General features: G+C 42.8%; 49 protein-coding genes. 21 read left to right on the top strand and 28 right to left on the bottom strand.

All coding sequences use genetic code 11. The features are described from left to right. Nucleotides 1–98: 98 nt before the first annotated feature. From Q4557_RS15170 to Q4557_RS15160, 3 genes are all read left to right on the top strand, one after another. A complete protein-coding gene (locus Q4557_RS15170) occupies nt 99–383 on the top strand; it encodes a hypothetical protein (protein WP_303413737.1) in 285 nt (94 codons plus the stop codon). Between the two features lie 117 nt (nt 384–500). Continuing rightward, nucleotides 501–752 carry a hypothetical protein gene (locus Q4557_RS15165; RefSeq protein WP_303413735.1) on the top strand — a complete coding sequence of 84 codons (252 nt, stop codon included), beginning with the start codon at nt 501–503 and terminating at the stop codon, nt 750–752. Beyond that, nucleotides 749–1,546: a PepSY domain-containing protein gene (locus Q4557_RS15160; RefSeq protein WP_102440227.1), complete on the top strand. Its 798-nt coding sequence runs from the start codon at nt 749–751 to the stop codon at nt 1,544–1,546. Before Q4557_RS15165 ends, Q4557_RS15160 begins: the two co-directional genes overlap by 4 nt. Nucleotides 1,547–1,667: 121 nt before the next feature. On the opposite strand, the gene Q4557_RS15155 is transcribed toward Q4557_RS15160, so the two are convergent. Continuing rightward, nucleotides 1,668–6,644 carry a S8 family serine peptidase gene (locus Q4557_RS15155; protein WP_303413731.1) on the bottom strand — a complete coding sequence of 1,659 codons (4,977 nt, stop codon included), beginning with the start codon at nt 6,642–6,644 and terminating at the stop codon, nt 1,668–1,670. Between the two features lie 536 nt (nt 6,645–7,180). Here Q4557_RS15155 and Q4557_RS15150 point away from each other — a divergent pair. From Q4557_RS15150 to Q4557_RS15135, 4 genes are all read left to right on the top strand, one after another. Then, nucleotides 7,181–8,134, top strand: a complete 954-nt coding sequence (locus Q4557_RS15150) for a LysR family transcriptional regulator (protein ID WP_303413729.1) — start codon at nt 7,181–7,183, stop codon at nt 8,132–8,134. A 164-nt stretch (nt 8,135–8,298) separates the two neighbouring features. Further along, nucleotides 8,299–9,501 carry an ABC transporter substrate-binding protein gene (locus Q4557_RS15145; protein WP_102476036.1) on the top strand — a complete coding sequence of 401 codons (1,203 nt, stop codon included), beginning with the start codon at nt 8,299–8,301 and terminating at the stop codon, nt 9,499–9,501. 21 nt (nt 9,502–9,522) lie between these two features. Continuing rightward, nucleotides 9,523–11,922, top strand: coding sequence for an ATP-binding protein (locus Q4557_RS15140; RefSeq protein WP_303413725.1), 2,400 nt, complete (start codon nt 9,523–9,525; stop codon nt 11,920–11,922). A gap of 198 nt (nt 11,923–12,120) precedes the next feature. Beyond that, nucleotides 12,121–15,171, top strand: a complete 3,051-nt coding sequence (locus Q4557_RS15135; RefSeq protein WP_303413723.1) for a UvrD-helicase domain-containing protein — start codon at nt 12,121–12,123, stop codon at nt 15,169–15,171. Between the two features lie 49 nt (nt 15,172–15,220). Here the strand turns inward: Q4557_RS15135 and ftsZ are convergent, their stop codons facing one another. The 5 genes from ftsZ to prmA form a co-directional block, all read right to left on the bottom strand. Next, entirely contained in the window at nt 15,221–16,378 is a 1,158-nt protein-coding gene (gene ftsZ / locus Q4557_RS15130; protein WP_102476033.1) for a cell division protein FtsZ, read from the bottom strand. Between the two features lie 53 nt (nt 16,379–16,431). Beyond that, complete coding sequence (locus Q4557_RS15125; protein WP_102476032.1) at nt 16,432–17,439, bottom strand: YafY family protein; 1,008 nt, start codon at nt 17,437–17,439, stop codon at nt 16,432–16,434. A gap of 266 nt (nt 17,440–17,705) precedes the next feature. After that, complete coding sequence (gene fis, locus Q4557_RS15120) at nt 17,706–18,011, bottom strand: DNA-binding transcriptional regulator Fis (protein WP_011494902.1); 306 nt, start codon at nt 18,009–18,011, stop codon at nt 17,706–17,708. Nucleotides 18,012–18,029: 18 nt separating this feature from the next. Continuing rightward, complete coding sequence (dusB, locus tag Q4557_RS15115) at nt 18,030–18,998, bottom strand: tRNA dihydrouridine synthase DusB (RefSeq protein ID WP_102437013.1); 969 nt, start codon at nt 18,996–18,998, stop codon at nt 18,030–18,032. A gap of 173 nt (nt 18,999–19,171) precedes the next feature. Next, the gene (gene prmA, locus Q4557_RS15110) at nt 19,172–20,053 is read right to left on the bottom strand and encodes a 50S ribosomal protein L11 methyltransferase (RefSeq protein WP_102437011.1); all 882 of its coding nucleotides are present in this window, start codon (nt 20,051–20,053) and stop codon (nt 19,172–19,174) included. 317 nt (nt 20,054–20,370) lie between these two features. On the opposite strand from prmA, the gene Q4557_RS15105 reads away from it, so the two are divergent. From Q4557_RS15105 to Q4557_RS15090, 4 genes are all read left to right on the top strand, one after another. Beyond that, nucleotides 20,371–21,276 (top strand): LysR family transcriptional regulator, encoded by a 906-nt coding sequence (locus Q4557_RS15105; protein ID WP_102437009.1) that lies wholly within the window; start codon nt 20,371–20,373, stop codon nt 21,274–21,276. Between the two features lie 212 nt (nt 21,277–21,488). Next, nucleotides 21,489–22,229, top strand: coding sequence for a fumarate reductase cytochrome b subunit (locus Q4557_RS15100; RefSeq protein WP_102437007.1), 741 nt, complete (start codon nt 21,489–21,491; stop codon nt 22,227–22,229). A gap of 84 nt (nt 22,230–22,313) precedes the next feature. Continuing rightward, nucleotides 22,314–24,305, top strand: a complete 1,992-nt coding sequence (locus Q4557_RS15095; protein ID WP_303413714.1) for a fumarate reductase flavoprotein subunit — start codon at nt 22,314–22,316, stop codon at nt 24,303–24,305. Then, nucleotides 24,305–25,042 carry a fumarate reductase iron-sulfur subunit gene (locus Q4557_RS15090; protein ID WP_102437003.1) on the top strand — a complete coding sequence of 246 codons (738 nt, stop codon included), beginning with the start codon at nt 24,305–24,307 and terminating at the stop codon, nt 25,040–25,042. Before Q4557_RS15095 ends, Q4557_RS15090 begins: the two co-directional genes overlap by 1 nt. Before the next feature lie 99 nt (nt 25,043–25,141). Here Q4557_RS15090 and rho read toward each other — a convergent pair whose 3' ends face one another. Both rho and trxA read right to left on the bottom strand, forming a co-directional pair. Beyond that, nucleotides 25,142–26,407 (bottom strand): transcription termination factor Rho, encoded by a 1,266-nt coding sequence (gene rho / locus Q4557_RS15085; protein WP_076539336.1) that lies wholly within the window; start codon nt 26,405–26,407, stop codon nt 25,142–25,144. A gap of 345 nt (nt 26,408–26,752) precedes the next feature. Further along, nucleotides 26,753–27,079 carry a thioredoxin TrxA gene (trxA, locus tag Q4557_RS15080; protein WP_055023577.1) on the bottom strand — a complete coding sequence of 109 codons (327 nt, stop codon included), beginning with the start codon at nt 27,077–27,079 and terminating at the stop codon, nt 26,753–26,755. Nucleotides 27,080–27,232: 153 nt separating this feature from the next. Between trxA and rhlB the strand changes: the two genes are divergently transcribed. Then, nucleotides 27,233–28,528 carry an ATP-dependent RNA helicase RhlB gene (gene rhlB / locus Q4557_RS15075; RefSeq protein WP_102436991.1) on the top strand — a complete coding sequence of 432 codons (1,296 nt, stop codon included), beginning with the start codon at nt 27,233–27,235 and terminating at the stop codon, nt 28,526–28,528. Next, the gene (locus tag Q4557_RS15070) at nt 28,529–29,455 is read left to right on the top strand and encodes an exopolyphosphatase (protein ID WP_241904971.1); all 927 of its coding nucleotides are present in this window, start codon (nt 28,529–28,531) and stop codon (nt 29,453–29,455) included. Between the two features lie 99 nt (nt 29,456–29,554). Here the strand turns inward: Q4557_RS15070 and Q4557_RS15065 are convergent, their stop codons facing one another. The 13 genes from Q4557_RS15065 to rraA all read right to left on the bottom strand — a co-directional run bounded on the left by Q4557_RS15065 (nt 29,555) and on the right by rraA (nt 41,229). Next, on the bottom strand, nt 29,555–30,106 hold the full coding sequence (locus Q4557_RS15065) for a thioredoxin family protein (RefSeq protein ID WP_102476031.1): 552 nt from the start codon (nt 30,104–30,106) through the stop codon (nt 29,555–29,557). A 305-nt stretch (nt 30,107–30,411) separates the two neighbouring features. Continuing rightward, nucleotides 30,412–31,422: a porphobilinogen synthase gene (gene hemB / locus Q4557_RS15060; RefSeq protein ID WP_102436987.1), complete on the bottom strand. Its 1,011-nt coding sequence runs from the start codon at nt 31,420–31,422 to the stop codon at nt 30,412–30,414. Between the two features lie 26 nt (nt 31,423–31,448). Further along, nucleotides 31,449–33,353 (bottom strand): diguanylate cyclase, encoded by a 1,905-nt coding sequence (locus tag Q4557_RS15055; protein WP_102436985.1) that lies wholly within the window; start codon nt 33,351–33,353, stop codon nt 31,449–31,451. Further along, entirely contained in the window at nt 33,353–34,150 is a 798-nt protein-coding gene (locus tag Q4557_RS15050) for a TatD family hydrolase (protein ID WP_102436983.1), read from the bottom strand. The genes Q4557_RS15055 and Q4557_RS15050 overlap by 1 nt, the downstream gene beginning before the upstream one ends. 3 nt (nt 34,151–34,153) lie before the next feature. After that, entirely contained in the window at nt 34,154–34,672 is a 519-nt protein-coding gene (locus Q4557_RS15045; protein WP_102476028.1) for a hypothetical protein, read from the bottom strand. Nucleotides 34,673–34,724: 52 nt separating this feature from the next. Beyond that, nucleotides 34,725–35,483 carry a twin-arginine translocase subunit TatC gene (tatC, locus tag Q4557_RS15040; RefSeq protein WP_076539321.1) on the bottom strand — a complete coding sequence of 253 codons (759 nt, stop codon included), beginning with the start codon at nt 35,481–35,483 and terminating at the stop codon, nt 34,725–34,727. Between the two features lie 12 nt (nt 35,484–35,495). Then, complete coding sequence (tatB, locus tag Q4557_RS15035) at nt 35,496–35,894, bottom strand: Sec-independent protein translocase protein TatB (protein ID WP_303413703.1); 399 nt, start codon at nt 35,892–35,894, stop codon at nt 35,496–35,498. 6 nt (nt 35,895–35,900) lie between these two features. Further along, nucleotides 35,901–36,134, bottom strand: coding sequence for a Sec-independent protein translocase subunit TatA (gene tatA / locus Q4557_RS15030; protein ID WP_076539319.1), 234 nt, complete (start codon nt 36,132–36,134; stop codon nt 35,901–35,903). A gap of 105 nt (nt 36,135–36,239) precedes the next feature. Then, nucleotides 36,240–37,889, bottom strand: coding sequence for a ubiquinone biosynthesis regulatory protein kinase UbiB (ubiB, locus tag Q4557_RS15025; protein ID WP_102476026.1), 1,650 nt, complete (start codon nt 37,887–37,889; stop codon nt 36,240–36,242). Further along, nucleotides 37,886–38,506: an SCP2 domain-containing protein gene (locus Q4557_RS15020; RefSeq protein WP_102476025.1), complete on the bottom strand. Its 621-nt coding sequence runs from the start codon at nt 38,504–38,506 to the stop codon at nt 37,886–37,888. Before Q4557_RS15020 ends, ubiB begins: the two co-directional genes overlap by 4 nt. Beyond that, nucleotides 38,506–39,261 (bottom strand): bifunctional demethylmenaquinone methyltransferase/2-methoxy-6-polyprenyl-1,4-benzoquinol methylase UbiE, encoded by a 756-nt coding sequence (gene ubiE, locus Q4557_RS15015; protein WP_102436973.1) that lies wholly within the window; start codon nt 39,259–39,261, stop codon nt 38,506–38,508. Before ubiE ends, Q4557_RS15020 begins: the two co-directional genes overlap by 1 nt. Before the next feature lie 279 nt (nt 39,262–39,540). Further along, a complete protein-coding gene (locus Q4557_RS15010) occupies nt 39,541–40,572 on the bottom strand; it encodes a formimidoylglutamase (protein WP_102436972.1) in 1,032 nt (343 codons plus the stop codon). 171 nt (nt 40,573–40,743) lie between these two features. Then, entirely contained in the window at nt 40,744–41,229 is a 486-nt protein-coding gene (gene rraA / locus Q4557_RS15005) for a ribonuclease E activity regulator RraA (protein WP_076539310.1), read from the bottom strand. Between the two features lie 371 nt (nt 41,230–41,600). Between rraA and Q4557_RS15000 the strand changes: the two genes are divergently transcribed. Next, complete coding sequence (locus Q4557_RS15000) at nt 41,601–42,113, top strand: phosphatase PAP2 family protein (protein WP_102436970.1); 513 nt, start codon at nt 41,601–41,603, stop codon at nt 42,111–42,113. A 41-nt stretch (nt 42,114–42,154) separates the two neighbouring features. Beyond that, the gene (locus tag Q4557_RS14995; protein ID WP_102476023.1) at nt 42,155–43,198 is read left to right on the top strand and encodes an MJ1255/VC2487 family glycosyltransferase; all 1,044 of its coding nucleotides are present in this window, start codon (nt 42,155–42,157) and stop codon (nt 43,196–43,198) included. Between the two features lie 103 nt (nt 43,199–43,301). On the opposite strand, the gene rsd is transcribed toward Q4557_RS14995, so the two are convergent. After that, complete coding sequence (gene rsd / locus Q4557_RS14990; protein ID WP_198590413.1) at nt 43,302–43,778, bottom strand: sigma D regulator; 477 nt, start codon at nt 43,776–43,778, stop codon at nt 43,302–43,304. 468 nt (nt 43,779–44,246) lie between these two features. On the opposite strand from rsd, the gene hemE reads away from it, so the two are divergent. Further along, the gene (gene hemE / locus Q4557_RS14985; protein ID WP_102436964.1) at nt 44,247–45,311 is read left to right on the top strand and encodes a uroporphyrinogen decarboxylase; all 1,065 of its coding nucleotides are present in this window, start codon (nt 44,247–44,249) and stop codon (nt 45,309–45,311) included. 290 nt (nt 45,312–45,601) lie between these two features. Then, the gene (locus Q4557_RS14980; protein ID WP_102519941.1) at nt 45,602–45,811 is read left to right on the top strand and encodes a hypothetical protein; all 210 of its coding nucleotides are present in this window, start codon (nt 45,602–45,604) and stop codon (nt 45,809–45,811) included. A 119-nt stretch (nt 45,812–45,930) separates the two neighbouring features. Here the strand turns inward: Q4557_RS14980 and Q4557_RS14975 are convergent, their stop codons facing one another. The 4 genes from Q4557_RS14975 to Q4557_RS14960 form a co-directional block, all read right to left on the bottom strand. Next, nucleotides 45,931–47,385 carry a HAMP domain-containing sensor histidine kinase gene (locus Q4557_RS14975; protein ID WP_102519942.1) on the bottom strand — a complete coding sequence of 485 codons (1,455 nt, stop codon included), beginning with the start codon at nt 47,383–47,385 and terminating at the stop codon, nt 45,931–45,933. 49 nt (nt 47,386–47,434) lie between these two features. Further along, nucleotides 47,435–48,163, bottom strand: coding sequence for a response regulator transcription factor (locus Q4557_RS14970; RefSeq protein WP_303413696.1), 729 nt, complete (start codon nt 48,161–48,163; stop codon nt 47,435–47,437). Nucleotides 48,164–48,259: 96 nt separating this feature from the next. Continuing rightward, entirely contained in the window at nt 48,260–48,997 is a 738-nt protein-coding gene (locus Q4557_RS14965) for a spondin domain-containing protein (RefSeq protein ID WP_198589304.1), read from the bottom strand. 10 nt (nt 48,998–49,007) lie between these two features. Beyond that, a complete protein-coding gene (locus tag Q4557_RS14960) occupies nt 49,008–49,658 on the bottom strand; it encodes a spondin domain-containing protein (RefSeq protein WP_241904015.1) in 651 nt (216 codons plus the stop codon). A gap of 234 nt (nt 49,659–49,892) precedes the next feature. On the opposite strand from Q4557_RS14960, the gene Q4557_RS14955 reads away from it, so the two are divergent. Further along, nucleotides 49,893–50,483 (top strand): GNAT family N-acetyltransferase, encoded by a 591-nt coding sequence (locus tag Q4557_RS14955; protein WP_102436952.1) that lies wholly within the window; start codon nt 49,893–49,895, stop codon nt 50,481–50,483. A gap of 105 nt (nt 50,484–50,588) precedes the next feature. Beyond that, the gene (locus Q4557_RS14950; protein WP_303413693.1) at nt 50,589–51,980 is read left to right on the top strand and encodes an FAD-binding oxidoreductase; all 1,392 of its coding nucleotides are present in this window, start codon (nt 50,589–50,591) and stop codon (nt 51,978–51,980) included. A gap of 88 nt (nt 51,981–52,068) precedes the next feature. Here Q4557_RS14950 and nhaC read toward each other — a convergent pair whose 3' ends face one another. Further along, nucleotides 52,069–53,550 carry a Na+/H+ antiporter NhaC gene (gene nhaC / locus Q4557_RS14945; RefSeq protein WP_102436948.1) on the bottom strand — a complete coding sequence of 494 codons (1,482 nt, stop codon included), beginning with the start codon at nt 53,548–53,550 and terminating at the stop codon, nt 52,069–52,071. A gap of 431 nt (nt 53,551–53,981) precedes the next feature. On the opposite strand from nhaC, the gene Q4557_RS14940 reads away from it, so the two are divergent. Together Q4557_RS14940 and Q4557_RS14935 are read left to right on the top strand one after the other, a co-directional pair. Next, nucleotides 53,982–55,046, top strand: coding sequence for an HlyD family secretion protein (locus Q4557_RS14940; protein ID WP_303413691.1), 1,065 nt, complete (start codon nt 53,982–53,984; stop codon nt 55,044–55,046). Then, nucleotides 55,036–56,043, top strand: coding sequence for a DUF2955 domain-containing protein (locus Q4557_RS14935; RefSeq protein ID WP_102476017.1), 1,008 nt, complete (start codon nt 55,036–55,038; stop codon nt 56,041–56,043). Before Q4557_RS14940 ends, Q4557_RS14935 begins: the two co-directional genes overlap by 11 nt. A 122-nt stretch (nt 56,044–56,165) precedes the next feature. On the opposite strand, the gene purD is transcribed toward Q4557_RS14935, so the two are convergent. After that, nucleotides 56,166–57,467 (bottom strand): phosphoribosylamine--glycine ligase, encoded by a 1,302-nt coding sequence (purD, locus tag Q4557_RS14930; protein ID WP_102476016.1) that lies wholly within the window; start codon nt 57,465–57,467, stop codon nt 56,166–56,168. Between the last annotated feature and the right edge of the window lie 204 nt (nt 57,468–57,671).

Here is a 57,671-nt window from a genome sequence, read left to right as displayed (position 1 = left end):
ACCATAAATTAAAATAATAACAAGGGTAACGACAAATTTTGATTATCCATAAATCATATAGAAAAATATTCTCAGCCCACTTTCTCCATCGGTGGCTAATGCTGGTGCTGGCGATTCCCATCATCATATGGAGCGTGACCGGTAGTTACTTTGTGTTGATGGATATTGGCTTTATTCGCAGTGATCATGTGGTTAGCAAAGTAGAAGTTATTGACCCTTCTCAAGTGCAATACTCGGTAGGTAACGTCTATCAAAATTACCCTAAAGCCCAGCAAATATCCCTTAAAAGCGTGCTTAGTAAAGCGGTTTATCAAGTCAATTTAACAGATGATAAGCTGCTCATCGATGCGCAAACGGGTCAGGTACTTGAACGCTTTAATTAGCAACAGGCACGTCAAATCGCAGCTTTATATTTACCATCGTTTTCAGCGACCCAATTAAGCTCCATTAGCCTTATCGAACACAATGCACCAGCTGAGTTATCTGCAAGGCATCTACCTGTGTGGCGAGCTGAGTTTGATGATATTGGCATGACAACCCTCTATATATCCGCTAAAAGTGGCGATGTGGTAACCCGCCGACATGAATACTGGCGCTTGTTTGACTTGTTTTGGAAGTGGCACATCATGGATTATAACGACGGTGAAGCCATTGATAATCAGTTACTCTTTTATACTTCAATAAGCGCATTTATCGCTGTTTTTTCTGGCCTGGTGTTAGTGTGGCAACGCCGAAAGAGGTATGTGAAATGAGTGCTAAATCGAGCGTGAGAACAAGTAAAATACCAGGCAAGAAAGCCAAGCGGTTACAGCATTTGATCCGAGTCTGGCATTACTGGGTAGGCGCGTTAGTTAGCCTACAATTTTTGATTTGGCTAGGGACTGGTATTTACTTTAATATCACCCCACACGAGGCGCTAAAAGGCATGGCATATAGTCATCATGCTGCCCATGAAGACTATAATTTCAATGCTGCAGAACTAATAACGGCAAAGCAAGTACTGACAAACCATCCGAATCAACAGCAATTAGCACTCATATCATTGGACAGCAATCCCGTGTATTTACTGACTGAAACCGCAATGCGTTATAAACATGAGTGTCAGCAGCAAACCTTAGTGAATGCCTATAGCGGTGAAGTGATTCATATTGACCTATCGTTAGCAACCACGCTGGCCATCGACAGTTATAGGGGGCCTGGCAGCGTTATCAGTGCTAATAAACTTAAGCCGCCGATTAGCGAGTGGCCTAAAGAATGCAATCCCTTATGGCAAATCAACATGGATGATGATCTTGAGACACGAATATACATCAATGCCATTAATGGCCAGTTAATTGGCCACAAAAATAGCGACACTGAACTGGCAGATTTGATGTTCAAATTACATTTTATGGATTACTTACATCAAGGCAGTTTCAATAATCCTTTCAGTTGGTTTTTTGGCTTAATGGGCTTGTTTTTATCACTGTCAGGTTTGTATTGGGTGGGAGAGAACTTAGTGAATAAGCGTTATAAATTAACGCGGTTCTTAAAGGTTAAAAGCTGAGTTTAAGTGTAGTTATTTTCATGGTTTAATAAAATCAAACTAAAAAGAAGGCCCTCATCAGAGGGCCTTTCTCATAGGTATTGTTTGCTTAACATGCCTATATAATCGTGAAGCTTAATATTTAGTGAAGCTTACGGCGACGACCAGCGAATAAACCTAGTACACCTAATGCTAAGAAGCCTAAGCTACCACCGCTTGATTTTTTCTCTTCAACAACAGGAACTTCAGGTGCTGGCGCTACAGGCTCTACGCCATCAGAGTTAACCGTTAGCTTAAAGCTGGTGGTTGCTTGATCAGACGGGTAAGCCATATCATGCACAGTTACAGATACCATGGTTTCACCAAACCAGTCAGCATCAGGGGTAATCGTGATGCTATCACCTTCAACTTTAGCAGTGATGTTATCACCTGCCACCATAATGCCATTGACTGTGCCTTTAAGGTCAGCATAGACAACATTCATTGTAAGAGAGCTATTCTCTTCAATTACTTGGTCTGTAAAACCTGCAACTTGAATATTACTTGCTGATGAAACCGTATGGGATACCGTCACTAACTCTGAATCAGCGTATTGACTGCTAACCGTTACTGCATTATCCATTCCAACAGCTGCAGCTGATACACGGGCAGAGAAGCTAACCGTTAATGCTGAGCTTTCAGGGCCTTGATAATCAGCACAAACTAGCATGCCTTCAGCCACTTTTTCATCAACGTTATTGTAGGCAAAACCGTCATTGTACCAACCGCCGACAGGCTGGTAGGTGCCACGCTCACCGTAATAGCCATGTAGACCAATTGAACCAAAATGATCGTTAGCCGTTTGCAGCGCTTGATAACCAAACATGATTTCATGGGCACCAGGGGCAAAATCTAACTTAGTTGAGATAATGGTTTCAACATCAAAGTAAGCTGATGCATCTGGGTTACGGTTACCGGTAAAGCGGTTATCAATTTCTGCACCACCTTTCCACTGGAACACATAATAATCATCAACCACAGCACCATATACTAGGTTAGTGACTGCGCCGATATCTTCACGGAATGCCACTTCTGGCATCATCACATCACCACGCCACAATGGGGCAACCATAGTGTCAGGGAAGCTTTGGAACACATCATTAAACTCATAATGGTAATTATAGAAATCTGGCATTTCGTCAAATTTCACATAACCAAATGGTGAGATTTCAAGTAAGTCATGCAGCATGTCTTGCTCTGCACCGTATAAAGGTACGTGAGGTAAATCATTCGCTGACATTGGAATACTCAAATATTGGTTAGAGTAGCCAGTAATGCCTAAATCAGAGAAACCAAACTCACTTGGTACATCCACAAAGGTGTCACTCGCGCCCTGCATTTGCGCAGGAATACGACACGTCGCATCCTCTAGACTCGTGGTAAACACATAGTGACGTGGGGTATCTAATGACGAAGGTTGCACAGTATTAAAGGCAATGGTATTACCATCAATTGTCATGTCTTCAGTGTATTGTGGTAAGCCAGAAACCTGAACGCTGTCTTCAATTAACTGGAAGCCTGAAGCGAGTTCAGTACTTAAGGTTAACTGACGCTCACCACCTAACAAGTTAGGCGCTAGGCTGACTTCAAACTCAACAATATCACCGGCCTTGGCACTGGTATGGCTTGCTTCAATTTCGGTGTCGCTACCGTCATGAATAAGCTGTACTGGGATATAACCTAAGTTATCATCGTTATAGCTGTCGCTACCAATTCCCACATAACCATAATAAACATCGCCCTCTACAGCATCAGCTAAATCATAGTTTAACTGTACGCGGTAAGGGTCCATGCCATTTGATGAATCTGGGCCAACGGCAGTCAGATTAGCGTCATCTTGATCACCGATGATAGCTAAAGCGAAGGTCATATTATCAGCAAGGTTAGCTGCATCTTCATAATCATACTTATAGTTAGAGCCATAAGCCCAGTAAGTTCCTGGAGTTGGATTATTGATCGCGCAGTAATCGTTGTTATCAATACGAGAGTAACAAATGGCTTCTTCATTCCACTGGATCTCACCGTCGTTATTGACATCCATACCAATATCGATTGATGCATAAGCATTATAGTCAGCTTTAACCACTTCCCACACGATACGCTTAGTGCCTTCTGGTACGTCAAAGAAGTTAACCACTTGACCATCATCAATACGTGATTGCGCGGTATTGTCTAAGTCGCGCACATCACTGCGCTGCATTTGCACATCAAAAAGTTCCGCTTTAACTAAGCCATTAACGCGGCTATTAAAGGTTTGAATTTCTTCAGTGGTGATTTCAGGGGTTAAAATATGCCCTTGTTGGCGGTGGATATTACCGACCACATTTTCAGGCATACTGGTACCACTGTAGCGAATGCTAACCGGTAAATGTTGCATTGGCATATCCGTGCTTGCAGGGGTAATAGTCACATCACCTAGTAAGCGTAGAGATGATGAATCTGCACCCGGTGCTTGAACTTCTAACACTGTTGCTGTGAGCATGATGGCTTGAGTTTCGCCTTTGCTAAGGCTAAATGTCTTAGGCGACACTTCAAGCGACAGCATATCTGCGCCATCCATTGCCAGCGACTCAGCATCCACAGTCCAACTGCCATCAGCTGTCGCGGTAAATGTCCGCATCATGGTACAAGTGCCACTGCAGCTTTCATTGTAAAAATATGGCACGTTTAGGGTGTTAACTGTGCCGCCATTTTTAGGGTTAGCCGCGCGGTAGTTATCACCGGTTTCATCCATGATTAAACCCGCTTTAAATGCGCGAGCAACGTTAATCACGCCACTACCTGCATCACTAAAGCCTGCTGGCTCTAAATCAACAAAGGGGTAAGTTTCAACCGTGCGAGTCACTTCAGCTAAATTCGCAGTCATCATTAATGCTGACTGAATTTGTGCTGGTGTCCAACTTGGTTGTGCTTGCTTTAATAATGCCATTGCACCTGCAACATGGGGCGCTGCCATTGAAGTACCACTAATGGTGTTGTAGTCACCAGGTACACCTACACCAGAAAACGGCATTTCATCAGCCCATGCCGCATAAATATCAACACCAGGAGCGGCAAGGTTTGGTGACATGACTTCAGGGTTATCAAAGTTATGTCCACGAGATGAGAAGTCAGCTAACGCATTAGGCACACGTTCAGTCGTCACCACACTTGAAGCCGTGATGGTTAACTGATGATCACTGCCTTTAGATAACCAGCTTGATAAACCAAACCAGTTAGTTGAAGCATCACCATAATAACCACTATAAGGCAAGTGAATACCGGGGATCACATAAGGGTCGTTATTAACCGACTCTGTAGAGCTGGCGTTACGTAAAATAAAACCACCTGCACCGCCTTCGGCTACGTTAATGGCTTTTTGTACACGAGCGATATCACCACGCTTACAAACTACAATTGGCGCAGTGTCATATGGAATGCCTTCAGGAGAGTTATCAAAAAAGCCTGCTGGGAAGGCTTCATTACATTTTTCATATTCCCAGCCGTAGGCTGTTGCTTCAACCACAGGGCCTGTATAACCTTCGGTAATCCCGCCGCCAACAAGTTCTGGTAGCTCTTGCTCACCGCCAGTTGCGCCAGTAAGCATTTTACCTTCAACACTGAATTCACGTGTATGCGTGGTTGCTGCAACAGAGGTCACCCAAGGGGATAAGTGATCAATGGCCCCGCGGCGTACATTTGCTTCAGAAGGGTCAAAAGAGTTACCCGCTGAGGCTGATACCGAAATACCGGCTTCTCGTGCTGCTAAAAAGGCCATCTCCATTGGGTCTTCCCATGGGAATGCGCCATAAGCAGTACCAATTGAGTAGTTAATCACATCTACGCCATCGGCGACTGCATCTTCAATACCCGCAAGTAATGCAGAACCAGGGCAGCCTGTGTAATTATTAAAGCTGCCGTCACCTGGGTGACATACTTGGTACATAATGACGTTAGCGTGCGGCGCGACACCTGAAATACGCGGTAACATTAAGTCCGTTGGCTTGCCGTCACTGGTTACGCCAACATCAGGTACCATATAGGTACTATCTAATATGATATTACCGGCAGCGGTTGAAGCAGTATGTGAACCATGGCCGTTGTAATCTTCGCCATTAGCAGGTCTTAATGGGCCTTCGATTTCCCACCAGCCTTTATCAGGTTGAAAACTTTCATCGCTATAAGTGTCGGTAATCACAGGGTAAGAGCGCACACCAATAAGCTTGTCATTACACATGCCGGCAAACTCTTCAAGCTCACAGTCGCCTAAATAGCCAGCATAACGCGACGGTAATTGATGTACATAGCCATCATCGCCTTGTGCTGCAAACGATTCATGGTCGGTGTTAATCCCGGTATCGAGCACGCCTACAACAATACCTTTACCGGTAAACGCTTCACCAGTAACTTCACCGGTCCAAAACTTGTCAGCGCCGATATGCTGTGGACCCACATCAGTTTGTAATTGGTAGATGATTTCACGGGTCACACTGACAACACCAGATAAGCCGGCAACGCTTGCTGCTTGATCTTGAGTCATACGCATCGACATACCGTTAAAGGCAAGCTGATAGTTAGCGATAGTTTTAGTGTTACCTACCAAGCTGGTAATTTGCGAGCTTACGCTAGCTTGTTTTTCACTAAGGTAACTACGATATGATTGTACATCGGTACTATTGATATCAACTTTATCATGCAGCTGTGGGCTTAATGCCGCCGGGATTTTACTGGTTCGAGGAGTCGTAGCATTTAATCCAGCAACACCGCCTTGATATAATGAAACTGGCTTGTCAGATAACTGAATAATATAAGTTTGCTCACCTTCAACATCATCTTCATAAACAAAGGGAACTTTTTGATCAACACTTGAAATAGCACGATGAACATTACGTCCATTACTATTTCGAGTTTGTGTCACTACCTCTCCAGATAAACGATCTTTATTTTTATTGTCGTTATATTGCTTAATTGCATCGGTAATAACTATAGGCTTAATATTGGCCGAGTATGCACCATCAGCATTGGCGCTATCAGCACTCGCTCCGGCAGCACCCGCATAAATGGCCGCTAGGGTCATTATATGAACTTTGTTCAGTTTCATTGTCGTTTCTTCCGTTATTATTTGTGAATGCAAATTTTTAACAAATTTGTCACATGAATATTTAACGTGTATTTGCGTTAGCGGCCAATGCATTTTATGAATCAACTGATAGTTTTTGTGAAAAACAATAAAGGCTAGCGATCAAATCATAAAATAAATAAGCTTAAAAACCAATGGTTTGACTTTTTTTAGATAAAAATATCAGCTATATAAGAGATTAAATGGAGTGAATTGAGTTTACTTGGCGCCTATGGTGATACAAAGTGAAACAGTCACTACAGGGTGATTGTTGTGATTATTAGGCTAATTGAACTATCGCCATTAGCTTTACTAATAAAATAATAACAATGGTACATTTTTACTGCTAAATAGCGTTAAGTATCTTTATAGCTAGAGATAATAATTTATTTAATAGTTGGCTTAATAGTTAGTGTTTTATGTTATTTGATAAAGATTAGTTGGTGAACATTATTTTATAAATTTTAGCACGAAAATATTAATTTAAATAATTCAGTTTAAATATAAGTAGGATTGATATGGAATTACGTCACATTAAATACTTTGTTGTATTGGCTGAATTAAAACACTTTCATAAAGCTGCCGCAGAGTTAAATATTACTCAGCCGTCACTATCCAAAAGCTTGCAAAAACTCGAATTATTAGTTGGTGGTAAGCTATTTCAGCGCGACTCTAAAAATATGACGCTAACCCCTTTGGGGGAAATGGTATTAGCTCATAGCCAAAACATTGTAAAGCAGCACGATAATCTAAAACGCGATATCGCCAGCTTTCATGGTGAAAATGAGCATGAAATTAGCATTGGCGCCAGCCCTATTCCATCAAACTGTTTAGTGGGCCCTATATTGGGGCAGTTTATTCAGGCTTGTCCCAAAATGACCATTGATTTTAAAGTGGATCATTGGCAATCATTAACAGAGCTGTTACTTCAAGGAAAGTTGGATTTGTTTGTTGCGGAAGCCAAAGTGACTGAGCTTGAAGATAACCCATTACTTCACTTACAAGCGCTGCCACCATTTCCGGTGATATTTTGTTGTCGTCCTGATCACCCGCTTACTAAGCTGCCGAGATTATATTTAGCGACATTTAGAGATTATCCTTTGGCGATCCCATTGAAATTGCCCATTACCATCGCCAATCAATTTGAAGACTTATTTCAATTACAAAGAGATGATTTTGCCGGTTTAATTCGTTTTGATCAGCTTCACTCAATTAAAGACGCTATTTTTCATTCAGATTTAGTAGTGCTAACTCCAGAAATAGCAGTACGTGATGAATTATTAGCGGGCACCTTGGTGCAGCTTAGCCCGCAATTGATGCCGAAACTGAATGCTAAGTTCAGTATTGTTAGCCTAGCAGAAAACCAACAAAGCCAATCGATTAAGGTGTTTAGCGAGTTTATTGTGCAGCGAGCTAACTCAGTTAAGGACTCAGTTAATGAGCTTGAAAACTTAGATATACAAATTGCGTAAGGCTGAAAAGTAGGGCAAACCTAACGAGTATCAAACTAACTTAGCTTGGCATGACTGCGTTACTGGCACAAATAGCATCACAATTTATATGGTTATTTTCAGAGGGTAGGCTATAACTAAGATGCTTGACTAAAATTGCCGCATGCCAACCAAGGATTGTCAGTATGCTTAAAATTGTATTTTTGCTTCTATTATTTAGTTATTCCCTCGAGATACTCGCCTCTCCTAAGTTTTTTAAAGTTTACTTTGATGCCGATAGAACGGGTCATATTGAATCGTCATTAGCAATTGAACAGGGTTTTAAAGTCGCATTTGAACAGGCAGATAATAAACTTGGTGGCCTTGGTGTGGAATTTGTCACCTTAGATCATCGAGGTAATGTCGGCAGAAGCAAAAAGAATATGGACCGTTTTTTGAAAGATCCTAATGGGATAGTGTTTATAGGCGGTCTGCATTCCCCGCCATTAATAAAATATCGAGATTTTATTAATGAGTCACAATTGCTCACCCTTGTCCCTTGGGCTGCTGGTGGACCAATTACTCGATACCCCTCAAAAGATAATTTTGTTTTTCGGCTTTCGGTAGATGATCAAAAAGTTGGCAAGCACTTAGTTGATTTTGCGATGCAAAAACAATGTAAAAAACCACACATGATGCTCGAAAATACCGCTTGGGGTAAATCTAATTATCGCAGTATGACTTCTGCCCTTGAGGCTTATGGCATGACTGAAGTGGGGGAAACTTGGTTTGCTTGGGGGATAAACCCAGCGCAAGCAAGATTATTATTAGCAACCGCCCAAAAAGAACAAGTTGACTGCTTATTTATGGTCGCAGGGGCCACAGAAGGGGCGTTAATCGTAGCCGCTGTGGCTGAGCTGGGTTTGGATATTTCAATATACAGTCACTGGGGGATTACCGGTGGGGATTTTGCCACTGTGGTGCCATTTGAGATCCGCAATAAAGCAAATTTACACTTCATACAATCATGCTTTAATTTTTATAGCTCAGAGGTAACTGATTTTAATCAGCAGGTTTTTAATGATGCTAAAGCTATGTTTCCAGAGCAGTTTGTTGATAAAAACATCAAATCGCCGGCAGGCTTTGTTCATGGTTATGATCTCGGTAAAATTTTTATCGCAGCCGCCAATAATGTCAGTTTTACTGACAATATAGTCACTAATCGCATCGCAATGAAGCAGGCACTGGAGTCGATGACAGCGCCGGTTGACGGATTAATAAAACAATATCAGGCACCATTTAGTGTATTTAGCCATAGCGCCCCAGATGCCCATGAGGCGCTAGATGAAAACGATTTATGTATGGCGATATACGATGATATTAATGCGGTTAAATTGATTGAGCAGTAAGCCTAAGGCGTCGAATTTATTATGTGGTTTGATAAAAAAAATGGAATGCATTTATTTTCGCTGTTTATTTTGTTGGGGGCCATTACCTTTATGGCGTCCAGTTATATTTTTGTGTCCAATCAGGCCGCTGAAACTGCAAAACTCATCAATGAAGAGAATTTAAAAGGTAAATTTTCTGCAATTGAACAATACGTTGCCGAGTTCATCGGCGCCCATGAAAGGGATGTTAATAAAATATCCACTTACCCTGATGTTATCAGCGCGACGCTAGAAGGTGTTGATGATAAACATACCTTACATGACCAACTATCACTGATAAAACCACATGATGTAGATACTTTTGTGAACCTGTATGACTTTGCTGGCGAGGGCATTTATCTTGAATTTGAGCTTGGGGAGCAACTAAGACATTACCTGGTTGAGAGGATTAATGATGAGTCAATTCTTAATGATAACAACTATATCTTTTTTAACGAGCGTGGCCAAGATTACTTATTAATCACTGAGCCGATACGATATCACGCATTAGCTGAGGGCTTGACTGCTTATATTATCCAGTTAAATGACTCGCAATTAATAGGTCGATTAATTGCAGATAAAAATCATTGGTTTGGGATCAGACAAGACAGGTTTAACTGGGCTATGTCTCCCCAGGGTGGCTGGCAGACTCAAGCGAAAATGATCCCCCAATTTGATATTTATCTTCTGTATGCATCATCGCCACAATTTGTTGAAAAAATAGAGTCAGACTTCTTACGAAGCTTATTTCTTAGAATGCTGCTTGCTACCAGTATGACCATTTTACTCTTGTATTTTTTGGGTAGAAAAATCTTAGTATCCCCCTTTCAGTCATTAGCTCGCTCACAGCAATTACTTGAGCAACAGGCGGAAAATTTAAAAAATAAAGAGGCTGAATCAACTCGACTTGCGCGGGTTGTCAAATATATGCGAGATGCGGTGGTATTTACCGATCCTGATATCAAAATAATTTGGGTCAATGGTGCATTTGAGAAGATGACAGGCTATAAAAAACATGAAGTGTTGGGCATGAAACCCGCAGATTTACTGCAAGGGCCAAAGACTAGCAAAGTAACGGCTCGTAAAATTGGTGAGCTAATAAAAAATAGAGGCTTTGGTACTTTTGAGATAATTAACTACACCAAGAGTAACGAAGCCTATTGGTTAGAGGTGCAAATTGGGCCGCTGTATGATGATTCAGGTGAGCTAGAAGGTTTTATGGCGGTTGAGCGTGATATTACTGAGCGCAAAGAATTGGAAGACTCGTTAAAACTCACTGCCAAAAAAGCCGATGCCGCAAATATCTCAAAATCGCAGTTTTTAGCATCAATGAGTCATGAGCTTCGCACTCCAATGAATGGCGTGTTAGGTATGACAGAACTGATTAAAGACACTTCACTTAATGTTGAACAAGAAGAGATGGTCAATACCTTATTGAGATCAGGAAAGCACATGCTATCTGTGCTCAATGATATTTTGGATTTTTCAAAAATTGAAGCGGGGAAATTAACCTTAAATTTAACCCGTTTTACCATCAACGAACTCAAGTCGGAAGTTGAACCGATTTATAAAGCCTTGTGCGATGAAAAAGGCTTGGCATTTAGCTTTGAGTCGGCTGGCGAGCAAGATAAAGTTTGTGTCGCTGATAAGATCCGAATTCAACAAATACTACAAAACTTGCTCAATAATGCGTGGAAGTTTACCCCTCAAGGGCATATTGCCGCGTCAATTAACGTCATCAATAATGAGGCTGAGCCGTTATTAGAAATTATTGTGTCTGATAGCGGTATTGGTATTAATAAAGATAAACAAGATTATGTTTTTCAGGCATTCTCTCAAGCTGAAGCGGATACCACCCGTCGGTTTGGCGGCACTGGGCTAGGGCTGGCGATTATCTCTGAGCTGGTGAATGTTATGGGAGGTAGCATAGAACTCAATAGTGAGCTGGGGGTAGGTAGCCAGTTTAGAGTGAGTATACCGATTAAATTAGATGCCAAACCGCAACAGGTCACAGGTCATCATAGCTCTATATTTGATGGCTCAGGTTTAAAAGTGCTTATTGTTGAAGATAATAAAATCAATGTAAAAGTGATGAAGATGTTCCTCAAAAAACGCGGCTTTGATTGTGAGGTCGCTGAAAACGGTCAAATTGGTGTCGATAAAGTGCAAGCAACACACTTTGACTTGGTGATCATGGATAATCATATGCCGGTGATGGACGGCATTGCCGCGACTAAGGCAATTAAAGCGTTAAACTTGGCTAATGAGCCGTTAATTATTGGCTGTACCGCAGATGCTTTTGAGCAAACCCGTATCGATATGATCAGCATGGGGTGTACTGAGGTTGTCACTAAGCCTATTCATAGCTCTAAATTAGACGAGATCTTAATCGCTATCTTTTGAGCTTACTCATAGCGATAGCCCGCAAGCCTGCTTACATAAAACGCCTGTCTATCTCATTAACCCCAGTTGCGGTTAACTCAATTGCCCATCGCTAAATCATTAGCAGATAAAGATCATGCTTAGGCACTTAAGATTAAGCTATAGTGACGCCTAAATATCAATAGTTTGCTGTTCAGCCATTAAGTCGTAGGTTGTAAATTGTTACCAGAAAAATTTAAAAAATCAGAAAAAACGATCAAGCATAGTTGGTTTGGGCGCCTGTATTTAGGCGCTGCAGATGCCATTAAATTATCGGCTAATGGCATTGAGTTTCGTGCTCAGCAAGGTCGTTTATTTAGGCATTGGTTTACAGTAAAACCTGTACCTCAGCTGCAACAATTTACTTGGCAGCAACTGGTTGCGCCAGCCGAGTTTACCCCAAGCTTTTTAGGCAGTTTGCTTCGATTTCAAGCCCAAGGCCAGTTTTATCAGGTGCCATTTCTGGGATATTTTTCTAACCCCAAATTTAAACAAGACATTGAACAATATTGGGCGCAAGCTCATGAGCAGCAGCTGTGTGAGTTAGTTGCCCGCATTGAGCATACCTTAGCGAATAAGTATTTACGTCAGTCGTTACTTGGGCAAATACAGCCTCGCATTAAACGTGAATATCGCCGCTGGTTTCCATGGTGTAAATCGGCGGGGTTATCGGTAACGCTTAACGCTGCGTTAGTGAAATTATCTGGCTTTTATCATTGGAATAACGCCAAGATAGCGCAAATTCGTTCTGCTTATGTTGACAGGCAATTAGTCAAATATGCAGACTTTTTTGATAATGTTGAATCAAAGCCATTAACCGATAAACAGCGCCGCGCTTGCGTTATAGATGATGATAACAATTTATTACTGGCAGGGGCTGGCACTGGTAAAACCAGTGTAATGGTGGGGCGTGCAGGCTATTTAGTTGCCAGCGGTCAAGCGCAAGCAGCGGATATTTTATTGTTAGCTTACGGCCGCAAAGCCGCTGATGAAATGGATGACCGCATCAAACAAAAACTGGCCACAGATGCAATAAAAGCCAGCACCTTTCACAGCCTTGGTTTAAGGATTATTGCAGCAGTGGAAGGCAAGCAGCCCAGTTTGTCACCATTGGCAGAAGATGACCAAGCCAAAGAGAAATGGTTACAACTCCAGCTTGATTACTTGCTTAAAGATGAGGTTTTCCGCAAACGGCTGTGTGAGTTTTTTAGCCAATATTATTATGTGGAAAAAAGCCCATTTGATTTTGAATCCGAAGGCGAGTACTTCCAATACTTAACTGACAATGATATTCGCACGCTTAAAGGCGAGCGGGTTAAGAGTTTCGGCGAACTGTATATTGCTAACTGGCTATTTAAAAACGGCATTGAATATCGCTATGAAGCCAAGTATGAGCATGATGTTAGTAGTGTTGATTTTCGCCAGTACCAGCCTGATTTTTACCTGCCAGAATATGATGTTTATATTGAATATTACGGCATTGATGAGGCTAATAATACCGCCAGTTATATCGATAATCAGGCTTATCTTGAGTCGATACAGTGGAAACGCGAGTTACATCAACAGCATGATACTGCCTGTATTGAGCTATTTTACTATCAGCATAAAAAGGGCCAGTTAACGGCAGAATTGCAACAGGCATTAACGGCATTTGAACTGCAATATGCGCCGCTGCCCGATGACGCGATACTGGCAACCCTTAATGAGCTTGGGCGGGTGACTGAATTAGCCAAATTATTTAGTCAGCTTATTGGTTTATACAAAGCGGCTTGCCTTGATAATAAAGGCCTAGACAAGCTATTTAATCAAGCTACTGATCCCAAGCAAAGCCGTAAGGCATTTGAATTGCTCCAGCCCATATTAACCGCTTACCAACAGCAGTTAGCTGCAAATGGCGATATCGATTTTGAAGACATGATTGCCAAGGCGCTTAACTATATACAAACAGGGCAATTCATTAGCCCGTGGCGTTATATTATGGTGGATGAATTTCAAGATATCTCCGAGCCTAGAGCGCGTTTAGTTAAAGCATTAACACAGGCTTACTCAGCACAGAGTAAAACCACAGCCTCATTATTTTGTGTTGGCGATGACTGGCAGGCTATTTATCGTTTTAGTGGCGCAGATGTCAGCCTAACGACCCATTTTAGTGACTATTTTGGCGCAGCTGCGACAAGCTATCTTGACCAAACATTTAGATTTAATAGCAGCATTGGCGATGTTGCTACCCAGTTTGTCACTCAAAATCCGGCGCAGCTTAAAAAACAGATTCGCTCCAACGTGACAGTGACCCAAGCGGCGGTATCAGTGATTAAGCGCGGCGAAAATGAAGCCGCCACAGCTGACAACCCAAGCCCTAATGCGTTAGCACAAGCATTGTCGGCGATTAGTGCTAGGGTCAATAAGCTTAAAGCTGGTACAAAACAACCGACAGTGTACTTACTGGCTCGGTTTTGGTTTCAGCTGCCAGATAGTAACGCCCTAAGACTACTGAATCAGCAATACTCCAATATAACCATTGAGTGTCAGTCCTTTCATGGCGCTAAAGGTAAAGAGGCTGACTATGTGGTGATCATCGGGATGAAAACCGGCCTGCATGGCTTTCCATCAAATAAAATCATCCCGCCTTTGTTAGATGCCTTTTTAGCAAAAGAAGAAGACTTTAAGTACGCTGAAGAGCGACGGTTATTTTATGTGGCGTTAACCCGTGCTAAGCATCGCGCCTATGTGCTGGCCGATATGACCGACGTCAGCCCGTTTGTCACAGAGCTTATTCAAGATGGTTATGCCATTGAGCAAGCAGAATTTACGACCTCTATAGTGCAAAGGCTGTTTGAAGATATTAACTGTGTTCGCTGCACCACAGGAGTATTAAAGCAAAGAACCGGTAACTTTAAATCATTCTATTCCTGTTGCCACTTTCCTTTGTGCGACCACAAAGAAGCAGGCTGCGAGCTTTGTGCAAGCCCCATGACCCGTAAACGCTTTGCAGGCTTTAAAGTCTGTCTTAATGATCAATGCGCCCATACCACACCGTTATGCAGCGTTTGCGGCGCTGATATGGTGCTAAGAAAAAGCGCTCGGGGGGAATTCTGGGGCTGTAAAAATTATCGTGGTAGTCATCGTCAAAGTAGCAAGGCTAACAGCAGGCAAAGTTGCACCCATGCAGTTGATAAAGCCAAGTTAGTACTGCCGAAGTCGATCGACTTGAAAGGAGTGAGCCTTCTCTGATGCTATCAAAGATATAGCAGCAGCTAGCGGCTCACCCTAGGGGCCGATATTATTGCCCTGCTGTTTTTTGATTTAAGTTGCGGGTATAAGTCGGGACATCGAGCTCAGCTAAGCAATGATTATCATCGTTACTGCCTACAGACTTTTCTTTTAGAAAATCGTGAAGATTAAGCAGCTCTACTGATGCAAAGCGGTCTGTTGAAGGCGGTACTTTAGCATCATCCATAATGATTACTGATTGGTCGGTTGTGGCTTGAATACCGGTGGCAATCACCATCAATTCCAGCTCGCAATCCAGCTCAGGCACTATGGTTAATCCAATTATCACCAATGCACTAGGGTCGAGTTGCTGCTGCAGGGTTTCGCCAATCATATTATATTGGCTGAGCTCAATATTTTCAGATGCCATCACACTGACAATCGCTCCTTTGGCATGAGTCAGCTCAACGTCTTCCAGTAATGGATTTTTAAGGGCGCTATTAATCGTCACTTGGATATCTGCACCTGGCATTTGCTTCGCCACTCCCATAGCGGCTCGTCCATGGTGATTTACCACCGCAATGAAATCATTGAGATCGATATTAATCAAACCTGATTGGCTAATGGTGGTGGTTAACCCCAGCAATACATCTTGCAAAATACGGTTACTTTCAAAAAAGGCGTTAACTAGGCTGACTTTCTTATCCAGAGTTTTAGCCAGTTTGTCATTAGGTAACACGATTACAGCATTGGCGTGCTGCATTAATTTATCGACGCCTTTATTGGCCAGAAGATTCCTTTGCTGGCCTTCAAAACTAAAAGGGGTGGTAACCACGGCAATTAATGGTTTATTTAGCGCTGCGGCGACTGAAGCCATGAACGGGATGGCGCCAGTGCCAGTGCCGCCGCCCATACCGCCAGTAATAAAAATGATGTCGGCGAGTTCAATAAGCTCTTTTATTTGTGCTTCAGACTCCTGCGCAGCAGCTTGACCTTTTTCGGGCTTAGCGCCCGCACCTAATCCTTTAGTGGCTTCAATGCCAATTTGTAATCGAGTGCTAGATTGAGAGGCCTGCAGTGATTGTGCATCAGTATTGACGGCAATCAGCAGGACGTTGTCATTGAATGGCGATTGGCTAAGTTGATTTATGGTATTGCAGCCGCAGCCTCCCACACCGAAAACGGCAATGCGAGGTGATGGGCTGTTTTGCGTCAGTAAGTCAAACATCGATTCATCTCCTTGAAGTTATGCTATGCAGGGTAACTTAAGGATGCGACAGCCTAAGACGCAGCAATTTGATAGCGCGCATTGACCTTGTTAATTAATCGAGTGAAATGGGCTCTTAATTTGGCCGGTGCTAGCACTTCGACATTGTCAGCCATGCTCCACAACAATGTTCTTAATCCTGAGGTGTCTTCAACGGTTGCTTCAACCAGATAGCGTTTATCTTCTAACTGCTTAACAGTTTGATTGTCACTGAGCTTGGCATTGCGCATGATAAAGTTTGCTGATGCAGAAAAAAGCAATTCAATATCAATCAACTCCGCTTGGTTTTCCATTTTTCTACGGGCAATATTAGCTTCACTTCGAGTAATGGAAGGGGTGTCCAGCACTCGCACATTACGTAGTAAGTCGATGGATTTGGCAAAAAGTTTTGGCTCAACCGTGCCAATGGTAAAGGTCAGTAGTGCGACACCATCTGATATTTGTATACCTTCAGGATTAATGGGCGTGTAATCAAGCCAATAGCTTTTCCCTTGGATCACTCGCTTTATTTGGCAGGCAATCTGGCGCTTGTTAAGCAGTGCCGATTGCACAGCTTCAAATATTTGTGGATCTTGCTGCTCAATTATAAAAGGAAAAGGTTTAGGTAACTGCGCCACGCGGCAGGCCCAGTAAAGCCAAGGGTTATCAGGATCATTACCTAATATTTGATCTGCACGGTCAAAATAAGGGGTCAACTGCTTAAGGCTTTGGGGAGGCAGCAGTTGGCTAGCACTGTGCTTTAGGGTGTAAAATGCCAATGCCATGTGATTATCCATCAAGGTCAAGTTAAGACCACGCCAACAGGCGGCAATCGACCAGCCAAAAGGCTTGCTTCTGTCATCGAGCACTATGCCAAAAAGTCCCATGTCATACATGGCTTTTAATTCCCGCTGCACGGTTCTTAATCCAATATCAAAATCACGACTTTGCAGTCTTGCAGTGATGTCATTAGCGGTAATGCGCCTTGGATGAGCAGGTATTTGTTCCAGCATGGCAATTTGGCGTTGGATATTGATTTGCATCGATGTTCTCCCGATTATCTATGCCATGAGCATAATATTACCCTGCGACAGAATCTGACGCACTAAGCATTTTTTGTATCATTATCTGATATTTAACCATGAGTAAAAGTTAAAGTTTTAGCTTGGGAATTACGTTGAAGGAAAGCGGAATCGAATACAGGAAGGGGCAACAAAACAACGGGGGTACATATGGGGGACATATCAACAAAAACGGGCTTTCCATTGCTGGAAAGCCCGTTTTCTTACAACAGTTTAAGAATTACTTCTTAGTTCATGCCGTATTTTTTTAATTTTTTGCGTAAAGTGCCACGGTTAATACCTAGCATGTTCGCTGCACGTGTTTGGTTGCCACGTGTGTGTTGCATGATGATGTCTAGTAAAGGTGCTTCAACTTCACTTAATACCATTTCATATACTTCAGACGCTTCTTGACCGTCTAACTGAGAGAAGAAGTTTGTTACTGCGCGCTTAACTGCGTCACGTAATAATTGTGGCTTGATTGTACCGTTAGCGGTTTCAATCTTACCTACGGTTAGCTGGTGAACTTCTGTGTTAGTTGTCTGATCAAACATTCTATTCTGCTCTTTATATTAAAAATTAACTAATTCATCAAAGTAACATTCCACAAGGGAATATTGCTGTTCAGCGGTTTCAAGCCTATTGAAGTCAGCACGAAATTGACGCTGCTCTTCTTGGTTTAGGTACCATCCCATGTGCTTTCTAGCAAATCGGACACCTTTGTACTCGCCGTACAATTCGTACAAAGCGTTAAGGTGTTCGAGCATGATTTCTCGTTGCTCGCTTGCCTCAACTGGCGGTAATTTGTTACCTGTTTCCAAGTAGTGGTGAATTTCTCTAAAAATCCACGGTCTGCCTTGGGCTCCTCGTCCTACCATTACAGCATCGGCGCCAGTGTAGTCTAAGACGAACTTAGCTTTTTCTGGACTGTCGATATCTCCATTGGCAACAACAGGGATTGAGACATTTTGTTTTATTGCTTTAATCGTGTCGTATTCGGCAAAGCCTTTATACATACACTGCCTAGTGCGGCCGTGAACGGCTAAGGAGGCAATGCCACAATCTTCGGCAATATGAGCAATTTCAACACCATTACGGTGTTCAGGTTGCCAGCCTGTGCGAATCTTTAGCGTTACCGGTACATCAACTGCACTAACAACAGCCTGTAAAATCGCTTTTACTAGCTGGGGATCTTGCATTAATGCTGATCCAGCAAGCTTCTTATTCACTTTTTTGGCAGGGCAGCCCATATTGATGTCAATGATGTGAGCGCCTTGTTCAACGTTGAACTGGGCGGCCGCAGCCATTAAATCAGGATCTGCACCTGCAATTTGTACTGAACGAATACCTTCTTCACCAGAATGCATCATGCGCTGGCGGCTTTTATCGGTATCCCAAACTTCGGGATTAGATGAAAGCATCTCTGAAACCGCTAGGCCTGCGCCATAACGTAAACAAAGATTTCGAAAAGCGCGATCGGTGACACCTGCCATTGGTGCCACGATCAGCTGATTTTTCAGTTGATAGGGGCCAATTTGCATTGAGTTATTCACCATGCTCGTCAAAGGGGCGCTATATTAGCCCTTTTTTACCGTCCTGAAAAGGTCAATAAATGAACTAAAGATAACTTTTTTGCTTGACTTTTAGTTGTGGAGTCGTCAGCGCCCCTTTTGGCGTAAAACTAGCTGTCATAAGGGGTGTGCTGCCTTTACCGTTATTTGCGGGTGCCTGTCAAGCGGCTCCAGTCTTCTTTGTGAGCCGCTTCATCCATGATGAACCATTGGCTGTAGAATTGTGATACTTCTTCTGCTTGCTCTTGTAGTAAGCCTGAAAGGGCTAACTTACCACCTGTTTTGACTTTCTCTGCAATCAATGGGGCAAGCTCGCGCAGTGGGCCGGCTAAGATGTTAGCGACTAAGATATCAGCCTGTAAATTTTCTGGTTGGTTTTCGGGTAAATACAGTGACAACTGCTCGACAACACCGTTGCGCTCAGCATTGGCTGTCGATGCATCAATGGCTTGATAGTCAATATCAACCCCGGTGACCTTCTTCGCGCCAAGCTTTAATGCAGCAATGGCTAAGATGCCTGAGCCACAACCAAAGTCGATAACTTCTTTATCTGACAAATCTAAGCTGTCTAACCACTCTAAACATAATGCGGTGGTTGGGTGAGTACCAGTACCGAAGGCTAAACCTGGATCAAGAATAACATTTACTGCGTCTGGTTCAGGGATGTCACGCCAGCTTGGGCAAATCCATAAACGCTGACCAAATTTGATGGGGTGGAAGCTGTCCATCCATTCACGAACCCAGTCTTTATCTTCTACTTGTTCAATTTTATGGTTAAAGCCTTTACCTAAGCAGGGAACTGACTCTAATAACTCTATGGTCGGTGCTAAATCAGTGCCAGCATCAAATAAGGCCATTAATATGGTGTCTTGCCATAAAGGTGTTTCACCTAGTTTAGGCTCGAAAATTGGCTCATCTTGGCCGTCTTCGTAGGTGATAGACACAGAACCTTGATCCATCAATAAGTCGCCTAGCATGTCTGCATGATCGCGATGAGTGTGAATTCGTAATTGGATCCAAGGCATGGGATTTTCCTAACTGATAATAAAATTAAACATGAATTGGCGGCTATTATAGCTGATGCCATAACGAGGTGGCAGATATTCCTTTGGGTTTATCGGCCAAAAAGCAAAAACGCGCCAAATGATAACTATTTAACGGCTGATATTTGTTGTGAAACATTGGCTTTTACACTTCAGAAGTGGACAGATTGTGGGACTATTTCACCGCGATGAGTGTATTTGAGTCAAATTGACTATGATGATTTAGAGGGTAATATTTGTATCGTTATCAAAATTATTTTAGTAATGAATGATTAAGATGTGAGATTAAGGTCCAGACAATGCAGATAAATGATTTACACCTGTTTGTGCGAGTGGCTGATTGCGGCAGTATTGGCGCTGCTGCAGTTGAGCTAGATATTTCAGCTGCTGCGGCAAGTGCAGCATTAAAACGATTAGAGAAACAGTTAAATAGCGTACTGTTTATTCGCACCACTCGTAGTTTGCGTCTGACCGCCGAAGGTGAGCATTATCTGATCCATTGTCGCGAGGCGCTGGCGCAATTGCAATTAGGCCAGCAAGCCTTGTTAACCGAAAAAGGTCAAATCTCAGGTCAGCTCAATATCTCAGTCTCTTCTGACTTTGGCCGGAATGTATTCTTACCTTGGTTAGATAGTTTTCTACTGCAGTATCCAGATTTAACCATTCAACTGCATATAGGCGATAGCCTTAGCCATTTTCAGCACGATAAAATTGATATGGCGTTACGTTATGGCATACCGCCTGATTCAAGCCAAGTGGCGTTTAATATTTGTCATACTCAACGGGTGTTATGTGCCTCTTCTGCTTATATTCAGCATCATGGCGAACCTAAAAGCCCAGCTGAATTAGCGCAGCACAATTGTTTAATTTATAAGGTTGATGAACGTAATTATGATTTGTGGACGTTAATTAACGAGCAGCAGAGCTTTAAAATACGGGTGAGTGGTGATCGAAGTAGCAATGATGCTGATGTCACTCGTCGGTGGGCAGTATCAGGCCAAGGCATTGTATTTAAATCGGCTTTAGATGTTGTAGATGATTTAAATAGCGGTCGACTGCAACAGATATTGCCTGGATTTACCAGTGAGGCGATGCCGTTGAATCTCATTTGTGCAGGGCGACAGCATGTCAGCCCTGCCATGTTGTTAATGCGTGATAAACTGCGGCAACATTGCCTGCAATTACAACAAGCTGTGGCTATTTAGTCTTATGTTTAGAGGGTTTGATATCAAGTTCAAATCTTTATCTCAAAGCGCAGTGGCTTGCTAACATCTCACGATTCGCGTTGGTGTGATCTGCGTCTGACTCTTGCCTTGCGGTGGGTGATCTGGGTCACTTGCTGGTTTTTGGTTATTGCTACCGTTTGTGAACTTGATATGGTCATAAGTCATATTGAATTTACAGGACGTGCAAATTTATGGCTGATCAACCCGCTCTTGAAGCGCTAACCTCTGCAGCAAAAAAGACCAGCGGATTCTCTCATCCTGTATGGGCCGCTCGGGCCGATATGCTTCAAAGTGCAACTGGCCTGTTACTTGGCATATTCATCATTATGCATCTGCATTTTGAGTCGAGTATTTTGATCAGTAAAGAAGCCTTTTATCATGTAGGCCACTTCTTAGAAGGGGGCATGTTCAGTGAAACTGGCCATGGCTTTCCTGTTCTGACTAAATTCATTTCGGCATTTATGCTGATAGTCTTATTAATCCACGCTGTATTTGCCTTACGTCGCTTTCCTGCACAAATAAAGCAATGGCGGGCACTTAGAAGTCAAATGACCATTATGCCTCACCAAGATACTAAAATTTGGTTTTGGCAGTTAATTACGGGTTTTTTACTGTTCTTTCTCGCCCCCGTTCACTTGTTTGACATGATCACCAATCCTGAAATCGGCCCGCATTTATCGGCTGAGCGTGTTTACCACCAAGATGTGTGGATGCTGTATGTCTTGCTATTACCTGCTGTGGTATTGCATGCCATGTTTGGTCTCTATCGCCTAGCGGTAAAGTGGGGCGTGACCACAAAGCGTATGGCGGCGCTTAAGCTTGCCAAAATAATGGTGGTTTACTTAATGATTATTGGTATCGCAAGTTTATTGACCTACATCTTTATTGGGCAATCGTTGGAGTTACCCGTAACGCCTTTTGTACCGAGTTAAAGACACAGTGACTGTGCACAGTCATGCACCATTGAGTTTATCGCTTAGAAATACAAAGCCTAATACCGTATTAAAGGAATGCCAGTGAAAATTATTTATACAGATTCATTAGTTGTCGGCGCCGGTCTTGCTGGTTTACGTGTGGCAATCGCCTCCAAAGAGCGTGGTTTAGATACCGTGGTGCTGTCATTAATACCTGCCAAACGTTCCCATTCTGCTGCAGCCCAAGGCGGTATGCAAGCCAGCCTTGGTAATACAGTTAAAGGCATGGGTGACGATGAAGACGTCCACTTTCAAGACACAGTAAAAGGCTCTGACTGGGGCTGCGATCAAGATGTGGCGCGCATGTTTGCCCATTGCGCACCTAAAGCGGTGCGAGAACTTGCTAATTGGGGCGTGCCTTGGTCACGTATTAGTGCTGGCGATCGTGAAGTAGTGGTGAACGCCGAAAAGGTCACCATTACTGAAGCCGAGCAAGCCCACGGATTAATTAATGCCCGTGACTTTGGCGGGACTAAAAAATGGCGTACTTGCTATACCGCCGACGGCACCGGCCACTCACTACTGTATGCCGTTGACAACAAAGCCATTGAAATGGATATTCCTGTCCATGAACGCATTGAAGCATTATCGCTTATTCATGATGGCAAACGTTGTCACGGCGTCATTGCCCGTTGTCTCATTACGGGTGAATTACGTGCCTATATTGGTAAATCAACGACGATTGCAACAGGCGGCTATGGCCGTATTTATGAAGTCTCTACCAATGCCATTATCTGTGAAGGCATTGGCCAAGCATTGGCGTTAGATACTGGCGTTGCCACATTAGGCAATATGGAAGCGGTGCAATTTCACCCAACAGCGATTGTACCAGTGGGGATCTTAACCACGGAAGGTTGCCGAGGTGATGGCGGCTTACTGCGAGATAAAGACGGTCATCGTTTCATGCCAGATTATGAGCCTGAAAAGAAAGAGCTCGCCTCTCGAGATGTGGTCTCACGGCGCATGACTGAACATATGCGTAAAGATAAAGGCGTTGATAGCCCTTATGGGCCGCATTTATGGCTTGATATCACTTTGCTTGGGCGCAAACACGTTGAAACCAACCTTAGAGAAGTGAAAGAGATTTGTGAAAATTTCTTGGGCATAGATCCTGCCAAAGACTGGATCCCAGTGCGTCCGACTCAGCATTACTCAATGGGCGGTATTCGTACTAATGCTACCGGTGAAAGCCCGCAATTAGCAGGCTTATTTAGCGTGGGTGAGGCTGCGTGTTGGGATATGCATGGCTTTAACCGTTTAGGTGGAAATTCTCTGGCTGAAACTGTAGTTGGCGGTATGATCATCGGTAAGTACGTGGCTGATTTTTGTGAAAAGAACACCCTTGAAATCAATACAGCCGAAATTGAAGCCAGCATGGCTAAGATGCAGCAAGAAATCAACGGCTTGTTAGTCGGTAAGGGCACTGAAAATGTGTTTGATATCAAACTGGAAATGCAGCGCATCATGATGGATTACGTAGGTATTTTCCGCAATGGTCCTGAGCTTGAAAAAGCCATTGCTGAATTAAAAGAATTACTGGTTCGCAGTAAAAGTATTGGCCTTAAATGTAAAAAACGTCATGGGAACCCTGAGCTGGTGGAAGCGTTACGTGTGCCGCGTATGCTGCGGGTTGCCTTAACGGTTGCGTGCGGCGCCAATGCCCGTACAGAAAGCCGCGGTGCCCATGCTCGTGAAGATTACCCGCAACGTAATGATAAAGAATGGCTCAACCGCACTTTATCAACTTGGCCAGACGAAAACGCCCTTGAGCCCAAGCTAACTTACGAGCAACTTGATGTGATGAAGATGGAGTTGCCGCCAGGTTATCGTGGTTATGGTACCGACAATGCCATTGCGCATCCTGATACTGCTGCCCGTGAAGTTGAAATTGAAAAAATCCTCGCTGAGCTGGGTGACGATGCAGACCGCGTTGAAAAACAAGCAGCCGTTATGCCATTTGATTTACCAGAAAGCTTGCGTCCGCGTAATGAAAGATTAAGTGACACCTTTTTGGCGTCAGGAGAAAAGAGCTAATGACCAGCCCACGAACTATCAGTTTTAATATCTTTCGTTACGATCCACAAGATCCAAGCGATAAACCTAAAATGGTCACATATGAGCTCACTGAAGCGCCTGGAATGACAGTATTTATTGCGCTTAATATGCTGCGTGAGCAACAAGATCCTTCACTGCAGTTTGATTTTGTCTGCCGCGCAGGGATCTGTGGCAGTTGCGCTATGGTGATTAATGGCAAACCTACATTGGCTTGTAGAACCTTAACCGCTAATTTCCCTGACGGTAACATTACCCTAATGCCGTTACCGGGTTTTGAGTTAATTGGTGACTTGTCAGTGAACACGGGTAAATTCATGCGCGAGCTAGCTGAGCGACTGCAGTTATGGTTGCAACCTGATGCCAACGATATTGATATTCATCGCTTAGAAACGCCAATGGACCCTGCTGAGGCGGCTAAGTTATATGAGCTTGAACGCTGCGTTGAATGTGGTGTTTGTGTGTCTGCATGTGCCACTAAGCAAATGAAAGACAGTTTTGTTGGCGCTGTGGGGATGATGAAAATCGCCCGCTTTGAAATGGATAGCCGTGATATTCGCAGCGCAGAAGATTTCTATCATGTGATAGGTAATCAAGATGGCGTATTTGGCTGTATGACCTTACTGGGTTGTCAAGATGCCTGCCCGAAAGATTTACCGCACATGCAGCAAATTGCCTATTTACGCCGTAAAATGGCGCAAACTATCGTGAGCTGTTAACTCAGACGTTATAAGGGTTAAATTTACAAATAAAAATGCCGCTAACTCAGTTAGCGGCATTTTTGTATTCAGTTTACTGTACTGAAACGATAAAGAGAATTAACTCTTAGCGCGTTTCATTGCAGTGAAGAACTCATCGTTAGTTTTGGTCATTGCCAATTTATCGATAAGGAATTCCATGCCGGTAACTTCATCCATAGGATTAAGGATTTTACGTAAAATCCACATCTTCTGTAGCTCATCAGGCGTGGTTAGTTTCTCTTCACGACGAGTACCAGAGCGGTTAAAGTCGATTGCAGGGAAAACGCGTTTTTCAGCTGCTTTACGAGAAAGGTGTAACTCTTGGTTACCAGTACCTTTAAATTCTTCGTAAATAACTTCATCCATTTTAGAGCCAGTATCCACAAGCGCTGTTGCGATAATGGTTAAGCTGCCGCCATGTTCGATGTTACGTGCAGCACCGAAGAAACGTTTTGGACGATGTAATGCGTTTGCATCAACACCACCAGTAAGCACTTTACCTGATGATGGGATTACTGTGTTGTATGCACGGGCAAGACGAGTGATTGAATCTAATAAGATAACCACGTCTTTTTTGTGTTCAACTAAGCGTTTGGCTTTTTCAATAACCATTTCAGCAACTTGAACGTGACGACTTGCTGGCTCATCAAAGGTAGAAGCAATAACTTCACCTTTTACCATGCGCTGCATTTCGGTTACTTCTTCAGGACGTTCATCGATAAGTAATACCATTAACACCACTTCTGGGTTGTTATAGGTAATGCTTTGCGCCATGTTTTGTAGCAATAAGGTTTTACCCGCTTTAGGCGGAGCCACAATCAAACCACGCTGACCTTTACCAATTGGAGAACATAGATCCAAAATACGTGAGGTGATGTCTTCTGTTGAACCATTACCACGTTCCATACGCATACGTTCTTCTGCATGCAGTGGGGTAAGGTTTTCAAAGAGGATTTTTGTGCGAGAATTTTCAGGCTTATCGAAGTTAACTTCGTTAACTTTTAAGAGTGCAAAATAGCGTTCACCATCTTTCGGTGGGCGGATTTTACCAAAGATGGTATCACCGGTACGCATATTGAAGCGTCTGATTTGGCTAGGAGAGACATAAATGTCATCAGGGCCTGCTAAATATGAACCATCTGAGCTTCTTAAAAAGCCGAAACCATCTTGGAGGATTTCAAGCACACCGCCACCAAAAATGTCTTCACCGCTTTTGGCGTGGGATTTCAGAATAGAGAAGATGATGTCCTGTTTACGGGCACGGGCCATGTTCTCTAATTTCATGCTATCTGCTAGTGAAACCAGATCTGATATAGACGTGTCTTTTAATTCAGTTAAATTCATGTTGGGGGTCTTGTATTACGCGACGATGCTTACTGCAATCAATCTTTCTTTGGGTCTTACGAAATTGAAATAGTCGATTGATAAGCGAGTAGGGGTTTGGTTGAAAAATCTGATGAATAAATTAGCACTATATGGGCAGTGCGTCCAGAATTTTAGCGAAAAAACGGCACAAATTGTTCATATATTGTGCCGATTGTCACTTTTCAAACGTAAAACACGCAACATTATTAAAATTGATTGTTGTTCATTACACTAAAATAGCGTTTTTTTTAGCAATAACCTGCTAACGGGGTTAGCAGGTTATGTCATTAATCAATAGTGCCGCGATTTTATAAATAGACTTGATTAAGCTTGTGCGTCAATAAACTCTTTAAGTTGAGTTTTTGATAAAGCACCCACTTTAGTAGCAACTAACTCGCCGCCTTTAAACATTAATAATGTTGGAATGCCACGTACACCGTACTTAGCAGGTGAAACATTATTTTGGTCAACGTTTAATTTAGCTACAGTTAGCTTACCCGCGTACTCTTCAGCCACGTCGTCTAGGATTGGGGCAATCATTTTACAAGGACCACACCACTCTGCCCAGAAGTCTACCAGTACTGGTAATTCTGAGTTAATGACGTCGTTTTCGAAGCTGTCATCGCTTAGGTATACAATTTTATCGCTCATGTAGATCTCCAGATTTGGCACCATTGCTAGTTTATTAATGGCTTACCATGTATATTGGGACGGTTAAATAGCTTTTCAAGTGACCGTTCTATTAATGTAGCTATTTGAAACGATCGAGTCTTTTTTTGCAACACTAACGGGTATGCTTGCGCTATGAGCGAAACACATTTATCAACACAAAGATTCGCCGACTTCCCTCTGAAGTCAGAGGTTATACAGGCTTTGAACGAAAATGGCTTTGAATTTTGTACGCCAATTCAGGCGTTATCTCTTCCCATTTTATTACAACAAAAAGATATTGCTGGCCAGGCACAAACAGGAACTGGCAAGACAATGGCCTTTTTAGTGGCCACTTTTCACCACCTTCTCTCAGTTGCTGAGCCAGAAGGTCGTCAAATTAATCAGCCTAGAGCTATCATCATGGCACCGACTCGCGAACTTGCGATTCAGATTGCCAAAGATGCTAAATTGCTTGCACGACATACGGGTTTAAAAGTCGGTATTGTTTATGGCGGTGAGAGTTATGATGTTCAACGCCAAGTGCTTGATGCTGGTGTTGATATTTTAATTGGTACTACGGGTCGTATTATCGATTACGTACGCCAAGGTGTGATCAGTTTAAATGCAATTCAAGCCGTTGTGCTTGATGAAGCTGATCGCATGTTCGATTTAGGTTTTATTAAAGATATTCGTTTCTTGTTTAGGCGTATGCCTGATGCTAAGTCACGCTTAAATATGTTGTTTTCAGCGACGTTATCAATGAAGGTTCAGGAATTAGCTTACGATCATATGAATGATCCAGAAAAAGTTGAAGTCTCACCTGGCGAAAAAACCTCAAAGAACATCAAAGAAGAAATTTTCTACCCTTCGACTGAAGATAAAATGCGTTTGCTTCTGACATTAATGGAAGAAGATTGGCCAGAAAAGGCTATCGTATTTTCAAACACCAAACACAGCTGTGAAAAGGTGTGGTCATGGTTAGAAGGCGACGGCCATCGAGTGGGGTTATTAACCGGTGATGTACCGCAGAAAAAACGTATTCGCATTTTAGAGCAATTTACTTCAGGCGCGCTTGATGTGTTAGTTGCAACTGATGTGGCGGCGCGTGGCTTACATATTTCTGATGTATCTCATGTTTATAACTATGATTTACCAGATGATTGTGAAGATTACGTTCACCGTATTGGTCGTACAGGTCGTGCGGGACAAAAAGGTGTGTCAGTGAGTTTTGCTTGTGAAGAGTACGCACTGAATTTACCGGCCATTGAGACGTATATTAAGCACTCAATACCAGTCACTAATTATGATCGTGAAGCTTTGCTAGACGATTTACCGCCACCGGTTCGTATCCATCGTAAGCACCCAACAACACGTACGCGTGATGGTGCGAGAAGTGGTGCGCATCGCAGTGGTGGACGTCCACCTCAAAGGGCACGTAGACATTCGTAAATGACAGTGACAGCTGCAATGCCTGCATATGCCGCGATAACACTCGGCTCAAATAGTTTTAATATGTTGGTCGCTCACACCCTGAACGGCCAACCCACTATTATTGCAAAATACAAACGTAAAGTACGTTTGGCTGAAGGTATTGGGGCTGATAACCGTCTTGATGAAGCCGTATTACAGCGCGGGCTAGATTGTTTGCAAATGTTTGCTGAGATGCTTGATAAACATCAAGTCGCAGCTGAGCATGTGGCGGTATTTGCCACCGCAACTTTACGTGTGATCAGCAATGCTGATGAGTTTCACCAACGGGCATTACCGATTTTAGGTCATCCGATTGAAGTCATTAGTGGTTTGCGAGAAGCTGAATTAATTTACCAAGGTATGGCGGCCACTACAGAAGGTGGCGGCCAACGCTTGGTGATTGATATTGGCGGCGCCAGTACTGAGTTTATTATCGGAAATGGTAATCAAGTGCTGTTTAAAACCAGTTTAGACTTTGGCTGTGTGCGCTTTAATCAACAGTTTTTTAAGCAAACGCCTTATCTAATGGCTGATTTTGAGCAAGCTAAAGCTGCGGTACTGATGGCGCTGAAGCCTTGCTTGCAACAACTGACACAATTGGGTTGGCAAGGCGTTGTGGGCGCATCAGGGGCTGTACAGTCTGTGGTGTCAGTACTTCATCATCGCGAGCTGTCTGAGATCATCACTTTGAAAGTGCTGCATCGTTTTAGAGACGAAGTGTTGGCACAGCAAAATGAGTCACTGCATCATATTCAAGGCTTATCTGCTGAAAAAGCACCGACATTTGCCTCAGGGATTGCGATTTTAATCGCCTTATTTGAGTTACTTGATATTGAGTCGCTTAATTTATCGGGTGGTGCGCTGCGTGAAGGAGTGCTAAGCATGTTGGCTGCAAGAATGGCTTAATGCTTTAATGACCTTGTAATAAAAATCGAATACAAAAAACGGGATCATTTGATCCCGTTTTTATTTGCCTAAAAAAACTCAAGAGGCTTTCAAAACAGACTATTTCAGAATGTTGACTAAATCTTGTTCCAGCGACACTGTTGGACGTTCAACGATTCGGCCAATTTCTTCATCTTGTTGCTGAATGATAAAGGTCGGGATTCGGGTGAATTCATATGCTGCCGCTAGGCCTTCTGGATCAACTTTGCTGCGATCAATACCTATGTAAGTCACGGTAATATTCGGATTGGCCGCTTCTTCGATAAGGCGCATGAAACGTGGCGTTTCACGATGGCAATCAGGGCACCAAGTACCAATAATTACCACGATATTTGTTGGGGTAGTTACCGCTTTTAATTCAGTTAATGCGGCAGCATCAATTTTATACTGCTCATACTCTGCAGCGTAACCTGGTAAGTCTTTTTCAAGTGTTGAAATATCAACAAGTCCGGTAATAATCACTTCTTGTTTCTCCTCGCTGCATGTTGCCATGAAGCCTGTTTGCTCTTCATCGAATGAACAACCACTGCCAGCCATGGCTGAGCCAGCAACCAAATGGCTGCCAAAGAAAATTGCGGTTGTAGCTAATAATGTTTTAACAGTGTTATGCATGATAAGGCCTCAAGAAAGAACAATAAAACAATTCAATCATTTAACCTTAGGTTAGTGAAGTTGAATATTAGCTAGCTGTTAGCTAGATCACTAATATAAGTAAAATTCAAAGATAACTTTGCACTGGCTCATAGTGCATTAGCAAGAGTTAATGTTTATTGCTACGGCGATGAATGTCACTATTGGGGGGTGTATTAGTCGCCTTTATAATCAATTTGAATCATTTAGCCTGCAAAATGCGCTATAAAAAAGGAGACCAATAGGTCTCCTGTTTGTTATTCATCTTGTATAAATAACATTTTTATTTACTTATCTTCTTTAAGCCACTGAGCTGCGCTTTTAGCAAAGTAAGTTAAAATACCATCGGCGCCAGCGCGCTTAAAGCACAGCAGTGATTCCATCACGATAGCCTTTTCGGCTAACCAGCCATTTTGAATTGCTGCCATGTGCATGGCATATTCGCCACTCACTTGGTATGCAAAAGTCGGCACTGCTAGTTCGGTTTTTACGCGGCGAACGATATCAAGGTATGGCATGCCAGGCTTTACCATTACCATGTCTGCACCTTCTTGAATATCTAATGCGACTTCATGTAAGGCTTCATCGCTATTGGCTGGATCCATTTGGTAGCTATGCTTGTTGCCACCTTTAAGGTTACCTGCTGAGCCGACAGCGTCACGGAAAGGGCCGTAGTAACTAGAAGAGTATTTGGCTGAATATGCCATAATTTGAGTGTTAACGTGGCCTGCAGCTTCTAATGCTTCACGAATAGCGCCAATTCGGCCATCCATCATGTCTGAAGGAGCGACAATGTCAGCGCCGGCTTCAGCGTGTGATAAGGCTTGTTTGACTAAGATCTCAGTGGTGATGTCGTTAAGGATGTAACCTGTGTCATCAATAATGCCGTCTTGACCATGGGTGGTGAAGGGGTCAAGTGCCACATCTGTCATAATCCCAAGCTCAGGAAAAGCTTGTTTTAACTCACGTACGGCGCGCTGTACTAAACCGTCACAATTGTAAGCTTCTTCAGCCATGAGGGTTTTCTTTTCCGCAGGTGTAACTGGGAACAGGGCAATCAAAGGAATGCCAAGTTCGACTAATTCAGCGGCTTCTTTGAGTAATAAGTCGATTGAATAGCGTTCAACACCCGGCATCGACGCCACTTTTTCGGTGCGATTGTTGCCTTCAAGAACAAACATTGGGTAGATAAGGTCATTCACCGACAGTTTGTTTTCTGACATTAAACGGCGGCTGAAATCATGTTTACGCATGCGGCGCATTCTGCGCTGTGGAAAAGCACTAGTAATTATATTCACATTCGACTCCTGAAATTAGACTGATCTTAATCAGACGAAAACAGACAAACCTGATTTCGTCCACTGCGCTTAGCTTGGTAAAGCGCTTTATCTGCTTGTTCAAGTAACTGAGTTGGCTGTTCATTGGTTTCGATAATGGCAGCGCTCACACCGATACTTACGAAAAGGGAAATAGGGTTATTATCCCAATCGATTGATAAATTAGAGATTGCTTGGCGAATTCTTTCAGCCAATAGCATCGCTCCTACACTATCAGTATTTGGTAATATAATAGCAAACTCTTCACCTCCAAAACGTGACACCAGATCGGTTGGTCGTTTTAAAAACTCAGAAATTGTTGTCGCAATCACTTTAATTGCAAGGTCGCCAGCAAGGTGACCAAATTGATCATTAATCTGTTTAAATTTATCAATATCAACCATTAGGATAGCAAGTGAGGTTTGCTGACGACGACTAATGCGTCCTTCTGCGGTTAGGCGTTTATCAAAGGCGTTTCTATTTTTTACCCCAGTTAAACTGTCAGTGGTGCTTTGTTGCTGCAGCTTTTGATTGGCATCATTTAGCTCACGTAAGGTGACTTCGAGTTCAAGAGTCCGCTCAGCGACCATTTGTTCGAGACGTTCATTGGTTCTCGCTTCTGCTTTTAAAGCTTCATCACGGTTTTGTTGTAGTTTTTGGGCTTGCTCTAGGGCCTTTTTTTGCATTTGAAGTTTGGCTTTTCGTTCATCGTTATAGCGCACTGCTAGCACTGCAGCCATGACAATGACTTCAAAGGTCAGTCCGATCATCATTGGAGTATGCGCTGGCATATACCACTGTAAATAGCCCAGATAAATGAGCCCGCTGAGAATGGCACCAATAAATAGCCCGATACGGGCAATAGCATATAAACGTGCATTTTTACTGCCTTTAATTACTTGTATTAAAGATACTGTAATCAGTACACAGCTAATGGCGATTACCGAGAAAGTGAGCAAATATAAGCTGAACTTAAAATCAATAAACGAGATAACCAGACTCAGTAAAACGCAGTAAACCGCAAGGTAACGACCGACTAATAGCATCGGTTTATTATGATATTTAAGTAGCATCACTTTTTCGGTAAACATCAGCGCAAAAGCTAAGGCTATCGGGATTAATATCGGAATGGCTAAGTTTTGCACCACCGGCAGTGTGGGCCATAAATATTGAAAGGCAATACCATGAATAGTGGCCACAAGTAGAGTTAAACTGAGTACATAGCCACTATAGTAACTATAACTAAAAGACCCTGATGCGAGGGCAATAAACAAACTAAATAGCCCAATGGCAATCAATATCCCAATTTGAAAGCCATTAGCAAGGCTTTGAGACTCAATGGCATGGCTGTAATCATTTTTACTCCATAGTACCAATGGAAAATTTAAGCTGCCGCGATTATCGATTTTTAAGTAAAAGGTATGTGTTTCGTTTGGCTGTAATTCAAAGGGGTAAAGAAATAAATTACTTTGCAGTGGGCGCTGTTTAAACGGATAGCTATCACCCATTAGCTCCACTTTTACTAATTTGTTATTGACTAAATGATATAGTTTCATGCTATCTAGCAGTGGGTTATTCAGCGCTATCATGCGTGATAGATGGTCATTAGGGCTAAAAATACTAAAACTCAACCAAGTATTTTTAGCGCCAATTTTACGCATATCGCCGCGGCTTAACTTGCGCCAATCTTGTTGGCTATTTTTTAGCAGTGTTAAGCTGGCAAGCTCTTCAATATCTTGAGACTGATTGATATACATCCAATCCGTTAATTTGATTTTTGTAATGGATGAGGCGGTTAATCTTAGCGGGGTATTGGCGTGCTCAACGGCAAGCGCGTGGGCTGCTTGTAATTGAGTTAGCAATATAATAAAAAACAAAGTAAATGCTTTAAACGCCCAATGCACTTGCTGCATTAATCCTGCCCTAGGTTAAAAAAACGCTGGCTGTTGGTGTAGCAATGGGCTGCCAGCTCTGCATAGGGTTGCTGACGAAGATTAGCAATATACTCGGCAATATAGGGCAAGTATTGTGGCAAATTTTTGCTAGATTTGGGTTTAGGGCGCATGCTGCGAGGTAATAAATAAGGGCTGTCAGTTTCAACCATTAAGCGGTTGTTTGGGATCAATGGCACTATGCTCGCCAGCTCAGCGCCGCGACGTTCATCGCATACCCAGCCAGTTATGCCGATATGTAAATCTAATTCAAGACAAGCAAGTAACTCATCTTTGCTGCCCGTAAAGCAATGCAGCAGCGCTGCAGGGAGCTTGTGGCGATATTGACTTACTATTGCAATAAAGTCCTCGTGAGCGTCACGACAGTGCATCAGTACCGGCATTTGTAATGCAACTGCCAATTCAAGTTGGGCGTGAAAGGCAAGGCGCTGGGCATTACGGGGAGAAAAGTCGCGATTATAATCTAAACCGCATTCACCAATAGCAACCACTTGCTTTAATGCTGCTAAGGTTTTTATCTCATCAGCACTGGCAGCATTCCAGCTACTGGCGTGGTGAGGGTGAACCCCTGCAGTGCTATAGAGTTGCTGAGGGTATTTTGCGCACAGCGAGGCGCTGTCGCTACTTTCAGTAATATCACTGCCAATAACAATTAACGGCGAAACATGATGTTGCGCCGCTTGAGTCACTATGTTGTCAATATCAGCGATTAACCTGCTGCTAAGCAAATTAACGGCTATGTCGATATGCTGCGGCATGATTTATTTTAAACGCTTCACTCGAATAGTGGAGTTACGATCATCGCTGCCCAGTAGGAATGAACCGAGAGCGCCTTTTTCAACAAAGACGGTTTGATCTTTTTTCACTTTATAGCGGTCAGTACCTGATTGCTTCCAAGTTTGATTATTAGACAGGGTAATAATTAATGAGCCGTAAGGATCTTTTTTTACCGATACAACGTCAGCATAAAGGCGAGTGACATCCTCATCGACCTTCTTTTTAAGACCAAACTCTTGTTCTGCAGTAGGATTGTTAGACGTTGCAACTGCAGCCTTTGTTACGGCAGATGCAGTTACTACTGCTGGCGTCGATACCGCAGTAGCAGTCTCTGTTGTCGCTGAAGTGAGGGAGGTGTTAACTGACGCGGCTAATGTGTCGTAACACATTAGCCGGTCAAGTTTGTCAGTTTGAGCTGCACAGCTCGCCAGTTGTTGCTCAACACTGGCCTGTGCTTGAGAAGAGATAGCCAAAGCAAAAGTGGCAATCAAAGTTAAACGCATTACAGAATCCTTCTTTTTATTGGTTAACTAGTCCATGAGTGCGATGCGCAATTTAACTATCAGCTTTCTCGTTCTCTGGCTCTTCGTTATCTGTATCTTCTTTTGGGGTATATAGCCTAGCTGCTAATAAACCACCTTCAAATAATATTAACATAGGAATCGCTAACATTGTTTGTGAAATAATATCAGGTGGCGTTAGCATCATGCCAACCACAAATGCACCTACAACAATGTAAGGGCGTTTTTGTTTAAGCTCATCTGGTGTTGTCACGCCAGCCCAGCACATTAATACTACGGCTACAGGGATTTCAAAGGCTAAACCAAAAGCAAAAAATAGCTTTAAGATAAAACTTAAATAGCTACTAATGTCGGTTGCTACTTGCACTCCTTCTGGTGCGACACTGGTGAAAAACGCAAATACCACCGGAAATACCACGTAATAGGCGAAAGCAATACCGAGGTAAAATAATACCGTACTGCTAAATAGCAGCGGCATAATCATGCGCTTTTCGTGTTTGTATAAACCGGGCGCCACAAATGACCATACTTGAAATAGTACGTAGGGGATCGCCACAAAAAATGATAACACTAAGGTTAATTTAAATGGCGCAAAAAAGGGCGCGGCTACATCCGTTGCAATCATACTGCCGGTCTCTGGCAGTGATTGCATTAATGGGATTGCCATATAATGGTAAATGTCATTTGCCCAATAAACTAAGCAGATAAATACCAGCAATACGCTGCCGATAGCTCTAAGTAACTTATTTCGTAACTCAAGCAAATGACTGATAAGAGGTAGCTGTTGTGACATTGGTTACCCGTGTTAGCTTTTGGTATTTGAACTGTCAGAGTCGTTTGCTTGTTCACTTTTGGCAGTAGAACTTTCAGCGGGTGTAGCTGCAGAGGTATCTTTGGCTACTTCGTCAACTTGATAGGGACGATTAACCGATTTTGCAGCATTTTTTAGCTGATCAATGGACTCTTGTAGTTCAGGTGATAGGTTCGACAAACCTTTGCTTTCTGCTTTTTTAAGGTCAGCATGAAGCTGATCAATTTTAAGCTCTTGCTCTAATTCATCTTTGACTGAGTTTGCCATCCGCTTTAATGAGCGGATCCACTCAGATATTGAACGTACTGCAACCGGAAGTCTTTCGGGGCCGAGAACCACAAGCCCCAAAATTCCAATCAGCAGTAGCTCCATAAAGCCAATACCGTCAAACATAATGAATTACGCCTGTTCTTTATCCTTTGACTCGGATTTCTGCTCAGTTGCCTGTTCAGACTTTTTCGCAGTGCTGTCTTCTAGAGACTTCTTTTCTTCATCTTCAGGATTCATTGCATTTTTGAAGCCCTTAACAGCCCCACCTAAATCGCCACCTAAAGAACGTAATTTTTTAGTTCCGAATAACAACACAACAATTAACGCAATAATTAGAAGCTGCCAAATACTGATGCCGCCCATGAACATTTCCTCTATAAGAATAAAAACATGATGTTGGAATTTTTACATTCACAATTGTAACCTTTATACATAGAGTATTATGAACCTCTAATGTATAAGTGCTAGTTAAAATTTACGGTTTTTTGGTCTGGATCGCCATCCTGTGAACCAAAGCACTATACCTGATGTGATACAAATGTAAGCAGGCCATAGTGTAGCGTATTGGTTTAATAATATTGTGCCACAGATCAACATTACAGCAGCTGTTATTAATAAGTAATTACTTTTATGGGCTTTATGTTGAAATTTTAGGTACTTATCAAGCATTTGTTGTTGGGTGCCCAGTAGTTTTCGACCCATTTTTAAATTGTCATAGATAAGTTCTGGAAATTCTGGCAGCTTTTCAGCCCAATAAGGGCTCTTCATTTTAACTTTATCAAAAATGGCTTTCGGGCCGACTTGTTCAGACATCCACTGCTCTAAAAACGGTTTAGCTGTTGACCATAAGTCTAGCTGTGGGTACAGCTGACGACCTAAGCCTTCAATGTAAAGTAATGTTTTTTCGAGTAAAACAAGTTGTGGTTGCACGACGATATCGAATCGGCGGGCAGTGCGAAATAACTCCAGTAACACATGGCCAAATGAGATTTCGTCTAATGGCTTATTAAACATGGGTTCGCAAACCACTTTAACCGCTTGCTCAAATGCCAGTACGTCAGTGTTTTCTGATACCCAACCCGATTCAATATAAAGCTGGGCAATACGCTGATAATCACGATTAAAAAAGGCTAAGAAATTTTCTGCTAAATAGCGTTTGTCGACATCATTAAGGGTGCCCATAATGCCGCAATCCATGCCGATATAAAATGGATTGTCAGGGTGTTCACGGCTTATAAAAATATTGCCAGGGTGCATGTCAGCATGGAAAAAATTATCACGAAATACTTGGGTGAAAAACAGCTCAACACCGCGTTCAGCCAAAAGCTTTAAATTAGTCCCTTGGGCTTTTAAGGCTTCAATATCTGAAACAGGAATGCCGTAAACACGCTCCATTACCATTAGGCGAGGGTAGCAATAATCTTCATAAACATAAGGCACATACAAGCTATCAGAGTCTAAAAAATTGTTACGTAGCTTGATGGCATTGAGCGCCTCTAGTTTAAGGTTTAGCTCGCCTAAAATGGTGGTGCGATAATCATCAATGACTTCAGCAGGGCGCAGACGATTGCCTTCACCTAATAGCTTTTCAAGTAAATTGGCCGCTTGGCACATCAGTTGTAAATCAGCATTAACTTGCGCTTCAACGTTGGGACGTAAAACTTTTAACACCACCTCTGCGCCATTTTCTTTCAAGTTAGCAGTGTGAACTTGAGATATGGATGCTGACGCTAAGGGAATGTCTTCAAAGTTGTCAAATAATGAGTCTATCGGCGCTTTTAGTTCTGCTTCAATAGCTTGGCGGGCAAGGGTTGAATCAAAAGGTGGTACGCGGTCTTGCAACATAGCCAGCTCACTGGCCCACTCATCATTGAGTAAGTCACGGCGAGTTGACAGCATTTGTCCCAGCTTGATGTAAACCGGTCCTAAATCTTGCATCGCCAGCTTTAAACGCTCAGCAGAAGATTTGTCTTTGTGTTGGTTGCGGATCCAAAAGAAACAATTTCGCAGAAGTGAAAAGTACCAGGGAGTTTTATTTTTGGGTAAAACATCATCTAAGCCGTAATGGAGTACAGTTTTTATGACTTGGTAACCACGCCTGATACTTGCAATTGTCATGGGGTAATTTTTTCTCTTAATTTTGCTATCTTGGACTCAATGCTTGTTGTTCTATCAACAAGCTGTTCCAGATTATCACGAAAATGAATGAAGTCGATTTGATGAGGGGCGAGTCGATATTCTTCAGTGGTTAATTGACCCACATGAGAGAGCGACTTTTCAAACACTTGCTTCATTGAACTGGCTAAGTGTTTGGTATTAGTCAGCAACATATGAGTCGGGGCATCACCAATATACTTTGATAATGGCTCGGCAAAATCTAACTCAATGTGCTTTAAGTAATGACTAAAGCTTTGCAATAAGTTGATATCGCCATCGAGGATCAGCTTATCTTGCTTAATGAGCTCGGTAAGGTTAGCCCCTTCAGTCACCTTATAAAGCGTAGTGACATCAGCAGTAATACTGACGTCAACAGTGGCTTCATAAGCGCTCATGACTTGAATTTGCGGTGCAAAAATAAGGTATATTGGCCAACTAACTTGGGTTAACTGAATTTTGAATACTTTACCGTGCAACGGCTTTAGTCGCGCATATTCACCCTGATCTTGTGCTTGTAACTGCCCGAGAGCAGTTTCCATTGCAGCACAAGCCAGTAATGAACAGTGGTTCGGCAGCATTAGAATTTATAACCGCGATGTAAGGCGACAACACCATCAGTCATATTGGTGTAGTCAACTTGTTCAAGACCGGCATCAAGCATCATTTGCTTTAAGGTTTCTTGATCTGGATGCATGCGAATTGATTCAGCTAGGTATTCATAGCTGTCAGCATCTTGGGTAATTAGTGCGCCCATTTTAGGCAACACTTTAAAGCTATAAAGATCATAAACTTTACGCATGACTTCGTGTTGAGGTTTTGAGAACTCAAGCACTAATAACTTTCCGCCAGGTTTTAGTACCCGGCGCATCGAGCGTAATGCTGCGTCTTTATCGGTCACATTACGTAAACCAAACGCAATGGTAATAATATCAAAATGATTGTCAGGAAACGGCAGTGCTTCAGCATTAGCTTGTACGTAACTGACATTGCTAACAATGCCTTTGTCGCGCAATTTAGTACGGCCAACTTTAAGCATTGAATCATTAATGTCAGCAAGAATAACCTGGCCGCGCTCACCCACAAGGTGTGAGAATTTAGCGGTTAAATCACCGGTGCCGCCAGCAAGGTCAAGTACTTTCATGCCCGGTCTTGCGCCTGCGGTCGCAATCGTGTGACGTTTCCAAAAACGGTGTACACCGAATGACATAACATCATTCATGATGTCGTATTTAGCAGCAACCGAATGAAATACGTCAGCAACTAAATCCGCTTTTTTCTCTGAATCAACGGTTTTGTAACCAAAATGGGTGTTCTTTGGGTCGCCCTCAGACATCTGTGTATTCCTATAATGTGCGGTAATTAACAGCGAGTGTATGTCATTGCTTGCTTTGCAGAAACTTCAATCAGCCAGAATGTGATCAAGTTTACTTGAAATAGCTAAGAATGCGTTAAGACAGCGTATTATTCTATCTCATCAAAATTGCCCTGCATTAGAGCATAAAATTCACAGTTATTGAATAGTGAAAGTATTAGGTAATAGCGTGCAATAAATTTAACAGCTTAAGTTTGTACGATCCTTAAGCGAGAGAAGTTCAAATATCCCTTGCTTAAGCTAGCTTACTTTTCTTGCCTGGATATAACTGTACATTAATTCACAGACACTTTGGCCTACATCACGCTTACCAGCCATATCACCCGCATCGTGACATTGAGGCGCGGCTTCAGCAATATGCAGATAAGCACAAGGGCAGTGTTTAGCGATGTGATGAATATAGTGGCAGGCATCTAACAAGGGCACACCGGCAAAAGTGGATGCGCTGCTGGGCATTTTGGCGATGGCATCTACATCAATTTCTAAGGCCACTGGCAGTTGAGTTTGATTAAGATTGCTGGCGATTTGTTGCAGCGCTTGGCTTAAGTCGATTTCTCGTCTGACCCAAATTTGCTGAAAGCTGTGCCAATGACCGCCAAATAAGCTTAATTGCTCTAAGGTGGCTTCAGTGTTTTTTAGCTCATGTAAACCTAGCACATGGTAATAAGCCAGTGCGCCATTGGCTGCAGCATAGCTAAATCCGTTGCCACTGTGGCGCCCTTCCCGTGGGCGAAAATCGCTATGGGGATCAAGGTTTACTGCCGCAGCCGCCTGATTAAAGTGAGCCTTAGTCGCCATTAGCATGCCATATGCATTGTTATGACCGCCGCCGATCACTATGGGCTCAAGCTCTGCTGCCATAATTTGGCTGATCACACTAATGACTTGGTTATCAAGTTCTTTAGTCGCTTGCCTTAACTCTTCTAGGGATGCCGCTTCTGGCAGTGGGGCCTGAGATATTTCCCCTAAAATAAGACACTGTTTACCATCAAGGTAGCGGTTGGACTGCAAATTAAGCCATTGTTGCATAGTGGCACTAAAGGCTGCAGATGAGCCGCCGCGGCCTAAGTTAGCCCTTGGACCAGCATCTTCGGTAATTCCGACAATAACAAATTGCACCCCATTGGTTTTAGCCTCACAAAGTGCCTGTTTAAGATCCGCTAAAGAGGGGGCTGATTCGGAGATAAGCTTGACGGTTTGGCCCAGTTTGCTTTCGCCATCTCTGCTGGAGAGGTATTGATTAACTTCACTGCGGGTCATTATCTGCAACATTAAGAACCTATTTCATTCAATTGGGGTTAGCTTTAAGGCTAATATGTCGAGCCACATATCTAGAGTCAAATACTTAGAGCTTATGACTTAAAAATAGGCCATAAAAAAGCCAGCATAGCTGGCTTTAGTCGATATTTAAACTGGTAATATGTAACCAGCAATATCAATCGATTATTCGATATCTAATGGCTCTGGCGATAAGATAACGCCAGTATTGTCAGCATAGATATGGTCGCATGGCAGGAATGTTACCCCACCAAAGTTAACTGGGATTTCAACTTCACCAACGCCATTAGTGTCAGCGCCAATCGGGATTGAAGCTAATGCTTGAATACCAATATCCATTTCTTCAAGGGTGTCAACGTCACGTACTGAGCCGTAAACAATAATGCCTTCCCACTTGTTAGCCACTGCGATTTCAGCAATCGAGGCATCAATTAATGCACGGCGCATTGAACCGCCACCATCTACTAACAAGACTTTACCTTCGCCTTCTGCTTGCAGCGCATCAGCAATTAAGCCGTTATCTTCAAAACATTTGATGGTACTAATCGAACCACCAAAAGAGCTACAACCGCCGTAATTACTGAACATTGGTTCTACTACATCAACGACATCTAAATACATATCACACAATTCTGAGGTGTTGTATTCCATAGTGACACTCCTTGGGGTTAGCGATTCACAGAGGTTTTCGCCAGTTATCAAAGCAATAATATATGAATTATATGAGCTTTTTATGAAAATAACAGCGATATTCATCACTTGATAAAGATAATCAGTTAGTTGTTCAGTCTTTGGTCTTAAGGCGGGATGACTTAAACGGCTGTTGTTTATCGCTGTGATAAGCCCTTTATTAGCCTTAGTTCTTGTTTTTATATGATTAACTGCATTGTTGCCCTGTCTGTGGTGACTCCTTTGAGTAAGTTATGATTGTCATAAAAGTTTCGATAGCTTGTCATCTAAGCGTCATTAGCCCTATTTACAGTTCTTATTAAGGTTGAACAATTGAACTATAAGGATTTTGTATGGCTATGACGATTAGCGCACTGGATAAGTTTGTGTTTTGCCACATTATTACTTTTTGTCGAACTCATGAGTTAACCCCTTTAGCGAAAAGAATCTCAGCAAGTGGGGATGGCCATTATTACGTTTATATGGCGGTAGGTTTATTGTTTTTACATCCTCAAGGCAGTCAGTTTTTTAATTTGATGTTAGTGAGTTTTATCATTGAACTGCCGTTATATTTTGTCTTTAAAAATGCCATTCGCCGCACTAGGCCTTGCGCCGCTTTTGCAGGCTTTGATAGCAGCTTTCAGGCATCAGACAAATTTAGTTTGCCATCGGGGCATACTGCAGCGGCCTTTATTATGGCGATGGCTATCACTTCGACTTTTCCTGCATTGTGGCCAATCGCAATGACCTGGGCTGTGGCGATTGGATTATCTCGAATAGCGCTTGGAGTGCATTATCCATTGGATATTGTTGCTGGTATTGGGTTGGGGGTCGGTGTGGTTATCTTAGCCGAGCCGTTGATTTAGCTTGTCATAGCGCTGAAATTGGTCATTAAACAAGGTAAATCATGAAAATATTATACGGTGTTCAAGGGACGGGAAATGGCCATATTAGCCGTGCCAGAGTCATGGCAAAGGCGTTAAGTAAAACTGATATCGAGGTTGATTTTTTATTTAGTGGTCGCGCCAAAGATGAGTACTTTGATATGCAATGTTTTGGCGACTATCAAGTTAGAACGGGCATGTCTTTTATTACCGAAGACGGGCGAGTCAGCATTGGCAAAACCATTAAAAGAAATATCACTTCACCCATTGTGTCTGAAGTGAGACAACTTGATTTGAGCGGCTATGATTTAGTGTTAAACGACTTTGAGCCAGTGAGTGCTTGGGCTGCTAAAAAACAGGGCGTGACCGCAATTGCGATCAGTCATCAAGCGTCCTTACAATACTCAGTACCTAAACAGGGAATGAGCTGGTTTGATGAATTACTGTTAAACAACTTTGCACCTGCAGATATCAAATTAGGCTGTCATTGGCATCATTTCGGTTTTGCTATTTTACCTCCCTTTGTAGAAGTTGAGCCAAGTTGTGGTGCTCACAGTCATCAAATTTTGGTGTATTTACCCTTTGAAAGTGCCGACGCGATAGCAGCTTTTTTAAGGCCTTTTCCTGACTATCAATTTTTTGTTTACCATGGCAATAAGCCAAAGCAGTCATTACCAGATCATATTAATTGGTTCAGCTTTGATCGCTGTGGGTTTAAACAACACATGTCGCAATGTGGTGGGGTAATAGGTAATGCAGGTTTTGAGCTTGCCAGCGAGGCGATGACATTAGGTAAGAAGCTACTGGTTAAACCGCTTCAGGGGCAATTTGAGCAATCATCAAACGTAGCAGCATTAGAGCTGTTGGCTGCAGGACAAAGTATGGATAGCTTAGATAGTAAAATGTTAGCCCGATGGTTAAAGGCGGCGTCGCCCAAGCCTATTGCATATCCGCAAGTCGGTGATGCCTTGGTGGGGTGGTTACTACAAGGTAATTGGCATCAACATCAAGCGCTTTGCCATGATTTATGGTCCCAAGTCGATCTACCTGATAACTGGCGCAAGTAAATGGCATCAGTAAATCGAGCCTTTCTTTGTCTGTGACTCAAGATCAATCAGTTAGCCGCTAGCTTTGCTAATTACTTTGGTAAGTAATAAGTAATAAGTCACATTAGCTGACTTTTGAATGATGCTGATGAAGTTGCTCGAGTAACTCATCTTCCAAAGCAAAGCGCGCTTCCATTGCTTGAGCTAAATTAGAGAGATCGCTATCTAATTCTAGCAACATAGAATCGCTATCTGCTTCAGTATATTTGTCATTGAAGTCTAATGCGGCATCAGTTGATTCACTGATTTGTGGTAATAACAGTTGTGCTCGGGCTTTACTTTGTTCACCTGATTTTTCACACTCATTAACCAATTGATCGTATACCTCAAAATGACCTTCAGAGACATAATCAACTAATTGAGCGCAAAACTGCTTAACGGTATCTAGTTCAGGTAAGCTTTTTGCTGGGACTGAGTAAGGGGCGAGGCCAGCAATTTTGAAGTATTGGATCAGTAATGCTCTGCGGTGCTGCAGCCATTGATCAACCAGCTTATTGGAGCCACCCCATTTTTGTTCGGCTTTTTCTAGTTTTGTCAGCATTATCATTCTCAATTTAGTAACCAATACATAACACTTAATGTATGAGAGAAAGTAGTGATTAATCAACTCTTTTCTGCAAAAGAAGCAATGGATTGACCAGAGGAATGGGCTGAGTTACGAGGGAAATATTCTTTGTTATTGTAATCTAAAGAAAAATGCCCAGCGATAGCATGCTACCGCTGGGCAAATAGATTTTTAAGGGCTCGATTTATCGTGCTTCTTGATTGTTCTTGCTAGCGCAGACTTTTTATATCAAAGGTGCAGCGAAGGTGCAACTTTTTTGTCGAGTTAGCTTCACACCTAGTCAAAAATCACCCTTTTTGTGAGCATATTAACGTTTATATTAGCAATTTTGATACTAGTAGGAGGGGCAGCTCACATAAATTTAGCAGAACTGGTTACATTAATACCTTAAGTCGCTAAACTACGGTTCAGCGGATATCAATATATGTTTAGGAATCAAGCCCAATGGCAGAATTAAAGAATGATCGTTATTTACGCGCTTTACTAAAACAGCCTGTTGACAGAACGCCTGTATGGATGATGCGTCAAGCTGGTCGTTACCTTCCAGAATACAAAGCAACCCGTGCTCAAGCCGGTGATTTCATGTCGCTTTGTAAAGACCAAGACTTGGCTTGTGAAGTGACTTTACAGCCATTACGTCGTTATGATTTAGATGCAGCTATTTTATTTTCAGACATTCTAACCATTCCAGATGCAATGGGCTTAGGCTTATACTTTGAAACTGGTGAGGGTCCACGTTTTGAACGTCGAGCTGATACCGTTGACTCGATTAAAAAGCTTTGCATTCCAGATCCAGAAGATGAACTTGGTTACGTGATGCGTGCAGTAAGCACGATTCGTCGCGAGCTAAAAGGCGAAGTACCGTTAATTGGTTTCTCTGGTTCTCCTTGGACGCTAGCCACTTATATGGTTGAAGGTGGTTCAAGCAAAACATTCGAAAAAATTAAGAAAATGGCTTACGAAGAGCCAGCAGCATTACACATGCTTTTAGACAAGTTAGCTGATTCAGTTATCTTGTACCTAAATGCACAAGTTGCTAACGGTGCTCAGTCGTTAATGATCTTTGATTCATGGGGCGGTGCGTTATCTCACCACGCTTACCGTGAGTTCTCATTACGTTACATGCAAAAAATCGTTGATGGCCTAACTCGCCATGCTGACGGTCGCCAAGTTCCTGTTACCTTGTTCACTAAAGGTGGCGGATTATGGTTAGAGTCTATGGCTGAAACTGGTTGTGATGCGCTCGGTTTAGATTGGACTGTTGATATCGGTGATGCACGTCGCCGTGTTGGTCATAAAGTGGCGCTGCAAGGCAACATGGACCCATCTGTACTTTATGCTTCACCAGAGCGTATTCATCAAGAAGTGGATCAAATCCTATCTTCTTACGGTGAAGGTACTGGCCATGTATTTAACTTGGGTCATGGTATCCATCAACATGTTAACCCAGAACATGCTGGTTCATTCATTAACTCAGTACATGAGCTATCAGCGAAATATCATAAGTAATTGATAATGATGCGCACAAAAAAAGACGAGCAATGCTCGTCTTTTTTTTAATTCGTTTTCGACCTCTGAGCTTTACCATATTTTATTCATCATAGTTTTAATGGTAATGAGTGCTCTCTATCACAAAGTGACAATTGAATATTCTAAATTGTGATCTTAACAAAACTCTTAGTGGGGTTTATTTGATACTTTATCGTCATTCTGAGAATTAAGTATTATTTAGCTAACTAGCTTTGTTTCATGATGAAACAGAGGCAAAAACTAGTAGCCTTTGCCAAAAAGAGTTAATTATGAAAATTCAAATTATTGTTGCTTTAATGTTCTTTGCTGTATTTGCTGCGCTACTACCAGGTACCCATTACATTTATGTGGCTAATGCCGATTATTATATGGGGCAATTTGTGACTGTTGCGGCAGTATTATTAATGTGGGGAAGTCTATTTGCTGGTTTTGTTAGTCTTTTCTTCCACAAAATTAAAAAACTTTATCAATCTATCTAAAGTTAATAGCTATTTCTGTAGCTGAATATAGGCGCTCCCTCTAAAGGGGCGTGTTCAGTTATGACCCTCAAAGTCACCTTAATTATAGGTGGCTTTGTTATTTTTAGTGTTTGTCTAATTTAGTGTGTGGCTAGTTCAATCATAAAACGGCTTCCTTTGCCGGGAGTGCTTTTAATATCAATACGGCACTTTAGGAGTCCAAGCAATTGGCGCACTATGGCTAAACCAACACCCAACTGTGGCAATGTTTGATTGGGCTCAAATGATAACTGCTGCATGGATAATTGTTTTAAGGCTTCGACTTCATGCTTATGCATGCCTGCGCCAGTATCTTTAACGGCTAACCAGCTTTGACCATTTAAGCTTTCGCTGTATACCTTGATGGTGCCACCTTTTGGGGTGTATCTCAGGGCATTATCTACAAGATTATTTAATATTCGACGCATTAATTGTGGGTCGGTATACACTTGCAGCTCATCGGCAATATTAAAGTCTAAGAGTATTCCAAGTTTTTGCGCTCTGGGTGCAAAAGTTTGTTTTAAATCCAGTAATACCTCTCGCAAATTAATTTGACTTATTTGGGCACTGATTTGACCATTTTCCAGTGCTGCTAATTCAAGTAATTGTGCCAGTAACTGCTGTAAGTTTTGCCCTGAATTAGCGGCGTACTCAATTAATTCTGGTTGGCGCTCTGCTGGCGGTAATAGTAGCCAGGTATCGATATATCCCAGCAAAGAGGTGAGTGGGGTTTTTAAGTCATGGGACAAATGCAGTAAGAAGTCATGTTTGGCTTGTTGTTGGCGTTTGACTTGTTGGTGTTGTTGGCTGATTTTATGCAGTAAATGATTAATATTGTCACTGAGGACTCTGATTTCTTCGCTGCCATTGTAACGGTTAGGCAAGGCCAGTGTGCCGCTTAATGGCGAATCTTTTAATTGGTTGAGATCGCTAGCTAATTTTTTAATTGGTTGGGTAAAAAAGCCCAGCAATAGCACAAATAACATCAGTGCAAAAATAATCCAAAAGCCAATGGTAGCGCCCCACAGCTTGGGCTGATTTTCTGAGTTTATTAGTGCTTGCCAGCTATCATAATCTTCGCCGCCGATGATGACATATAAGTATCCACTGTGAAGCCCGTCAGTAGTGATGAGCGGGCTGACGGAAAAGATTTTTTCTGTTTTTTTTGAGCGGGGATCTGTGCCTAAAATCGGTAGGTCTCGACCTGCAATAAATTGCTTTATCTTGGCTAAATTTACTCGAGTGGTTTTGATTTTCTCTTCTTTGGCATCGTAAGCAATGACACGACCTTGTGGATCTAAGGTATAAATTTCAAAACTTGGGCCCAGCAGCATAAAGTCGTGAAATGCTTCTTTTAGCGCTGCATCTGAGGTAATCCCTTGTGACAATAACGGATTAATGTGCGCCATATGTTCAGCAAGTTGTAAGTGTAATGATTGCTGAATTTGATTACGGCTAAATTCATGGTTGAGTTGTAACCATTGCCACAGGGCTACAAAAAGTAGCAACACCATTAAAGTGGCAGATAAGAATAGTCGGTTAAATAAGCGGTTCATTAGAGACCCATATACACTTTAAAAATAACATGCTTAAAACGAATATCAGCTAAGTTGCTGATGGTGGAGAGAACTTATAGCCTACACCCCAAACGGTTTTGACTAATTCTGGATGCCCAGAGCTGTGGGCGAGTTTATTGCGTAAGCGATTAATGTGACTGTTAACCGTATGCTCATAACCGTCATAGTTGTAACCCCACACTGCCTCTAATAATTGCATTCGGCTAAATACTTGTAGTGGATGCTTGGCCATAAACAGCAACAGATCAAATTCTCTAGCAGTTAATTCCAGCGGGCAGTCATTGGTAATGACCTCACGGGTTGCTGCGTTAATGGTAACGCCATTAAACTGCAGTTGCTCAGAGCTGATTTGTTGAGTTTTACTACGCCTAAGCATGGCTTTTACTCGCGCTCGTAGCTCCAGCACACTAAAGGGTTTGACTAAGTAATCATCAGCACCGGCTTCAAGGCCCAATACAATATCGGCTTCTGAATCTTTGGCTGTTAGCATCATCACAGCAACCGAGTTGTCAGCTTCACGAAGTTGCTGGCACAACATAATGCCATCGCCATCAGGTAGCATACGGTCCATCAAAATCAAATCTATTACACTAGATTTAATGATGTTAAGCGCTTGGCTTAATGTGGTGGCATGAAACACCTCATAATTTAGTGCGGTTAGATTTAGCATGATGAGCCTTGCTAAATCTTGCTCATCTTCAACCAACAAAATATGTGGCTTGATTTGGTGCTGATGGTGCTTATTAGAATCATTCATCCAGAATTTCCCATTTCAGGTCCTTATCCAGCAGACCTGAGATGGGCGGATAAACTTTCAGCTTGTTTGGTTTTTAATCATAAAGGCTGATGCTTGCTATTGTGTGCGGCTGATTGATATGGCTATTGCCGGATTATCAAAACGGTGTGATGGCGTTAGGACTGAGTCCATTAAACCGTCATACATGGTGATCACGCCTGGATGAATATGAACAAAATCAACATCATCACGGGTTGCATTAAACCCCTCTCCGCCATCAGCAGGTCCGGGCATGGTACCTTTTTCTTCTGTATTAGCTTCAGTGCCAGCGTCGTAAACCATGCCTTTCATAGCGACCATAGTGTCGACTGCTAACATCGAAATGTCGTAACTGTTTAATCCAGTAAAGGCATCGTTGGTGTTTACCAGCATGGTTGCTACGGTAAGGTTGGCAACATCGGCTTCATCTAAAGTAATTGTGATGGTTTCTGACATGCCTGGCATCAATATACCAGCGCCACTGGCCGTAACCTCGATACCCTCAATAGCCGCTACATCACTTGAATCGCCGCCTTCAGCAATTTTCTCTAGGGCGACATTTGCGCTTTCGCCTGCTTGCCATAACATCACATCATTGCTATGAACGGCAATTGCAATCGGTGACATGGGTTGATTAGCCGTTAAGTTTGTCACTGTGACGCTATAGGTTTGCATTACCGTATCGGGCGTTGGGGTTGGAGTCGGCTCAGGAGACGGTGAGTTGTTATTGTCTGAACAGCCACTTAAGCCCAGCACAGCAATTAATGCTGCAGCACTCAGACTATATTTATTGATATTTTTGATTGGATATTTCATCACATGCCCCTTATTTAACGGTAACAACAACTTTCGCAACAGGGTTTAACCAGCGATGAATTCGGCTGTCTAAATCACTGGCGCCGCCGGCTGGATCAGTATCACCAAGCACACCTGGGTGAGTGTGGACATAACCATTAGTAGCACCATCCATAACACCAGTACCATTCATACCTCCGTCACCACCTGGCGCTGCTGGAATACCTGCAACGCCGGACATTCCGCCGCCATTAACCACTTCATCATTGGCTTCAGTACCCGCATCATAGGCGTTTACATAAACTGTGTAAGTACCCGCCTCAGTCGGGATCTCCCAGCCATCTAACCCCATAAAGGCATCATTGGTTGGTAGTACCATAGCAACGATAGAAAGGTGCGTCATTTCCATTGAATCAAGCATGACATCACTGACATTAGCACCGGGGGCTAATAAACCCATGGCTGGGTTGGTAACAGTCACGCCACCTGCGCCCATAACTGCGGCATCTAAATCAGCAATATCACCGCCCTCGGCCATTTTTTGTAATGCTGGTGTAGCCATTTCGCCTACTTGGAATAGGTGACTGTCAGCATCGTGTGCTGCAATAAACAATGGCGTGAAGTGATTACCGTGGGTTAGGTTAACAACACTGATTTCAACTTCAGCAGCATTAGCTGACATACTGAACAGGCCAGCGGCGATGAGTCCACAAGTCAGTAAGCTTGCTTTTTGTGCGATAGGTTTTAATACAGATGATTTCATAACGGAGCTCCTTTTGTTTAATTGCAATCGATTCTGCCAAAGGGATCTCACTGTGTTATCGCCAAATTATCACAAAAGTTTAACATCGTTATTTTTGCTAAATAATTGTGCTATCTTGGCGATATATTAAGACAACCTGGAGTCAATATAATAATGATAAGAAGCTTAACTCCTGATGATTTTCAACAAGTTATTGAACTCGGAAACTTGGTTCATGGTGAAGGGTATTTAAATCTATCTTCGCTTGAAAAAATTTATCGAATGGGTATAAAAAATAATATCAATGCTCACTTCATCGCAGAAAGTGAACAATTATCACCAACTAAAAATACCCATAATTCGACGGCTAATATTGTCGGTTTTAGGCTGACTTATGCCGCTGGGAAGTGGCCAGTTGATCAATGGTGTACTCCTGAAAAGTGGCCTGTTACTGCTGAAAACATGTGTTATTTCAAATGTAATACAGTAGCAGAAGCATATCGCGGTCAGGGGATTGGTTCTAAATTACTGCAAGCGTCTATTGCGGCTGTTAAGCAACAGGGCGCCAAAGCGGGGGTGAGTCACTTATGGCAACAAAGCCCAAATAACTCGGCGGTAGGTTACTTTACTCATGCTGGTGGGCAATTAATTAAACAACATCCGAGCCGTTGGAACCAAAAAGTAGACGGTAGCGATTATCTTTGTGTGCTTTGCGGCGATGATTGCCACTGCACAGCTTGTGAAATGGTGATTGAATTTAGCTAACCATTTATAGAGAGACGTTATCAAAAGGCTTTACTAAAAGGCTTTATTGCAGATTTTAGTGCCCGCATTTGCACTCATATAACCAAAATAAAAAGAGCCGCTGCTATGTATGATCCTTTAATAACCCCGAATGCTGCTTCACAACCACTGGCCAATAGCTATTGGGCAAGTACCCAAGCTTTGCCGCCACGCTTACCTCACCTAAGTGGTCATCAGCAAACGGATATCGCGATAATTGGCGGCGGTTATACAGGATTACTGACGGCATATTATCTCGCCAGTAAATACCATATAGATTGCCATGTATTAGAGGCAAACCAAGTGGGTTTTGGTGCCAGCGCCCGTAATGCAGGTTTTGTATTAAAGGGCTCGGGCAGGTTGGGCTATGCCGCTATGGCAAAACGTTGGGATTTAGCCACCACTAAAGCCATTTATGGCGAGTTTAGCCAAGCTGTCGAGCGCGTTGAATCACTAATTCATAAATACAATATAGAGTGTGATCCGCAGGAGAAAGGCTACTTAAAGGTGGCGCATAACCCTAAGGCGTTGCAGCAGCTTAAAACAGCCGCTGACTTTATTCAGCAGCATTTAATACCTTCACCATTAGACAGTAAATCACCCTCGTCAGCAGGCTCTGCAAATATGGATCAGCATGCGCAATTTATTAATGCTGCAGACTTTCGCCGAGATTATTTAAATCATCACCAAGCCTATGGCGCACTGCGATTAAGTGATGGCTTTGGGGTAAACCCGCTAAAGTTATTGCTGGGCTATAAATCAATGGTTGAGCATCAAGATGTCACCCTATCTGAAAGCTCATGCGTGCTTGACTGGATCGAGGAAAATGGCAAGCACCGTCTGTTCACTGAGCATGGTGAGTTAAGTGCAAATAAAGTGATAGTGGCCGCCAATGGCTATACGCCCAAAGCGTTTAATCACCGCATTGATGAAAAGTTTTTGCCAATACTCAGTAATATTATCGTCACTGAGCCACTTAGTGCTGATGAGCTGCAAGCCGCTGGTCTATTTAGCCATCAAGTAACCATGGACACCCGCATTTTAAAATATTACTTCAGGTTACTGCCTGATAATCGATTACTGTTTGGCGGCCGTGGCGCTGTGTGGGGAAAAGACGCTGCAGATCCGATTTATGGTCAGCGACTCAAGCTGGCCATGAATAAATGCTTTCCTGCATTAGCGACTAAAAAAGTGGCCTATAACTGGACGGGCTGGATAGCGGCATCAATGGATGATATGCCCCATGTAGTTGAGAAAAACGGCGTGGGTTACAGCTTAGGTTATTGCGGCGCTGGGGTGTCTTTTAGTGCACAAGCGGCTTTTCGATTAGCCCAAAGTATTGCCGGTGAAACACCAACTGAAATAGCTAATTTACCACTTTATCAAAACCCATTACCCCGTTTGCCCTTTGCTAAAGCAAGGCGAATAGGGCAATGGGGTTACTATCATTATGGCTGGTTGAAAGACCGTTTTGGATAACAGCTTATATAGTCATTTATATAGTCATTTATATAGTCATTTATATAGTCACTTATATAGCAGCAGGCTAAGTCCGTATTTTTGAAATTTATAAACCTTCTGTGAGTTGCAGTGATTCATCTAGCGGTTGTATTTTGATATTGAAATACGCATAGGATGCACTGATGAATGGGCAAACTAGGTTAAAGATTGCATAAGGCAAATAAGCAATGGTTGCTACGCCTAAGGTACTGGCCATGAAAGCGCCGCAGGTATTCCACGGGATAAGTGGGCTAGTTACTGTAGCTGAATCTTCTAGAGTACGGCTTAGATTAACTGGCGCCAACTTGCGTTTTTGATATTCAATTTTTAGCATTCTACCGGGCAGTACAATGGCAATATATTGATCGGCAGTAATAATATTTGCGCCGATACAAACTCCCAAAGTGGTGATAATTAAGCTGCTAGTCCCCGTCACTAAACTTAAGATACTTTCCAGTAAGCGCGATAATGATCCTGTCACTTCCATCACGCCGCCAAATGTCATGGCGCAGAGGATTAACCAAACCGTGGTGACCATGCTGCTCATGCCGCCGCGGCTTAATAAGTTATCTAAAACCGTGTCACCTGTGGTGGCCACATAACCATCAAACATCGCAATCCAAATACCTTTAATGAGTGCTACTATCGGTAATAAGTTGTCCTCATTAACGTAGCTGACCACATTATCAAATTGGAAAATCGCCGCACAAATAGCCCCAGCAATTGTCCCTAGAATTACGGTAGGAAAGGCTGGCATTTTTTTGTTAGCAAAAAATAACACCACTAATAAAGGAATAAGCAGATGCAGGCCAGGTTGATAAGTTGCTTCGAGGAGCAACAGGGTGCTATCAAGATCTGAATTGAAGCTAGCAACATCGGCTGATAGCCCTAAAACAGTGAAGACAATTAGCGCAATGATAATGCTGGGAACCGTAGTCCAAGTCATGTATTTGATGTGGCTGAAAATATCAGAGCCTGCAACCGCTGGCGCTAGGTTAGTGGTATCGGAAAGCGGTGACATTTTATCGCCAAAATAGGCGCCGCTAATAATCGCGCCAGCGGTGATATTAATATCTAATCCCATAGCGGAAGCTATACCAATTAAGGCAATACCTAGGGTACCCGCCACAGTCCAAGAGCTACCAATACTGATCGCGACCACGGCACATAAAATACAGCTAGCGGCATAAAAATATTGAGGGTGCAAAATCTGCATGCCGTAATAAATCATTGTCGGCACCGTGCCTGCCAAAATCCAAGTGCCAATCAGCGAGCCCACGGTAAATAGAATTAACAAGGCGCCAGTGGCAACACCAATACTTTTAATGATGCCGCGTTCCATTTCATTCCAGCTATAGCCATTTTTATAGCCAATTAAAATGGCGATACAGGCCGCGAGGATCAGCGCGATTTGGTTGGCACCAGATGAACTATCGGAAGAAAAAAGATAAACCGCTGTGCCTAGCATTGCGATGAGGGCAAAGACGGGCGCAAGGGCATCGAGCAAACTGGGCTGTTTGTGTTTGTTTAGCTTTTGCTTATCAGACATTGAGTGATCTCTATTATTATTTTTTTGGGGTGTGATGAGATTTTTTATATTTATGCTGGCTGTTGCGCTGTCAGTATTATTTGTTATTAACTTGTGACAGGGTGACATCCTGCCATAGGTCTAAGGGGTAAGTCGATGTTTTATGGCAATGACCAGCAGTGATAAAAAATGTGGCTCTTTGGAGCTGATGAGGCGATTGTGACTATTAAGTTAACTCAGTAAAATAGCTATTCGCTTAGGCTAATAAAAGTGAATAACTATGTAATATTTATAATGTGCTTCTTATCGAAACCTTAGCCTTTGTTTGAATAAATTTTTATCACTCTTACAAATACTTGTATGTATATTTTCACTTATATCCTAGACTGTATTATTGAGAGCTTAGCGCTCAGTTTCAGCACTATTTCATCATCAGTAAGAGAGTTAATGCCATGTCCGCAGCGGAAAAATCATCTCGTAAGTTAAGTTTTTATATTATCGGCGTGATCCTGTTTGTGTGGTTGTATAGCCTATGGGCCGATAGAGTCACCCCTATGACAGGCGATGCGAGAGTCCATTCCTATTTGGTGAGAGTTGCCAGCCAAGTGGCTGGTAATATCGTTGATGTTAATGTCAAAAATAACCAAGTGGTAGAAGCGGGTGAGGTGCTGTTTAAAATCGACCCACGCAACTATCAAATTGCCTTACAGTCAGCGCAAGCTAACCTTGCTTTAACAGGGCAAAGTATTGGCGCCAATACTGCAGCAGTTGAAGTTGCTCAAGCGAATGTGATTGATGCGTTAGCAGCCCGCAATAACGCCAAAGAGCAAGCGGTAAGGATCACCGAGTTAGCAGCGCAGGGGGTATTAAGCCAATCTGATTTAGACAATGCAATTGAGTCTCGAGATCGAACCCAAGCCAGTTATAACGCCGCAGAAGCCTCATTAGTACAAGCCAAACAAAATTTAGGCCCACAGGGTGAAAATAACCCGCAGTTATTGGCGGCCATGGCCAACCTTGAGCAAGCGCAGCTAGACTTACAGCGCACCGAAGTGATTGCGCCTTCACAAGGTGTCGTGACCAATTTACAACTTACTCTAGGGCAAAGAGCCACGGTTGGCACGCCGATGCTGACCTTTATTGATCCCCGCGGTATTTGGATTTCAGCACTGGTTAGAGAAAACTCCCTAGAGCATATTCGTGAGGGGCAACGAGTTGAAATTGTGCTCGATGCACTGCCAGGGAGGGTGTTGAATGGCAAAGTCGATAGCATAGGTTGGGGGACTGGTGGCAGTAATAATATTGACCAAGCAACAGGCTTTTTAACCGCAGATACCACTTCGTTAAATGCCCAGCGTTATCCGGTTAACATTGTTTTTGAAAACGATGATATACCGCAAAACATTCGTTATGGCTCCCAAGCTACCGTTGCCTTTTTTACAGAGCAAAGCAGCTTTGGCGAATGGTTAGCTAAAATTTGGATCCGAGTTGTGAGCGTGTGGACCTATGTTTCGTAATGCGGTGAATCCGATCATCAGGCTGGTATTTTTCCCGGTCTTTTTGCTGTTTTATTTGCAATACTCTGGGGCGGCTATGCCTATTTTAGCGCCGATGTTTGTGGTGATATTTTTAACCATCATGCCATCAAAGCCGCCTATGAGTATGTTACTTAAACTGCTTATCATATTATTCTTTCTTAGCTTTATATTGGTGTTTCTTGCTGGGGTGTTAAAAGACACTCCCACAGGTTATGCGCTATTTTGCTGGGGATTATTTTTTTGGTGCTTTTACCGCAGTCATCACGATCCTAAAGATATGCTTGCCACCTTAGCCTTAATGGTGGTGATTATCATGACAGTGATGAATTTCCAAATGGGTGCGCCAGTGGACGTGTTACCTTGGTTGATGTTTGAAGCCTTTTTAATTGCCATCGTTATTACCTACATCAGTTTTTTATTATTCCCAGGTGATGAGCAAGATATTTTAATGGATGAAACCGTTAAAGAAGGGGCGCAAACTAACATTGGGCTTATCATGTTTAAAGCCACCGCCATGTGTATTACGCTGGTGGTACTTATCAGTATTGGCAGTACGCAAACCATGCTGATTGCCATCACCATTGGCAGTTTGATTAAAATTCCTATCGCGAATGATCATCGTATTTATAGCCAGAATAAAATTGTCACCACCGCCACTGGGATCTTATTTACCTTACCTGTGATGCTACTGTTTGCCTTTGGGGTTTCAACTTGGATGTTAATTGGGGTGACGTTATTTTGCGGGCTGCAGTTAGCTTGCTTTGGCATTCGTCGACAATGTCGCTTTAGTATTTACCAGTTATTGTTTACTAATTTTATCGTATTAACGTATCAAATCATTAAGCACCAAGCGGCAGATTCACTGTCGTCTGAATTTACCCGTTTAATCTCGATTGTTATTGCCATACTGGTTGGGGTGTTGATTTTGAATTTAAGCAAACACTCGGCGGTGCCTTTAGTAAAGGAAGATAAATAGTTTAATAAGCTCCTAATACTTTAATGGAATTGAATTTTGAACGCTAAAACAAAAATCCCTGTGACTTTTGGCATTAGTTGCCATCACAGGGATTTTTTTAATTCAGCATTAGGCTAAAAAAATTAACCTTTATCTTGCTCACGTGCGATAGCGCGGTAGGCAATATCAGTGCGGAAGTAGACGTCATCCCAGTGGATAGCATCGACTAGCTTGTATGCGCTAGCTTGTGCTTCTGTCACAGTGTTACCTAGTGCTGTGGCACATAATACGCGGCCGCCTGCAGTGACAACATGGCCGTCTTTCATGGCGGTGCCAGCGTGGAATACTTTGGCGTTGTTATCACCTAATGATAAACCGTCAATCACGTCAGCTTTACGGTAAGCATCTGGGTATCCGCCTGCTGCAAGTACAACACCGACTGCTGCGCGTGAATCAAATTCAGCAGTCACTTTATCTAACTCACCCCGGGTAGCGGCTAGACAAAGCTCAACTAAGTCTGATTGCAGACGCATCATGATTGGCTGCGTTTCTGGGTCGCCAAAGCGGCAGTTGTACTCAAGTACTTTTGCGCTGCCATCTGGAGAAATCATTAAGCCTGCGTATAAGAAGCCGGTGTAAACATTGCCTTCTGCTGCCATGCCGTCGACCGTTGGGCGGATAACATTAGCAATGGTCCAGTCGTGAACAACTTGGGTCACTACTGGTGCAGGTGAATATGCACCCATGCCGCCAGTGTTAGGGCCGTTATCGCCGTTATCACGGGCTTTATGGTCTTGGCTGGTGGCCATTGCTAAAATGTTTTTACCATCTACCATTACGATAAAGCTGGCTTCTTCACCTTTTAAAAATTCTTCGATAACAACCCGTGAACCTGCTTCACCAAACTTGTTACCTGCTAGCATGTCTTCGATTGCTGCGTCAGCTTCAGCTTGGTCTGCCGCGATAATCACGCCTTTACCCGCTGCTAAGCCGTCAGCTTTAATCACCACAGGGAAACCTGTTTTGTTGGTTAACTCAACTGAGTAAGCTTTTGCTGCTTCAATTTCAGTGAAGTTTGAGTAGTCAGCTGTTGGGATGTTATGACGTGCTAAAAAGTCTTTAGTGAAGGCTTTTGAAGACTCAAGCTGTGCAGCGCCTTGAGTTGGACCAAAGATAGGCAAACCTGCTTCGTTAAAGGCATCCACTACGCCAAGTGCTAATGGTACTTCTGGGCCAACAATGGTGAGTTCAATTTTATTATCTTGAGCAAATTTAACCAGCTCTGAAATTGCTTCAACCTTAATGTCGATGTTTTCTAGTTTTGGCTCTAAGGCTGTACCAGCATTACCTGGTGCAACAAAAACTGTTTCAACTTGAGCTGATTGTGCTGCTTTCCAAGCTAACGCATGTTCGCGTCCGCCGCCACCAATAACAAATACTTGCATCTTTTAATCCTCTTATAGCTGCGCCATGGTCTCAATTTCTGCTTCAAACATGCTCACTTATGCTTATAAGCTCCGCGTGTTTTCATTGAACTTGAAACAATGGCTTGCTCTAATATGCTTAAAAAGTCCATGGTCTCAATTTCTGCTTCAAACATGCTCACTTATGCTTATAAGCTCCGCGTGTTTTCATTGAACTTGAAACAA

The organism is Shewanella sp. 5_MG-2023, assembly GCF_030547465.1.
GTDB lineage: Bacteria > Pseudomonadota > Gammaproteobacteria > Enterobacterales > Shewanellaceae > Shewanella.
This window is presented reverse-complemented; position numbering and strand designations above follow the sequence as displayed.

Coding starts and splice junctions, on each gene's coding strand:
- trxA (WP_055023577.1), bottom strand. CDS start 27,079: ATGAGCGATAAAATTGTATACCTAAGCGATGACAGCTTCGAAAACGAC.
- ftsZ (WP_102476033.1), bottom strand. CDS start 16,378: ATGTTTGACTTACTGACGCAAAACAGCCCATCACCTCGCATTGCCGTT.
- Q4557_RS14980 (WP_102519941.1), top strand. CDS start 45,602: ATGAAAATTCAAATTATTGTTGCTTTAATGTTCTTTGCTGTATTTGCT.
- prmA (WP_102437011.1), bottom strand. CDS start 20,053: ATGCCTTGGATCCAATTACGAATTCACACTCATCGCGATCATGCAGAC.
- fis (WP_011494902.1), bottom strand. CDS start 18,011: ATGTTTGATCAGACAACTAACACAGAAGTTCACCAGCTAACCGTAGGT.
- Q4557_RS14975 (WP_102519942.1), bottom strand. CDS start 47,385: ATGAACCGCTTATTTAACCGACTATTCTTATCTGCCACTTTAATGGTG.
- Q4557_RS15150 (WP_303413729.1), top strand. CDS start 7,181: ATGGAATTACGTCACATTAAATACTTTGTTGTATTGGCTGAATTAAAA.
- rraA (WP_076539310.1), bottom strand. CDS start 41,229: ATGGAATACAACACCTCAGAATTGTGTGATATGTATTTAGATGTCGTT.
- Q4557_RS15090 (WP_102437003.1), top strand. CDS start 24,305: ATGACCAGCCCACGAACTATCAGTTTTAATATCTTTCGTTACGATCCA.
- Q4557_RS15100 (WP_102437007.1), top strand. CDS start 21,489: ATGGCTGATCAACCCGCTCTTGAAGCGCTAACCTCTGCAGCAAAAAAG.
- Q4557_RS14935 (WP_102476017.1), top strand. CDS start 55,036: ATGTTTCGTAATGCGGTGAATCCGATCATCAGGCTGGTATTTTTCCCG.
- Q4557_RS15055 (WP_102436985.1), bottom strand. CDS start 33,353: ATGCAGCAAGTGCATTGGGCGTTTAAAGCATTTACTTTGTTTTTTATT.
- Q4557_RS15000 (WP_102436970.1), top strand. CDS start 41,601: ATGGCTATGACGATTAGCGCACTGGATAAGTTTGTGTTTTGCCACATT.
- rhlB (WP_102436991.1), top strand. CDS start 27,233: ATGAGCGAAACACATTTATCAACACAAAGATTCGCCGACTTCCCTCTG.
- nhaC (WP_102436948.1), bottom strand. CDS start 53,550: ATGTCTGATAAGCAAAAGCTAAACAAACACAAACAGCCCAGTTTGCTC.
- Q4557_RS14970 (WP_303413696.1), bottom strand. CDS start 48,163: ATGAATGATTCTAATAAGCACCATCAGCACCAAATCAAGCCACATATT.
- Q4557_RS14940 (WP_303413691.1), top strand. CDS start 53,982: ATGTCCGCAGCGGAAAAATCATCTCGTAAGTTAAGTTTTTATATTATC.
- hemE (WP_102436964.1), top strand. CDS start 44,247: ATGGCAGAATTAAAGAATGATCGTTATTTACGCGCTTTACTAAAACAG.
- Q4557_RS15045 (WP_102476028.1), bottom strand. CDS start 34,672: ATGCGTTTAACTTTGATTGCCACTTTTGCTTTGGCTATCTCTTCTCAA.
- tatA (WP_076539319.1), bottom strand. CDS start 36,134: ATGGGCGGCATCAGTATTTGGCAGCTTCTAATTATTGCGTTAATTGTT.
- Q4557_RS14960 (WP_241904015.1), bottom strand. CDS start 49,658: ATGTCAGCTAATGCTGCTGAAGTTGAAATCAGTGTTGTTAACCTAACC.
- Q4557_RS15145 (WP_102476036.1), top strand. CDS start 8,299: ATGCTTAAAATTGTATTTTTGCTTCTATTATTTAGTTATTCCCTCGAG.
- Q4557_RS14965 (WP_198589304.1), bottom strand. CDS start 48,997: ATGAAATATCCAATCAAAAATATCAATAAATATAGTCTGAGTGCTGCA.
- Q4557_RS14955 (WP_102436952.1), top strand. CDS start 49,893: ATGATAAGAAGCTTAACTCCTGATGATTTTCAACAAGTTATTGAACTC.
- Q4557_RS15170 (WP_303413737.1), top strand. CDS start 99: ATGCTGGTGCTGGCGATTCCCATCATCATATGGAGCGTGACCGGTAGT.
- Q4557_RS15070 (WP_241904971.1), top strand. CDS start 28,529: ATGACAGTGACAGCTGCAATGCCTGCATATGCCGCGATAACACTCGGC.
- Q4557_RS14950 (WP_303413693.1), top strand. CDS start 50,589: ATGTATGATCCTTTAATAACCCCGAATGCTGCTTCACAACCACTGGCC.
- rho (WP_076539336.1), bottom strand. CDS start 26,407: ATGAATTTAACTGAATTAAAAGACACGTCTATATCAGATCTGGTTTCA.
- Q4557_RS15140 (WP_303413725.1), top strand. CDS start 9,523: ATGTGGTTTGATAAAAAAAATGGAATGCATTTATTTTCGCTGTTTATT.
- Q4557_RS14995 (WP_102476023.1), top strand. CDS start 42,155: ATGAAAATATTATACGGTGTTCAAGGGACGGGAAATGGCCATATTAGC.
- Q4557_RS15105 (WP_102437009.1), top strand. CDS start 20,371: ATGCAGATAAATGATTTACACCTGTTTGTGCGAGTGGCTGATTGCGGC.
- ubiB (WP_102476026.1), bottom strand. CDS start 37,889: ATGACAATTGCAAGTATCAGGCGTGGTTACCAAGTCATAAAAACTGTA.
- Q4557_RS15010 (WP_102436972.1), bottom strand. CDS start 40,572: ATGTTGCAGATAATGACCCGCAGTGAAGTTAATCAATACCTCTCCAGC.
- Q4557_RS15065 (WP_102476031.1), bottom strand. CDS start 30,106: ATGCATAACACTGTTAAAACATTATTAGCTACAACCGCAATTTTCTTT.
- tatC (WP_076539321.1), bottom strand. CDS start 35,483: ATGTCACAACAGCTACCTCTTATCAGTCATTTGCTTGAGTTACGAAAT.
- purD (WP_102476016.1), bottom strand. CDS start 57,467: ATGCAAGTATTTGTTATTGGTGGCGGCGGACGCGAACATGCGTTAGCT.
- Q4557_RS15160 (WP_102440227.1), top strand. CDS start 749: ATGAGTGCTAAATCGAGCGTGAGAACAAGTAAAATACCAGGCAAGAAA.
- dusB (WP_102437013.1), bottom strand. CDS start 18,998: ATGCAAATTGGCCCCTATCAACTGAAAAATCAGCTGATCGTGGCACCA.
- rsd (WP_198590413.1), bottom strand. CDS start 43,778: ATGCTGACAAAACTAGAAAAAGCCGAACAAAAATGGGGTGGCTCCAAT.
- ubiE (WP_102436973.1), bottom strand. CDS start 39,261: ATGTCTGAGGGCGACCCAAAGAACACCCATTTTGGTTACAAAACCGTT.
- Q4557_RS15050 (WP_102436983.1), bottom strand. CDS start 34,150: ATGCCGCAGCATATCGACATAGCCGTTAATTTGCTTAGCAGCAGGTTA.
- Q4557_RS15155 (WP_303413731.1), bottom strand. CDS start 6,644: ATGAAACTGAACAAAGTTCATATAATGACCCTAGCGGCCATTTATGCG.
- Q4557_RS15020 (WP_102476025.1), bottom strand. CDS start 38,506: ATGCTGCCGAACCACTGTTCATTACTGGCTTGTGCTGCAATGGAAACT.
- tatB (WP_303413703.1), bottom strand. CDS start 35,894: ATGTTTGACGGTATTGGCTTTATGGAGCTACTGCTGATTGGAATTTTG.
- Q4557_RS15125 (WP_102476032.1), bottom strand. CDS start 17,439: ATGCAAATCAATATCCAACGCCAAATTGCCATGCTGGAACAAATACCT.